Annotated in this window: 50 protein-coding genes and 1 other RNA gene (1 of these 51 running past the window's edge); 40 read left to right on the top strand and 11 right to left on the bottom strand. The window is 39.5% G+C overall.

Features of this window, described 5'->3' with window-relative positions; translation table 11 throughout:
• On the bottom strand, nucleotides 1–1,450 hold the 5' portion of the coding sequence (locus JXR81_02285) for a DUF11 domain-containing protein (GenBank protein MBN2753675.1). Its footprint begins 1,136 nt before the window's first position; the window shows 1,450 of its 2,586 coding nt (coding positions 1–1,450); it begins with the start codon at nucleotides 1,448–1,450; its stop codon lies off the left edge, out of view.
• Between the two features lie 96 nt (nucleotides 1,451–1,546).
• Between JXR81_02285 and JXR81_02280 the strand changes: the two genes are divergently transcribed.
• The 5 genes from JXR81_02280 (at nucleotide 1,547) to JXR81_02260 (ending at nucleotide 8,743) form a co-directional block, all read left to right on the top strand.
• Nucleotides 1,547–2,257: a prolipoprotein diacylglyceryl transferase gene (locus JXR81_02280; GenBank protein ID MBN2753674.1), complete on the top strand. Its 711-nt coding sequence runs from the start codon at nucleotides 1,547–1,549 to the stop codon at nucleotides 2,255–2,257.
• Between the two features lie 72 nt (nucleotides 2,258–2,329).
• Nucleotides 2,330–4,408: a carboxypeptidase regulatory-like domain-containing protein gene (locus JXR81_02275; GenBank protein MBN2753673.1), complete on the top strand. Its 2,079-nt coding sequence runs from the start codon at nucleotides 2,330–2,332 to the stop codon at nucleotides 4,406–4,408.
• A 22-nt stretch (nucleotides 4,409–4,430) separates the two neighbouring features.
• Complete coding sequence (locus JXR81_02270; GenBank protein ID MBN2753672.1) at nucleotides 4,431–5,087, top strand: prepilin-type N-terminal cleavage/methylation domain-containing protein; 657 nt, start codon at nucleotides 4,431–4,433, stop codon at nucleotides 5,085–5,087.
• A 15-nt stretch (nucleotides 5,088–5,102) separates the two neighbouring features.
• Nucleotides 5,103–6,977, top strand: coding sequence for a hypothetical protein (locus JXR81_02265; GenBank protein ID MBN2753671.1), 1,875 nt, complete (start codon nucleotides 5,103–5,105; stop codon nucleotides 6,975–6,977).
• A gap of 2 nt (nucleotides 6,978–6,979) precedes the next feature.
• Nucleotides 6,980–8,743 (top strand): O-antigen ligase family protein, encoded by a 1,764-nt coding sequence (locus JXR81_02260; protein ID MBN2753670.1) that lies wholly within the window; start codon nucleotides 6,980–6,982, stop codon nucleotides 8,741–8,743.
• Nucleotides 8,744–9,409: 666 nt separating this feature from the next.
• On the opposite strand, the gene JXR81_02255 is transcribed toward JXR81_02260, so the two are convergent.
• The 9 genes from JXR81_02255 to rsmG all read right to left on the bottom strand — a co-directional run bounded on the left by JXR81_02255 (nucleotide 9,410) and on the right by rsmG (nucleotide 19,589).
• Nucleotides 9,410–11,194 (bottom strand): hypothetical protein, encoded by a 1,785-nt coding sequence (locus JXR81_02255; protein MBN2753669.1) that lies wholly within the window; start codon nucleotides 11,192–11,194, stop codon nucleotides 9,410–9,412.
• A 111-nt stretch (nucleotides 11,195–11,305) separates the two neighbouring features.
• Nucleotides 11,306–11,734 carry a cyclic nucleotide-binding domain-containing protein gene (locus JXR81_02250; GenBank protein ID MBN2753668.1) on the bottom strand — a complete coding sequence of 143 codons (429 nt, stop codon included), beginning with the start codon at nucleotides 11,732–11,734 and terminating at the stop codon, nucleotides 11,306–11,308.
• 66 nt (nucleotides 11,735–11,800) lie between these two features.
• Complete coding sequence (locus JXR81_02245) at nucleotides 11,801–12,274, bottom strand: hypothetical protein (protein ID MBN2753667.1); 474 nt, start codon at nucleotides 12,272–12,274, stop codon at nucleotides 11,801–11,803.
• Nucleotides 12,271–12,621, bottom strand: a complete 351-nt coding sequence (locus tag JXR81_02240; protein ID MBN2753666.1) for a hypothetical protein — start codon at nucleotides 12,619–12,621, stop codon at nucleotides 12,271–12,273. Before JXR81_02240 ends, JXR81_02245 begins: the two co-directional genes overlap by 4 nt.
• Before the next feature lie 3 nt (nucleotides 12,622–12,624).
• The gene (locus tag JXR81_02235; protein ID MBN2753665.1) at nucleotides 12,625–13,875 is read right to left on the bottom strand and encodes a tetratricopeptide repeat protein; all 1,251 of its coding nucleotides are present in this window, start codon (nucleotides 13,873–13,875) and stop codon (nucleotides 12,625–12,627) included.
• On the bottom strand, nucleotides 13,865–15,427 hold the full coding sequence (locus tag JXR81_02230) for an adenylate/guanylate cyclase domain-containing protein (GenBank protein ID MBN2753664.1): 1,563 nt from the start codon (nucleotides 15,425–15,427) through the stop codon (nucleotides 13,865–13,867). Before JXR81_02230 ends, JXR81_02235 begins: the two co-directional genes overlap by 11 nt.
• Nucleotides 15,427–16,707 carry an HD domain-containing protein gene (locus JXR81_02225; GenBank protein MBN2753663.1) on the bottom strand — a complete coding sequence of 427 codons (1,281 nt, stop codon included), beginning with the start codon at nucleotides 16,705–16,707 and terminating at the stop codon, nucleotides 15,427–15,429. Before JXR81_02225 ends, JXR81_02230 begins: the two co-directional genes overlap by 1 nt.
• 187 nt (nucleotides 16,708–16,894) lie before the next feature.
• Complete coding sequence (recF, locus tag JXR81_02220; GenBank protein MBN2753662.1) at nucleotides 16,895–17,992, bottom strand: DNA replication/repair protein RecF; 1,098 nt, start codon at nucleotides 17,990–17,992, stop codon at nucleotides 16,895–16,897.
• A gap of 874 nt (nucleotides 17,993–18,866) precedes the next feature.
• On the bottom strand, nucleotides 18,867–19,589 hold the full coding sequence (rsmG, locus tag JXR81_02215; GenBank protein MBN2753661.1) for a 16S rRNA (guanine(527)-N(7))-methyltransferase RsmG: 723 nt from the start codon (nucleotides 19,587–19,589) through the stop codon (nucleotides 18,867–18,869).
• A 110-nt stretch (nucleotides 19,590–19,699) separates the two neighbouring features.
• On the opposite strand from rsmG, the gene JXR81_02210 reads away from it, so the two are divergent.
• The 16 genes from JXR81_02210 to JXR81_02135 all read left to right on the top strand — a co-directional run bounded on the left by JXR81_02210 (nucleotide 19,700) and on the right by JXR81_02135 (nucleotide 33,575).
• Nucleotides 19,700–20,812, top strand: a complete 1,113-nt coding sequence (locus JXR81_02210; GenBank protein MBN2753660.1) for a hypothetical protein — start codon at nucleotides 19,700–19,702, stop codon at nucleotides 20,810–20,812.
• A 189-nt stretch (nucleotides 20,813–21,001) separates the two neighbouring features.
• On the top strand, nucleotides 21,002–22,030 hold the full coding sequence (gene queA, locus JXR81_02205; GenBank protein MBN2753659.1) for a tRNA preQ1(34) S-adenosylmethionine ribosyltransferase-isomerase QueA: 1,029 nt from the start codon (nucleotides 21,002–21,004) through the stop codon (nucleotides 22,028–22,030).
• A 75-nt stretch (nucleotides 22,031–22,105) separates the two neighbouring features.
• The gene (locus tag JXR81_02200; protein MBN2753658.1) at nucleotides 22,106–23,188 is read left to right on the top strand and encodes a PD40 domain-containing protein; all 1,083 of its coding nucleotides are present in this window, start codon (nucleotides 22,106–22,108) and stop codon (nucleotides 23,186–23,188) included.
• Nucleotides 23,185–24,384 carry a PD40 domain-containing protein gene (locus tag JXR81_02195; GenBank protein MBN2753657.1) on the top strand — a complete coding sequence of 400 codons (1,200 nt, stop codon included), beginning with the start codon at nucleotides 23,185–23,187 and terminating at the stop codon, nucleotides 24,382–24,384. The genes JXR81_02200 and JXR81_02195 overlap by 4 nt, the downstream gene beginning before the upstream one ends.
• Nucleotides 24,385–24,895: 511 nt before the next feature.
• Nucleotides 24,896–25,924, top strand: coding sequence for a phosphoribosylaminoimidazolesuccinocarboxamide synthase (gene purC, locus JXR81_02190; GenBank protein MBN2753656.1), 1,029 nt, complete (start codon nucleotides 24,896–24,898; stop codon nucleotides 25,922–25,924).
• Complete coding sequence (locus JXR81_02185) at nucleotides 25,914–26,531, top strand: class I SAM-dependent methyltransferase (GenBank protein MBN2753655.1); 618 nt, start codon at nucleotides 25,914–25,916, stop codon at nucleotides 26,529–26,531. Before purC ends, JXR81_02185 begins: the two co-directional genes overlap by 11 nt.
• Nucleotides 26,528–27,589, top strand: coding sequence for an aminopeptidase P family protein (locus tag JXR81_02180; GenBank protein ID MBN2753654.1), 1,062 nt, complete (start codon nucleotides 26,528–26,530; stop codon nucleotides 27,587–27,589). Before JXR81_02185 ends, JXR81_02180 begins: the two co-directional genes overlap by 4 nt.
• Before the next feature lie 12 nt (nucleotides 27,590–27,601).
• On the top strand, nucleotides 27,602–28,162 hold the full coding sequence (gene efp, locus JXR81_02175; protein MBN2753653.1) for an elongation factor P: 561 nt from the start codon (nucleotides 27,602–27,604) through the stop codon (nucleotides 28,160–28,162).
• A 90-nt stretch (nucleotides 28,163–28,252) separates the two neighbouring features.
• Nucleotides 28,253–28,699, top strand: coding sequence for an acetyl-CoA carboxylase biotin carboxyl carrier protein (accB, locus tag JXR81_02170; GenBank protein ID MBN2753652.1), 447 nt, complete (start codon nucleotides 28,253–28,255; stop codon nucleotides 28,697–28,699).
• A 17-nt stretch (nucleotides 28,700–28,716) separates the two neighbouring features.
• Nucleotides 28,717–30,063: an acetyl-CoA carboxylase biotin carboxylase subunit gene (accC, locus tag JXR81_02165; protein MBN2753651.1), complete on the top strand. Its 1,347-nt coding sequence runs from the start codon at nucleotides 28,717–28,719 to the stop codon at nucleotides 30,061–30,063.
• 12 nt (nucleotides 30,064–30,075) lie between these two features.
• Complete coding sequence (locus JXR81_02160) at nucleotides 30,076–30,438, top strand: Asp23/Gls24 family envelope stress response protein (GenBank protein MBN2753650.1); 363 nt, start codon at nucleotides 30,076–30,078, stop codon at nucleotides 30,436–30,438.
• A 13-nt stretch (nucleotides 30,439–30,451) separates the two neighbouring features.
• Complete coding sequence (amaP, locus tag JXR81_02155) at nucleotides 30,452–31,024, top strand: alkaline shock response membrane anchor protein AmaP (protein MBN2753649.1); 573 nt, start codon at nucleotides 30,452–30,454, stop codon at nucleotides 31,022–31,024.
• Entirely contained in the window at nucleotides 31,021–31,254 is a 234-nt protein-coding gene (locus tag JXR81_02150; protein ID MBN2753648.1) for a DUF2273 domain-containing protein, read from the top strand. Before amaP ends, JXR81_02150 begins: the two co-directional genes overlap by 4 nt.
• A complete protein-coding gene (locus tag JXR81_02145; protein ID MBN2753647.1) occupies nucleotides 31,242–31,673 on the top strand; it encodes a thiamine-phosphate pyrophosphorylase in 432 nt (143 codons plus the stop codon). The genes JXR81_02150 and JXR81_02145 overlap by 13 nt, the downstream gene beginning before the upstream one ends.
• Nucleotides 31,670–32,980, top strand: coding sequence for a phosphomethylpyrimidine synthase ThiC (gene thiC, locus JXR81_02140; GenBank protein ID MBN2753646.1), 1,311 nt, complete (start codon nucleotides 31,670–31,672; stop codon nucleotides 32,978–32,980). The genes JXR81_02145 and thiC overlap by 4 nt, the downstream gene beginning before the upstream one ends.
• A gap of 64 nt (nucleotides 32,981–33,044) precedes the next feature.
• Nucleotides 33,045–33,575: a hypothetical protein gene (locus tag JXR81_02135; protein MBN2753645.1), complete on the top strand. Its 531-nt coding sequence runs from the start codon at nucleotides 33,045–33,047 to the stop codon at nucleotides 33,573–33,575.
• 263 nt (nucleotides 33,576–33,838) lie between these two features.
• Here JXR81_02135 and JXR81_02130 read toward each other — a convergent pair whose 3' ends face one another.
• Nucleotides 33,839–34,252, bottom strand: coding sequence for a hypothetical protein (locus JXR81_02130; GenBank protein ID MBN2753644.1), 414 nt, complete (start codon nucleotides 34,250–34,252; stop codon nucleotides 33,839–33,841).
• Nucleotides 34,253–34,654: 402 nt separating this feature from the next.
• Here JXR81_02130 and JXR81_02125 point away from each other — a divergent pair, with 402 nt between their 5' ends.
• From JXR81_02125 to ffs, 19 genes are all read left to right on the top strand, one after another.
• Entirely contained in the window at nucleotides 34,655–35,881 is a 1,227-nt protein-coding gene (locus JXR81_02125; GenBank protein ID MBN2753643.1) for a hypothetical protein, read from the top strand.
• Nucleotides 35,882–35,964: 83 nt separating this feature from the next.
• Nucleotides 35,965–37,389, top strand: a complete 1,425-nt coding sequence (locus JXR81_02120) for a hypothetical protein (protein MBN2753642.1) — start codon at nucleotides 35,965–35,967, stop codon at nucleotides 37,387–37,389.
• A 119-nt stretch (nucleotides 37,390–37,508) separates the two neighbouring features.
• A complete protein-coding gene (locus JXR81_02115) occupies nucleotides 37,509–38,189 on the top strand; it encodes a hypothetical protein (protein MBN2753641.1) in 681 nt (226 codons plus the stop codon).
• Between the two features lie 236 nt (nucleotides 38,190–38,425).
• On the top strand, nucleotides 38,426–39,769 hold the full coding sequence (dnaA, locus tag JXR81_02110) for a chromosomal replication initiator protein DnaA (protein ID MBN2753640.1): 1,344 nt from the start codon (nucleotides 38,426–38,428) through the stop codon (nucleotides 39,767–39,769).
• A gap of 420 nt (nucleotides 39,770–40,189) precedes the next feature.
• A complete protein-coding gene (dnaN, locus tag JXR81_02105) occupies nucleotides 40,190–41,299 on the top strand; it encodes a DNA polymerase III subunit beta (GenBank protein MBN2753639.1) in 1,110 nt (369 codons plus the stop codon).
• 38 nt (nucleotides 41,300–41,337) lie between these two features.
• Nucleotides 41,338–43,797, top strand: a complete 2,460-nt coding sequence (gene gyrA, locus JXR81_02100) for a DNA gyrase subunit A (GenBank protein ID MBN2753638.1) — start codon at nucleotides 41,338–41,340, stop codon at nucleotides 43,795–43,797.
• 75 nt (nucleotides 43,798–43,872) lie between these two features.
• A complete protein-coding gene (locus JXR81_02095) occupies nucleotides 43,873–46,506 on the top strand; it encodes a hypothetical protein (GenBank protein ID MBN2753637.1) in 2,634 nt (877 codons plus the stop codon).
• A 14-nt stretch (nucleotides 46,507–46,520) separates the two neighbouring features.
• The gene (locus JXR81_02090; GenBank protein MBN2753636.1) at nucleotides 46,521–47,900 is read left to right on the top strand and encodes an outer membrane beta-barrel protein; all 1,380 of its coding nucleotides are present in this window, start codon (nucleotides 46,521–46,523) and stop codon (nucleotides 47,898–47,900) included.
• A gap of 2 nt (nucleotides 47,901–47,902) precedes the next feature.
• Nucleotides 47,903–48,187, top strand: coding sequence for a DUF721 domain-containing protein (locus JXR81_02085; protein ID MBN2753635.1), 285 nt, complete (start codon nucleotides 47,903–47,905; stop codon nucleotides 48,185–48,187).
• A complete protein-coding gene (locus JXR81_02080) occupies nucleotides 48,184–48,420 on the top strand; it encodes a hypothetical protein (GenBank protein MBN2753634.1) in 237 nt (78 codons plus the stop codon). Before JXR81_02085 ends, JXR81_02080 begins: the two co-directional genes overlap by 4 nt.
• Before the next feature lie 13 nt (nucleotides 48,421–48,433).
• On the top strand, nucleotides 48,434–51,025 hold the full coding sequence (gene gyrB / locus JXR81_02075) for a DNA topoisomerase (ATP-hydrolyzing) subunit B (GenBank protein ID MBN2753633.1): 2,592 nt from the start codon (nucleotides 48,434–48,436) through the stop codon (nucleotides 51,023–51,025).
• A gap of 28 nt (nucleotides 51,026–51,053) precedes the next feature.
• Nucleotides 51,054–51,716: a Crp/Fnr family transcriptional regulator gene (locus tag JXR81_02070; protein ID MBN2753632.1), complete on the top strand. Its 663-nt coding sequence runs from the start codon at nucleotides 51,054–51,056 to the stop codon at nucleotides 51,714–51,716.
• A 28-nt stretch (nucleotides 51,717–51,744) separates the two neighbouring features.
• Complete coding sequence (locus tag JXR81_02065; protein ID MBN2753631.1) at nucleotides 51,745–52,389, top strand: beta-phosphoglucomutase family hydrolase; 645 nt, start codon at nucleotides 51,745–51,747, stop codon at nucleotides 52,387–52,389.
• A gap of 40 nt (nucleotides 52,390–52,429) precedes the next feature.
• Nucleotides 52,430–53,491 carry an adenylate/guanylate cyclase domain-containing protein gene (locus tag JXR81_02060; protein MBN2753630.1) on the top strand — a complete coding sequence of 354 codons (1,062 nt, stop codon included), beginning with the start codon at nucleotides 52,430–52,432 and terminating at the stop codon, nucleotides 53,489–53,491.
• Between the two features lie 8 nt (nucleotides 53,492–53,499).
• Nucleotides 53,500–54,192: a 3D domain-containing protein gene (locus JXR81_02055; GenBank protein MBN2753629.1), complete on the top strand. Its 693-nt coding sequence runs from the start codon at nucleotides 53,500–53,502 to the stop codon at nucleotides 54,190–54,192.
• Nucleotides 54,189–55,991 (top strand): hypothetical protein, encoded by a 1,803-nt coding sequence (locus tag JXR81_02050; protein MBN2753628.1) that lies wholly within the window; start codon nucleotides 54,189–54,191, stop codon nucleotides 55,989–55,991. Before JXR81_02055 ends, JXR81_02050 begins: the two co-directional genes overlap by 4 nt.
• Before the next feature lie 2 nt (nucleotides 55,992–55,993).
• Nucleotides 55,994–56,710: a glycosyltransferase family 2 protein gene (locus tag JXR81_02045; protein ID MBN2753627.1), complete on the top strand. Its 717-nt coding sequence runs from the start codon at nucleotides 55,994–55,996 to the stop codon at nucleotides 56,708–56,710.
• Nucleotides 56,711–56,714: 4 nt separating this feature from the next.
• Nucleotides 56,715–57,422, top strand: coding sequence for a class I SAM-dependent methyltransferase (locus tag JXR81_02040; protein ID MBN2753626.1), 708 nt, complete (start codon nucleotides 56,715–56,717; stop codon nucleotides 57,420–57,422).
• A gap of 2 nt (nucleotides 57,423–57,424) precedes the next feature.
• An RNA gene (gene ffs, locus JXR81_02035) (signal recognition particle sRNA small type) lies at nucleotides 57,425–57,522 on the top strand.
• Nucleotides 57,523–57,671 lie beyond the last annotated feature (149 nt).

Raw genomic sequence — 57,671 nt, 5'->3', positions numbered from 1 at the left:
GTGTGTAAGTAGCGTTTGCGGTATCAGTAACGGCAATCATCCATGCCGCAGGTTCGGGTTCTCCCTTAGCCCATGCTTTTGCCCAAATCCCTGTTGAATAGCCTGACAGGCTGTTTACCTGAACTTTAACCGTGTACCACCTGCTGTCGCTTACTGACAGCGCGTTGCTGCACCATGTGACAGGGCAATATGGCAACGCAACTCCCGGATTTGTTTTCTGAAGATAAAGGTCTCCCGGAAGATGGTCTCCGGAAACTCCGATACCGTACGCAAGAGCCGGATTTGTATTGCTGTGCCTGAATGATATTAATCCGTCTTCATTTCCTCCTGGTCCCACATAAATATCGCCCTGTACAATACCATCGCAAAAATCCACAGGAGTGTCCCTTAAATACTGCGGATAAGAAGACTGCAATGGAGAATACAAATATCCGCTTCCTGCGCCGTCACTCATCCAGCTCCATGACCCGCCGATATTATGATATCCGGTTATAGGATTTGTGTCAAAAGAATCATAAAAATTAAGACTGTAACCTGTTAAAGAAACGCTAAGGGTATAAGTTACAGTATCTCCCATCTGTGCTGTAACGGGTTGCTGGCTTTTTATAAAAGCAAAAGGCCTTATAACCGTCACAGTTGTGTCGTTGCTTATACCGTTTGTAACCGCACTAAAAGTGTCTGTCAGCGCCCATTCAGCGGAATTGTTGATTGTCGCGCCGGGAGCCAAAGCCGCGTCCACATTTACAAGAAACCATACAATATCTGATTTTCTTTTTCCCGTAGCAGGAAGAGTCCATGATAATGATGAACCTGCGGCAGTTCCGCTGTTTGTGCCTCCCGGGCTTATCTGCAAAAGAGTGCAGTTTGGAGGAACCATATCGGTAATTACAAGGCTGTTTGAATTTACATAACTGTAATTAAGCGTGTATAAAACATTTCCCCCCGGAATTACAGTTGTTGCTTCCGCAGTTTTTGTCAAAGAAGCGGATGCGGGCGGAAGCGGAACCGTAAAACTTACTGAATCCGAACTGTCCATGCTGTCATACCTTACATCGTATGCCCTTCCTGCGGCTATAACATAAATTGTATCCCCCGGTTCAAGGCTGCCTGGGACTGTAAGATTCCATGTTAAAGTCTGGCAATAAGCGGCTGACTGCTGCGCAACCTGATATCCGCCGCCTGTCGCATTTGAAGGATTATTAATACCTGCGCTGCTTACAAGATAAACCTGACCGGGTGAATCATCCGGGCGCAAAGTGCTTGTGTTAGTAAAGGCAAGAATAAAATTAGCCGCTTCATAAGCGTTGGCGCAATAATAAAGCGTAACCACAACCGGATCGCCCGGCGCCGGATTTGCGGGTGTCATTGTAATATCAATCCCGGTAATTGCGGCGGATAATGGAAGTGATAATAATAATGAAAGAACAGAAGTTAATAATGCTTTTTTCATCTTCGTCTCCCTGAATGCAGGTTTATTGATATATTTTAAATTATATGCCATGTAATCGCTATTTTCAATACATATTATTTCTGCTATACTTTATTCATGATACCTACAATAACTATAGGAAACTTACAGTTTGATTCATATCTTTTGTTTATTATCATTGCATCTATGTCAGGTTTTGTGTTTTATTTTTCAGGGCTGACCGAAACAAAAAAAGAAAAAAACATTACACACGCTTATGTGCTTTTTTTTGCCGCCGCTTTTATAACAGGCGCGGTTTTTATTCCAAAAATTTTCGGCATTCATGGCGCCTCTTTTTCCGCCGGTATTTTTCTGGCCGTTCTTGTTTCAATACCTGCAGTTAAAAAATACAGCACGGATTTATTTCACGCTTCTGACAGTTCTGTGGCAGCAGCCGCGCTTGGGCTTTCAATTGCCAAAATAGGTTGCCTTTTTAAAGGGTGCTGTTACGGCATTCCGGCTGACCCGCAGAAAACCTTTACAATTTTCTATCCCCAAACATCAGCGGCTTTTGAAAAATTTTCCGGCGCCCCCCTTTTACCCTCCCAAATATACCAGTCACTGGCATTTTTTATTATATTTATTGTCCTTATTAAATTTACTAAAACAATACCATATTACAAAACAGCGGTTTTTCTGATATTGTCCTGCGTTTTAAACTCGCTTATTTTATTCACCAGGCCTGTTTCCGGCGCGGAACTGTGGCTTTTTTTAACTTTAAATTTAATAACCTGCCTTTCAGCCGTTATAATGCTTATAATAGGAAAGCATTTAAAACCAAAAATCTGACTAAATACTTGACATAAGTTCTATTTATATATATAATTACTATGGATTTAACTCCGCAAAGGAAGTGGTTATATGAAGCTTTTTAGAGATTCTAAAGGCCTCACATTTATAGAAGTAATTATTGCTTCCTTTGTAATTGTCTTTTTAGTAATGGGTTCTTTAAACCTTATCACAAGGGTTTACAATGATATTTTTGCCTCCCGCGTAAAAACCTATGCTTTTAACATTGCGGCAGAAAATATTGAAAATATAAAAAGTTACAATTTCGGTTCGCTTAAACTTACACCGGATAATTTACTTCCTTACCCTCTTACAAAACTGGAAAGTGATTCCAACCCCTGGGGAAACCCGGCTGACCCGTCCAATATTCTTCCGGTAGGCGGAATACAAATGAAAGTTTATAAAATAGTTCAGAACGCGGAAGAAGACGACGAAGGCAATATTGTGGGCCGCACACAGGCAGACCTTCCGTTATCAAACCTGAAAAAAATTAGAGTTATAATCGCCTATCAGGTGAAAAGCGCTTCGGGCGGATTTATGGACAGGACTACAGAACTGGAAACATTTGTTTCAAATCCCGAAAGTCAGATGTCAGGCGCCACCATAAGAGGAAGAGTTTTAAGAAAAGAACGTAACTGTGGAAACTGTAATCCGGCGCCTCCCGGCCACGCCACAAAAAGTTATGTCCACGTTGAAGGCTTTCCACAGTATTCCGTTAAAGTGGGGACAGAAGCCACCACACCACAGGAACGCGGATACTACACAATTTATAACGTACTGCCGGGAACTTATAAACTATACACACAGGGCGAAGGTTATGAAAGGGCAGAATACGAAAATAATCCCGTTATAATAGAAGTAACCACAAATAACGTAAACGGCGTTAATTTTTTCGCGCCGGACATTCAGGACGCATCAATATCAGGTACAATACTGGACTCTTCCGGCAACCCAATAAACGTCAATGATTATAAAAAAGAATCGCGTGAAATACGCGCTGATGACGGAACATCTTTTACCACCACCGCGGACACGCACGGGGATTATTCTATTACAGGCATCAATCCGGATGTGGGTTCTGTCTCTATAACCGCCATATTTACGCACAAAGACACAGGCGTGACCTATTACGGCGCTTACCCCGCACGTGTGGCCGTAAATAACAATTCAAATATCACAAACGTCAATATCACCTTACAACCTGTGGCGGGCAATACAGCGGTCCTTATGGTGCAGGCGCTGGATGCCAGGGATAAATCCACTCCTATAGGCAACATTAATATTGTTTTAAAAAACGTTGTCACTGACGCGGTTATGTACACTGCAACCACCGCGCCCGTGTCCGGAATTGCAACAATTCTTGTTGATGTGGGTAATTATAAAATAACCGGCGCAGGCAATTACTACGTGCCCGAAGAACCCACAAGATTTATATCAGTGGCTGCGGCACCGCCTGTTGTAAAACTTTATTTTTATCCAAGCGGCAGTATAAGCGGGCAGCTAATAGACTTTGACACCAATCTGCCGCCCGCAGGCCCCATTAACCTTCAGGCTTACAGCGAATACAGCAGGCTTGTAGGAAGCGCGTCTTCTGACACCATAACAGGCCAGTATCAGTTTGACGGCGTATGGGCCGGCACCAACAATGTGGTACGCATATTTCCTGAAGCCTCTTCATACGCGGCGTATCCGGACGAAAGCGCAGAATCAATTTATTCAATTCTTGTAACACAGGGCAATGTTACCCCAAATCAGAATTTTACAGTACAGGTTAACGCAAAAGAAGTTTCCGGCAAACTTCAGATAAGCGCGCCCGGAGTGGGAAATGATATAATGGACGGCGCGATGATTATAGCGCAGCCTTCAAGCATTACAACTCCGCCCCATATTTATTCCCTGGACAGCGTAAATGCCGATGAAAAAATTCAGACTTCATTAAAAAGAAAAAAGATTCAGTTTTACGGTATGGTATCCGAAAGGACCGGAGCATATAAAATAATGCTGCCGGCAAATACAGACTATGATTTGTATGCTTATTATTCTTACGTATCATATCCGGCTTCAACCATTTTAAAGTATTATAAAAAAATTACCGGAGTGACCCCGCCTTCTTCTGACCAGGATTTTTCCGGCGCTTGGATCACTTATTAAATAAAAAGAAGGGCTGATAAAAATGAAAAGGCAAAAAAACCACACAGGCGGTTTTACCCTGATAGAAGCTTTGATAGTAATTGCCATAATGGGTATAGTAACATCGGGCTTGGGCCAGATGCTTAATACGGCAATTTACGCCTGGAATTTTGGTTCGTCAAATATTGCCATTAACATGGAAGGCCGCAACGCCATAACCGCGCTTTCTAAATTTATGCAGTACGCGCAGTCACCCACTATAAAAATTTCCAGAGTGGACACAAATCAGCCCGCCAACAGTTATATATCAGGAAAGCTTGCCGAAACTGTTTACGTCACCACATCAAGCCCGGGCAGCTGCGGATTTACCACATCAACATCAGATATGGTGGGCGGCGCCGGCGCGGAAGTTGAAATGTTTCAGTATGGCAGAAAACTTTACGCGCGCATACCCAAACTTGCCGCCGGTTCTTCCATTTCCAGCCCTTCCACCATTAACTATACTTATACATATATGACAGTGACTTCCCACCTGGATTCTTTTATGGTGACTTTTAACGATTCAAAAAAAGAAAAATCTGTCTCTGTCGCGGTCAGGCTGTCAAAAATGGTTTATAAAAACAGGCCGCCCATACGCGTACTTTTAAAACAGCAGATTGTTTTAAAACACAGCACTTCTGCCGGATTCTACGGGAATTAAAAAGGAGGACTTATCATGCAGATAAAAAATTCAGGCGGGCAGATACTTGCTACAGCCCTTATAGTGGGCGCCGTCATCGCCATCCTTGCTTACACCCTTCTTTTTCTTTTTCAGCAGGAATCAAAGATGCTTGTAAAAACCATGGATATAACCCGTAAACAGGAGCTTGCTTCCATAGGCATGGAACATGCGCGGTACAGAATGCAGCTTCAAAACAACTGGTACAACATTCCAATGACGGGATTTCAATATGACGAAGAATACAATATCCCGGGACTTGGTTCATACGCGGTAACAATTGAAAAAGGCAATTTATTTATGACAGACAGCGTGCGTCAGGGCCATGAAGAATACAGGACTATAGGCGTTAAGGTAAAAGTTTACCCTTCAGGCGAACTTCATCAGTTTTACGGAGTAATAAAAAAACTTGGTTATGGCGGCCCGCTTATTTCAAAAGGTAAAATTAACCTTCCCTGCAATAACAATTCAATTGACGCCAATGGTATACCCATGTACGGCTTTTTCTGGGGCGATGTCTATCATGCCAACAGGGACGATGATACTTTTCATTTTCCATACATACCCGTGGGTATGGGAAGCACAACTCCCAAAGCGTGGGGGCCTGCAGTTTATTCCGCTTCAAATATTTACACGGCTTACGGCAAAAGCGGCGGCAATTATCAGTTTGGATACGTGGGAGAGGACATGAGCCCCACGGCAAAATCACACCCTTATTCGCCAATGGCTATAGCGCCGCAGATTTCACTTCAGGCGTATAAACAGCTTGCATATGAAAAAGGCGGATATTACGGGCCGGCCACAGTGGGAGGGTCAGGCACAGCCAATCCTTTTTACATTAACGACGGCCTGCACGACCTGGCAGATTTAAACAGCGTGGCAATTCATAACGCGCTAAAATCCACATCAGATGTATTATTTGTAGATACCACGGACGCGCTGCCTTTAAGAGTTCCCGCATCGCCTTCCAACCCTACAAATACTTACTGCGGTACCACTTATGTATCAGCAAATACGGTTGCCGTATATTACAACGCTTATTCACAGCTTTATACAGTGGGTTCAATGATAATACAGGGGCCGCTTATTTTAAAAGGAGCAGACCCAGGCCCTGAACCTCCTAACAATGAGAAAGATCCTCTATTGCCTTTTTGGCCTACTCTATTAGGAATAGATATACCTTCAAATTACTATTACCCGCAGGAAGATACCACAAACCATCTGGAATTTGATACCAAAGGCTTTCTTGGCTCCGCCCTTAATAACATTAAACACGCGGGCTTTATGTACATTGACGGCGAATTAAAAATCGGCGGCGTGCGCTGTAAGACAAGCACTTGTGATAATAACACAGTAGAAAAAACAAACGCCTTTGCTTCAGCCAAACCTTCTATTTTTTCAAAAATTAAAGCAGCGGCAGCCAAACTGATGGAACCGCCTGCGGTTTATGCAAACTGGAAAGATGACGCCACTGCAACCGCTGTGGCAATTAAAACACTTACGGCAGTTGCCACCTTAACACCGCTGGTAACAAATACACCCGTTGCTACAAACACACCCGGCGGGCCTACTGAAACACCAACGGTGCCTGTTCCACCCACTGCAACCGTGGGAGTTGTACTTGGCACACCAACACCGCCTGCTGACTGCGACGGTAAAACAACAGTTTCAGACATTCTGATATTTGGCACTTTATATATCGGCGAACACGGCTCCCTTTCCATAGATACTGTTAACGACACTCCAAGGCTTGCTGTATATTTTAACATGAATGCCAACGCTTTCTCTTACCTGCAGAACAGCGTCTCCCTGCTTTCATTCAGGGAGCTTACATACCTGATTCCGACGCCGGTACCGGAATACCCGTTCTGACAATGCAAGAAAAACGCAATAATTCTCTCCAGAACTATTTTTTTTATGGTATCTTTCTGTGCGTCCTTGCTTTTTCATCCCTGTTTTATGACATGTATCAGCTGCCTAAAGCCCTGTTACTGACAGCGGGATGTGCCGTATATATAGCTGTCTTTTCTTTTTTCAGTAAAAAAATTTATTTTGGATCAGCCGCAATAGCCGCATCCGTGTTTCTTTTTTATATTATGGCGCGCGCTTTGTTATCGCTGTATAATTTTCCGCCTGTTTATTATCTGCTTACTTTATTGATACCTGCGGCTTTTTTTATGCCGTTAATAACAAAACTTAAAAGCGGTAATTTTCTTATTTTCATCAATATTATTTCATTTGTTTCTTCTATATACGCGCTTTCTCAGTATATAAATACCGGCGAACGGCCCTTATCTTTTTTTGGAAACCCTGTCTTTCTTGCAGAATTTACCGCCTGCCTTTTTCCTTTGATACTTGTATCACTTCTGGCTTACGAAAAATACAAGCCTTTTACCTCGGTTAATCTTTGTTTATCCCTTCTTGTACTTGCTCTTGCTTCTTCAAGGGGCGCTGTACTGTCGCTTTTTGTCTCCCTTTTAATTTTTTTATACCTGTTTTTTACCGATAAACCTTTTCCGGCAGCCGCTAAAAAAAAGACGGCAGTAATTATGCTTATTGTTTTGGTTCTTTTCACGGCAATAACATTTCTCCCGCGTTTTAAACCCGCAATCTCCTATAATATTAACAGGGCGCTTGAAATTGCCGGCGGCGGCGGCGCTTCCCTTTCTAACAGGGCGGTCATTTTAAAAACAGGGCTTAAAATGTCCGCAGAAAAACCTGTTTTTGGCTTCGGCGCAGGCGGATTCAGGTATTATTTTCAAAAGTATCAGGCTTCGGTTATAACACCGGAGAAACCTTATTTTATAAGCACTTCTTACGCCCATAACGATTATCTTCAGCTGTTTGTGGAAACGGGCGCGGCAGGACTTTTGCTTTTTTTATTGTTTGTATCCGCGCTGCTTATTTCTTTTGACAGGGGCAAAGCTTTAATCTTACGGCAGGACAAACCTCTGGCTTACGCGCTTTTAGCTTCTGTCATTTTTTTCCTTTGTGAATCGCTATATAACTTTCCGCTGTTCATAATGCCTTCCGCTTTTATTTTCTGGCTTTTCTGCGGATACCTTTATTCCCTGCCGGGTGCGGGAAAAAATGTAATTCAAATACCTTCGCGGCTTCTGCCGGTATTAACGGTTCCGATATTTATTTACATTTTTATATCTTTACTGCCCGCGGCGGCAAACCTTCATATTAAAAAAGGTTTTAACGCGCTTTTAAAAAAAACCAATATGGAAATGGTGTATTTTGACAAAGCACTTATGCTTGAACCGCATAATTTTTTCACCCGCTATTACAGGGGTTATTCGCTTCTGAATAATGACAGGAAAAAAGCCTACATAGAATATCAGGAAGCTTTAAAAATATACCCTTATTCGGCTGATATGCTCTATAATCTTGGAGCAATGCACCTGTCTGACAATGAAAATTATGAAGCGGAATCGTACCTGAAAAAAGCGCTTGAACTTAACCCCTATTTTGGAATGGCGCATACGGCAATGGCAACGCTTTATATGAAAACCGGCAGGGAAAATCTTGCTTCATTGGAACTTTACCTTGCCTCCAAATATGACCCCAATTCACTTGGCAAAGGCACCGATCAGATAATAATGATGATGGAAGAAACAAAAATTAAACCATAATTTTTTAGTAAATACTTCTTTTAATATTAATTCACTTTTATAAAATCAAATACAAAAAAAACTGTACGTGTTCTTTATAAAAACGCCGCGCAAAAATAATTTATATTCATCAGGACGAAATTAATATCGTAACCCCCCTGAATTATCCCATAAATAAAACCTTCAAAACAAACATAAGGTGGGTGTGTTTTTTCAGTGCGCGCCGCCCTAACATAGTGTGTATCCGGCAGGATCTGTTTAATGCATCGGTGACATATACGTATGTGACGCTAGCTCCCGGCCGCAAATGACGTTAACAAACCTGTGATTTCAAACTGATTTGGGCGCAAGAATACCGATTTGCGGCGCGTGCTGAAAAAACATGCCCAACCAATGTAATATGAAGGGACGGATGCACAAAAGGTCAGAGGGATGGAAGAAAAGATATACAACAAATACAACGTCCGCGGGCTGAAGACCCGCGTCTACCACTTCTTAAATCCAAAAATAAACAGGGTTTGGATTAAAAATAAAAAAGCCGCAGGTTTTCACCTGCGGCATTTTTTACTTATTTATCACGCTTCTCCATAAACACGGGGATTATAAACACAATCTTTTATTTATCCCGCTGTGCCATATACTTATTATAATGGCACGGGGATTTAAAACGCAATCTTTGATTGCGTTTTAAACAAATATCTTAGCTATTACCATTTCCGGGTTGTTGCCAAGTATCCTCTGAACCATTGCGTCTTCTTTTACGCATGCCCTTACCATTTCTTTGGACTGTTCGTAATTTCTGTTTGTGTATTTAAGAATAGTATCACGCACTTCCGTGGGTTCGGACTGAGCCACATAAGTTAAAAGCAGTTTAACATTATTTTCTATGCTCTTTACCGTGGCATATCTTAAAAGTACGTTAATTTTACGTTTTGACATTTTAGGCGGAGGCCCAAGCCCGTTTAAAGCGTTGAACATAAAATCTATATAATCCTGAACCGCGTCATCGCGGGATGCGGCGTCCACAAGTTCCGCGCTCATAACCATATTCATTTTCTTATCCGCGCCGGTCCATTTCACCTGAGCCGTCTTTTCTATTTTTCCTGTATAGTCTCCCATAAACGTACCTTCGTTTATTTCACCGCGATAGTCATATACAGGATCTTTCGCAAGATACATTCCAATAGCTTTCATAACCTGAAAATCAATGGGGGTAAATGAAACATACGCGCCTTTCTTGCCTGATTCGCCGCTTACAAAACCCATCACAAACCTGTCTTCCAAAAAATCCACATAATTTCTTAAAGGTTCAATAAGAATGGGGGGGATTTTATAATTGCCGTCTTCATCAATCGGAAAAGCGTTTATGTGAATTGAAAGTATTTTTTTAAGTGATTCTATGACGTTATGCGGCGTGCACAGATAGTTTGTCATTGCTGTCGGCATATCTATTATCTGGCTGTTTAAAAGTATCCTGGCGCCGGAATACGGCATCCTGTTGCCGGCTTTTTCCGCGGCCGTTACTATAAAACTGTTAAGTATGCTTATATCTTTTTTAATAATTTCAACGTGTTCGGGCCTGAAAGAATCAAATGCCCTTGCGGACTGGTCAGCAACCACATCTGATACTTTTGACAGGTCATTTTCAAGTTCTTTTATTACGTCAACTTTTTCTTTTATGGCATCAACATTTTCAGCCGACCTTGTAAAAGTTTCTGCGTACATCTTTGTAAAATCAGCAAGCACTTTTGCCATGCCGTCGCTTCTCATTGCAAGGGCGGACTTAAGCTTTTTTTCCTCGGGTGTTATCCTTTCTCCCTTTGCAAGTATTGCCATGTATTTATCCAGCGCGTCAAAATTAAGTTTTAAAGTCTTTAACTTTGTCGCGTCCAGCTGAAGCATCTTGTCTATATTTGTTCCAAGCGTCCTTACAAGGTTAGCGCCGGCTTTTAACGCGTCATTCTTTTTCCATTCAAGTTCCGCTTTTACTTTCTTGGGGTCGCGCGTATCTTCCTTTTTTCTTTTCTTTTTGCCCGAAGTGTCTATAAGTTCAATATTGCCCTCTGCAAGCGCCCTCATTTTATCCGGTACGCTGAACACTGAAAGCGAAAGCGCGCTTAAAGAATCTTTTGTTTCAAAAGCTTCAAGCAGCTGTTTGTATAGTTCCGGATCAAGCAGATTAATTCTGTTATCGCCTATTTCCACAAAATCGCCTATGGCGCCGGTGGCAAGAAAAAGCCTCTGCTGTTTATTAAGGTCATTTAACCTTGTTGTTACAAGGGCTGTTATTAATGTATTGTAAGCGGTCCTTAATTTGTTTACCTTAACAACATCCTCTATTTTATTGCCGTTGTCAGATTTTTCTTTTCCAAAAAATTCAAGGGCTGTCATAACCCCGTCTTTAACCGACTGGTCAATACCTTCAAGCACGTAATTAATTGCTTCACCTTCTTTGATTGCTGTTTCAGACATACCCGACTTCCTCCTTCAAAAATATAAATTAAAGCCGTTTCTGCCATATGAAACAGCTTTCTATTATGTAAACAGCGGAAAATATTCCCTGTTTAATCGCTTAATACGGTATTATAATGCGTTTTTTGACTTTCTTTTGGCCAGTTCTTCTTTGATTATAGCAGATATCTTAGGGTTGGCAAGAAGTATTTTCTTAAAAGAGGCCTTATGCAATACAAACAGCTCTGTAGGTGCCTCTGCTATAACAGTGGCGTTTCTTGGCGAATCTGTTACAAGTGCTGTTTCTCCAAAAAAATCACCTTCTGACAGCCCTGCCACTTTCTTTTCTGACATTCCTTTCTTTATATGTATGGATACAGAACCTACCGATATCATGTAGAAAGCATCTCCGGTTTCACCCTGCTGAATTATTACTTCACCTTTTCTGAATTTCTGTTTTTTCATTGCTTTAATAAGTTCGTCAAGCTGAGCAAAGTTTAAAGAATAGAAAAAATCAACCTTCTTAAGCGTTTCTCTTAACCTGGTAATGTCATCTGCCATCTCATTTTCCCCCGTCTTTTTTTTAATCCTTATGTATTATATATTTTGTCAGTTATTTTGTCAATATTACTTTTTACTTTTCTTCCTGTTGAAGACGGACGTTTTAACCGCCACAAATATCATGGCAATTCCTCCCGCTATCATAAATATGTGAAACCATATGCTTACTTCTTCTTTAACAAACATAAGCAGAATTGCCAGCCCTAAAAACACGCACGTAATTATTCCTATTATCATTGCCGCGGGAGATTTTAAAGTATTGGCCACATAACCCATTCTTTTGGCGGCCGGAGCCATATTTACGTCTTTTTCCATTTCACCGCTTATTTGATGGGCTTTTTCCGCAAGGCGCGATGACACGCGCCCGCCTTCCAGGCCGTGCTGCCTGTCGTTTACATCCTGCCACATGGCAAGCTCCCGCCTGCACAGTTCGCACTTTTTAATATGCGACTCCAGGCTGTCTTTTTCCGCGGTATCTGTAATATATCCTTTTGAATAATCATTAAGTTTTTTTCTTGCCTCTTTGCATTCCATTATCATTCCAGCCCTTCAAGCCTTATTATCAGCTTTTTAATTTCGTTTTTATCCGCGTTGTGCCGCCTTATGTAACTGCGCCCTTTTTCAATACGGTCCACAAACCTTTTAAGCTCTTTTTTATCGTGTTTTAACCTTGAAATGTACTTTATAAACTCCGGCATCTTTCCAAAAACATACATCAGTTCAAGCGACCGGTTAAAAAAACCTTCTTTGGAATCTGAACATACCGTATTTGGATGGACTATCTGAAAAGTATCCGCGGATTTTTTTTCTTTATCATAATGCCACCTGACAACGGCCTGATTATCTTTAATCTTTAAACCGCAGGTTTCACAGTCAAACGGCTTCATGCGCTAAAGCATTTTCAGCTTATTAAGCATATTTTTGGCGCTCATGCTGTCCTGCGTCCTGTGCGCGGCGTCATAAAGCGACGCCAGTTTTGTAAGGGAATCTATAAGCTTGTTTTTCATCTGTTTTTTTGTATATATATCTGTCAGAATTTCGTGTACTTCTATATTATCGCCGTCCACATTTAATACTTTATTGGCGGCAAGCATGGCATGATCCAGGTCTCCCTGGCTTTTAAGCATACGCACCACTTTCATATAATATTCCGAAGAGGTCTTTAACTCCCTTAGTTTAAGAAAAACATCGCCTATCTGATCAAGCAGTTCTTCGCTTTCATTTATTATTGCAGGGTCCATCGAAAGAAAAACAGATTTTGCTTTTTCAAAATCGTTCATCTTGTAGCATATTTTTCCAAGCAGAAGTTTTTCTTCAAGCGTAAGTGAATATTTTTTTTCCAGAATTTTTCTGGCTTCTTCATATTTTCCGTCTTTAAAAAGAAAATAGGAAAAAAACTGCTCGCCGTATGTTATCCCAAGCTCCATGGCCCTTTTTGAAACACCCTTACCTTCTGCCACAAGGTTTTTTTCCGCTAAATTTATAAGTACATCCTTAAACATCTCTTCAGCTTCTTCTTTTTTGCCGTTTTTTACCATATCTTCCGCAATCATTGCCAGAGCATCGGTGTTTTCTTTCTGCAGGTTCATTATTTTTTTCGCAAGCTCCAGCCCTTTACCGCTGTTATTTTTTTCCACATATATCCTTAACGCCTTAACATAAGATTCTATGGCGTTTCCAATGTCTGTCTGCTTTTCATAAACCTCGCCTAACATCATGAACAGTTCAGGGTTCATTTTATCGTTTGCAAGCGCCTCTTTAAGCGCCGGCAGGGCAGAAGCATCCCCGCCTTCCTGTTTTTCAAACATATCCTTTGCTTTAACCGATTTGGAAATGGTTTCGTGAAGCGCTTTGCCGTCAAGGTCAAACTTTTTTGGGTCAAGTTTTGATATTTTCTTGTTTAAAAACGCCATTTTTGTGGGGTTTGCCTTTGTCTGCGGGTCATTTAACACGCGCAGATAATGTTCAAACGCTTTTCTGTCTTCGCCCATTTTGGAAAAAGCATCACCTATTGAATTATGGACATTAATGTCATCCGGTTCAATTTGAAGCAGTTTTTCATACTCTGCTATAACCTTAGCCCATTCGCCTGCCTGGGCGTATCTGGTAACTGTTTTTAATATGTCTTTTTTAAGCTCCATTATTATCCTTTTCCAGCAGTTCTTTTGGATATTCCATTATAACAGTTTTTGGGCTGTAAACTTTTACCGGCTCCTTTTTTCCTTTAACCATTATAGGCGCCAGTTCTTCATATTCAATATAATCTTTTGTCTCAAGATATGTGCTTTCGCTTACCCATACCTGCCCGCCGGGAGCGTTTGCTTCAAGCCTTGCGGCAAGGTTTACATTGTCGCCTATTACGGTATAATCCATTTTCTGCGGCGAACCCATGTTTCCGGAAACCACATCGCCGGTATTAACCCCAATACCTATCTGAACCACTATCATGTTTCTTCTTTTTCTTATCACATTAAGTTTTTCCACGCCTTCCCTTATAGCCATTGCTGTCCTTACGGCGCGGTATGCGTCATCCGGCTTGGGAAAAGGCACGCCATATACAGCCATTACACAGTCTCCCACAAACTTATCAAGAAGCCCTTCAAATTTAAAAACTTTATCAGTCTGCAGTGTCAGATACTCATTTATTACGCTTACAACCTCTTCCGGCTGAAGATTTTCAGACATTGATGTAAATCCCCTGATATCGGTAAACATCATTGTGGCTTTTACCTTAATTCCGTGAAGCTGCAGTTTGTTAGGGTCTTTTAAAACCTGCTGCATGACTTTGTCCGACACATAAGTGGAAAACGCGCCTTTTAAAAGTTCTTTTTCCTTAAGGCTTTTGGCTGTGGAATTAAAAGCTTTCGTCAAATCGCCTATTTCATCATGCGACCTGGTGGGAATTACCACATCATAATTTCCTTCCCCTATTTTATTAACGCCTTTTACAAGCTGCTTTATTGGTTTTACCATAAAGTTTACCAGCAGTACCGTAAAAAGTATCCCTGCTATAAGCCCTATTATAGTAATAAGGGCGACTTTAACAGAAGCCACGGCCACGCTCTCGGTTATTATCTGCGTTGAAACCGTAAGATGAACCTCTCCTATCATGTGTTCATCCATACCAAGCTTCGCTTTTAAAGGTACCGCGATATCAAAATAACTTTTTCCATTTTTTTTATATTCCTGAATAAGCACATCATTTTCTTTTTGAACGGGTTTTAAACCCGCCGGAAGGATATATCTTTCATCTATCCTCCTTACTTCATCCGCGGACGCAATATTTCCGTCTTTTTTTACAACAACAGCTTCCATAATGCCTTCGTTTTTAATAATTTCTTTCTTCTTCTGTTCAATTATATCTTCCTTTAATATCTTAATTACACGGTCATATAATTCCATTTGTGTTTCATCAAACTTTGTTTCCTGTACAGCTTCCCTGGCAAGCTTGGAAAGCGTAAGTTCATCATCATTGGTAAGCGCTTCGGATGCGTTATTGGCAAGATTTACCGCAATTGCAGTACCTCGCTGCTTTATTTGGTTTGAAAGAACATCGCTTTCGTGATTATATATAAATACGGTGACAACCGTCATTATTCCGGCAAACAACAGCCCCACTAAAAAACTAAACTTAGCCCCCAGTGAAATTTTTAATCCTTTATTTTTTTTCTTCACCGTCTTTTTTTCTGCCATTAAGTTTTTCCTCCTTCCTTATTTATTACCTCAATAAACCTTTCTGTTATAACAGGGTCAAACTGTTTTCCTTTGTTAAGCCTAAGTTCATAAACCGCCTCTTCTTTATCAAGCGCTTTTCTGTGCTCCCTTTCGGTTGTCATGGCGTCATAAGCGTCCGCCACCGCAAGAATCCTTGCCTCAACAGGAATTTCCTCGCCTTTTTTGCCGTCAGGATAACCGTTGCCGTCAAACCTTTCATGATGAGCCACTATAATAGGGACAACATCTTTTAAAGCATCAATATTTTTAATAATCTTAGCTCCAATTTCCGGGTGTTTCTGTATTTCAAGAAAATCATCAGCCGTAAGCGGGTCGGTCTTATCAAGTATTTTTCTTTTTACTCCGATATTGCCAACATCCTTTAATATAGCAGCCACCCTTAAATTTTCCGCCCTTTTGGGCGAAAGCCCGGCTGCCTGCGCTGTTTTAACCGCCATCTTTGAAACTCTTTTTGCGTGCGCGGGAATATATTTATCCTGCGTATCCACCGCCACCGTAAACGCGTTTAATATTCCGTCATAATAATCCTTAAGTTTATCCGTCATGCCGTTAAAACTGTTTGCAAGCTCCTGAAATTCATTGCCCGCGGTTATTTTTATTTTATAACTTAAATCGCCGTCTGCAATTTTATTTGTCCCTTTTACAAGTTTGTTTAAGGGGCTCATCATCCTGTGCATTAATGCCACAATAAAAATAACAGATATAATAATTATACCCGCGGCAATTGCCGCGCTTTTAACATAAACCCTTACAAGTTTTTCCTTTACGTATTCACTGTCAAAACCGGCGTAGATTTTTCCCGCTTCAGTTTTAATTCGTCCGGCTTTTACGTCCACGGTGCCCGAAAAGGCAATCACTGAATAATCACTGCCTTTATATTTCAAAAAAATATTTTTTTCACCCGCTGCAATCTCAGGCAGCCTGTTTTTTAAAACCGCGCCAAGCAGTGAAGAATCGTCAGCGGCTTTCACATACCCGTCTCTGCCGGTAATAATAAGGTAAACAAGCCCTTCGGTTGAAATAATTTCATTAAGATATGTATTAAGCGTCACTTCATCATCTTTTAAAAGCGGTTCCGCGCTGACGCCCTTAAAATAATTTATCATAAGTAACGCTTTTTCGTTTATCTGCCCCTGCATTATTTCCGCGGCATCCCTTACAAGCACAACAGTGGTTGCAGTTACAGAAAGGATGACGATAGCAACTATACCTAATATTAACTGGCTTCTTATTTTCAAAAATACCTCCGCTAAAACACCGTAAATATATATTATCACAACGGTATATTAAGGTCAACAACAGCAGTTTTTTTGGGGGGAAAAGGGAAAGAGCCGTATAAATTAAAGATTTTTATGACTGTTATGGCTTATTTAAAATTTCCGCAAAGCGTTAATTTGGAATTTTGCGGTAATAAAAACTATTTTGTTAGCCTTGTCTAACTTTGCCTTGTTCCACGTGGAACATTTTTGCGGGAATTAGCTCTTTTAAATTTTCCGGATAGGTGGTGGTGATAATAATCTGTTTAAACTGTTCAAGTGTCCTGCCTATAAACCCGCGGTTTGGGTTATCAAGTTCAGAAGAAAAATCATCAAGCATAATTACAGGGTAAATATTTTTTCTTTCTTTTATAAAAAGCCCCTCTGCAAGTTTTAATAAAATAGCGGATACTCTCTGCTGCCCTTCGGACGCAAAAGCTTTTGCTTTTTTGCCGGTATAAAAAATTTCTAAATCATCCCGATGAGGGCCAATCAGCGTCACGCCTCTTAAAATTTCTTCATCAATTTTTGTTTTAAAATGATTTTCATATTCGGCTTTTATGTCTTCGGGTTTTACCGACATAAAATTTTTGGAAAGATATGTTATAGAGACATCATTTTTTTCTGATGAAAATTTTGAAACAAGAATTGAATTTAATTCTTCTATAGCTTCAAATCTTTTCATGACTAATAATGTTCCATTGTTTTTAATCTGCTCGTTCCATATATCAAGATTGGAAATTTTTATTTTCTTGTCTTTAATTCCCTTCAGCAGATAATTTCTGTGACTTACCTCTTTTGTATATTTTGCCAGCGTCTCAAAATATTCTTTGCTTACCTGGCACAGCATCTGATCAAGATATTTTCTTCTTAAGACCGGCTCGCCTTTTATTATCTGAATGTCTTCCGGAGAAAAAAGCACTACAGGAATTTCTCCTATGATGTCACCCATCCTTTTTATCTTTGTATTATTTATTCTGATGCTTTTCTTTCTGGAAGCAGATGAGTAATCAAGAGAAAACAATTTATCCAACCCGCTTATTTCTGCTTCCGCGTATACTCTGCACGAATCACAATTCTCTTTAACAATTTCTTTATCATCAGATGCTCTGAAAGATTTTCCCAAAGACATCCAGTGGATTGCTTCAATTATATTTGTTTTCCCGGAACCATTATCCCCGTGAAAAACATTTATACCCTGAACAAGTTCTAAATTAAGTGATGAATAGTTTCTAAGGTTTGAAAGTTCAATTTTTTTTATATACATCCTGCCTCCGGAAATATATTTCTATTGAGACAAAGATACACCAATAGAATATCTTTTTCAAGACATATATTTTTATAGAATTTTCAGTTGTTCCACGTGGAACAATTTGCGTATTTATAATGTTTGATTGCTTTGACTTTATATTTTCTCTGATAATATTGTTATGCATCAAAACATTTATTTATGCTTGTTATTGTAATTAACATTCACAACCATAAATTTGTAACGCTGTAATTATTTAATACATATCAGTTAATTTTACATTTTAATAGATACCAAAAAAGGCGCTTAAGCATGTGTTTTTATCCTCCGGTATTGATTCATTATCTTATATTTTTATAGTATAAATATGATTATTGCCATACTTAAAAGATTGTTCTACGTGGAACAATAGGTGTGTTTAAGCAGCTTATGTTTAATTAAGTTACGCGGCTATATATGCGGTACTATTACCATAAGCAGGCATTGCTTATATATATTTCTTAAGGATAGTATTCTCTTATTTAACTTCTCATTGTTCCACGTAGAACAATGATTGAATTGAAAACTTTGAAAATTAAATTTTATTAATACATATATCAGCGTGATAAAACAAAATATCTATATTTAAATATTATTAAGTCAGACTATAAGGTAATAAATTTATTCAGATTCAATTAATTATTAAGAAATCTGTATTGCTGACTATAAATATCTATTCTATTAAAAAATACAATCTGCTTAATAATTTTTATTTAGAATAGTATATTTTAACGAGACTTAAACGGATAAATTATATAAATATATCAGAAGAAAATATTCCGGAAAGTTTATGAAAAAATTAAAGTTTTAACAAAATGATTTGTAATAATCTAAATTGTTCCACGTGGAACAATTAGAAGCTGATAGGTTTAATTTTTATCTTTTGAAATGTTCTTGGATAACAATTAGGCGTGTCCCCTGTCCTGCTTAAAATTACAATGTGCCTTTTTCCAAGATCAAGCGGTAAAGTGTAATCATAGATTTTTTCAAATTTTAATTTCAGTTCGTTATAAATATTTCCTTCGCGTTTAATTTCTTTAACTTGATCCGCGCTTGCAAAGTAATAAATTTTTCCTTTAAGCGCGCACAGCGCAGATGTCAGTTCCATTGCTGTTTTAAATTCCGCAAACGCTCTCATCGTCACTGCTGAAAATTTTTGACGCATTTTTTTATCGCGGGAACATTCTTCACTGCGGCTTTGAATTACAACTGCGTTATTAAGTTTTAGTTTATTAATTACACCGTTTAAAAAATTTGCTTTTTTCCCGTTTGATTCAACAAGGGTAACTTTAATTTTTTCATTTAATATGGCGGCTATGATACCAGGAAAACCCGCGCCGGTTCCGGCATCCGCAAGCGAAACCGGAACATCGCCTGACATCGCCCCAAACAGGTGTACGGAATCAAGGACATGTTTTACTGCAACTTCTTCGGGGGCGGTAATTGCGGTAAGATTAAACTGCCTGTTTTTTTCAATTAACTCATTTGAGTAAATGAGTATATTATTAAACATCTCTCCGTTTATAACGGCAGGACTGCCCTCTAGATGCTTTTTTAAAGCGGCTTGTAAGTTCATAAAAACATTATTGCATAAGGAGGCGTCCGCGGAAAACTCTTTTTTTTCTTAATTGAAAATAACACGCTGTATGATATTATGAATTATGAAAAAAAATAACACGGTGAAAAATGATAACTTTTAAAAGCATCCGTCAGGGACAGCAGCAGAAATTTTTTAAGGATACCACCGTCCTTGCGGCTGTCTGGACTTTTAACCCGGACGGCAGTGTTTTAAAAGAAGGCGAAACAATATCGGGTGAAACCGCATGCGTAAAAATAGACCAGTCCGGCATAAAGACGGCGGCTAAAATAACCTATGAAAATAATTCCATAAAAGACGGAACTGTTACCTGGTATTATGACAACGGCAAACCGGCCGAACAGGAAACCTATCAGGACGGCGAAATTACCTGGCCTTATCAAAGCTGGTTCGCGGACGGCAGCCTAAAAAATGAACGCGCCATAAACGAACTTACAGGCGAAGCCGTTAACCGCACTTATTATGAAGGCGGTATCCTTAAACTTAACGAAACCTACAGGGACGGAATTAAACACGGAAGCTTTATAACTTTTTATGAGAACGGAAATAAAAAGTTAGACGGGTCTTACAAATACGGAAAAGAAGAAGGTGTGTTTAAACTGTTCTACCCTTCCGGCGCCGTCAAGCTTGAAGGCATTTATATTCAGGGCAAAGAAAACGGGGTTCACAAACTTTATTATGAAAATGGAAATATAATGGTAAAAGAGGCTTATGCTGCCGGGGTTAAAAACGGGCCTGTGCAGAAATATTACGAAAACGGCATGCCAAAAATGACAGGTGAATATGTAAACGGAAAAGAAAACGGAAACTTTACTTTATATTATGAAAACGGCGGTATTAAACTGCAGGGTATATATAAAGAAGGGCTTGAAGAAGGGCCCTATAAACTTTTTTATGAAACCGGAGAACTTAAAGTTGAAGGCGAATACCTAAACGGGCAGGAACACGGATTTTATAAACTGTACTATAAATCAGGAAAACTTAAAGTGGCCGGCGCGTATAATAACGGCAAGCAGCAGGGGCTTTATAAAATGTACTACCCTTCCGGTCAGGTTCAGGTGGAACAGTATTTTGAAGAAGGCATACCCGCGGGCAATTATACAAGTTATTTTGAAAACGGAAAAGTGAAACTTGAAGGGCGCTATGAAAACGGCGAACTTACGGACACAAAAAAATATAACGATGAAGGCCTGCCGGTTTAATAAAATTTTTATACCCTCTCATCTGAAAAAACCTTAAAAATAAACAGCCGCCCTGCCTGCTTTTCTTAAAAAAGATTTATCAGTTTTTACCGCAGCTTTATAGATTTAATGTTTCAACGACTATATTTCACCTTAAACATGTATTAAACGGGAGGTTAAAAAACAATCTTATATGCTATAATTTCACGCATGGACAAATTCAAACTTGAAAACTATGATTATGAACTTCCGCAGGAATTAATCGCGCAGGTTCCAAGCCCGGAAAGGGACAAATCGCGCCTTCTTGTAACAGATAAAAAAACCGGCGTGATTGAACACAGGCTGTTTGAAAACATTACGGAATATTTAAAGCCCGGCGACTGCCTTGTTTTAAACGATACCCGCGTTATACCCGCGCGCATTTACGGCAGGACAAAATCAGGCGCCGCCATAGAACTGCTTTTGCTTTCATTTAAAGAAAATTACTGGGAAGCCATAATGGGAAATTCACGCAGGGTAAAAGAAGGCGATACGGTTTTGCTTGACGGAAATATTTCAGCTTTAATCAAAAAAAAATTCGGCAAAACAGTTGCAGTTTATTTTTCCGCAGGCAGGGAAGAAATATTAAAAGCATTTGAAAAACACGGAAAAATTCCTCTTCCGCCTTATATTAAAGAAGATGACAGCGCTTTTCACAGGGAAAGGTATCAGACCGTATATGCCAGAAAAGACGGCGCTACAGCCGCGCCAACAGCAGGATTACATTTTACCCCCGCCCTGTTGAACAGGATAAAAACATCCGGAGTGTATGTTGAATATATAACCCTGCATACCGGGCTTGGAACTTTCGCGCCGGTAACAGAACCTGATATAAGGGAACATAAAATACATAATGAAGAATATGAAATTTCACCTGAAACGTCGGCAGCCATAAATACCGCGAAAGAATCAGGCGGCAGAATTATAGCCGTAGGCACCACTTCTTTAAGAGCTCTTGAAAGCGCGTACAGCCAAAATAAAATAAAAAGCGGCAAAAGCAATACTTCCATATATATATACCCCGGTTATCAGTTTAAGGCCGTAGACTGCCTTATAACCAATTTTCACCTTCCAAAAACAACGCTTCTTGCTCTTGTTTACGCGTTTGCCGGAGAAAAAAACGCTAAAAAGGCCTATAAATCGGCCATTGAAAATAAATACAGGTTTTTTTCATACGGCGATGCCATGTTTATTAAGTAATAAAACCCTTATTTACTGTTGACACTTCCATAAAAAGCATATATTATAAAGGAAAATATACCTTATGAGGTAAAAATGGGCGTAAAAAAAGGCAATTTATTTGCAGTACTTTCCTTATTAATAATATCCTTTATTTTTACTATGCCTGTTTCTGCCCTTATAGAAGAAGATGCCAAGCCCGTTTTTAAAAAAGCCCTCTATTTTGTTATGCAGGACAGCAAGGGTAAATACCAGATTGGTATTATGAATGAAGACGGTTCAAAAAAAGAAATACTTACATCCTCCGGAAATAACTGGTCTCCCTGCGTTGACCCCACAGGAAACAAAATAGCAATGTTTTCCGACCGCAGCGGCTCTGTAAATTTATATATAATGAATACTGACGGTACCAGGCAGGAAGCCCTTACAAAATATACTTCAAACAAAGTAATCCCCGACCTTTACAACAGAGGGCTTATACAGTGGGACAAAGAAGGCAAAAATATTTATTACTTAATGCATGGAAATATCTGGTCAGTTGATAAAATCGGCATTTCGCAGTCCGCATTGACACAGCACCACGATGTCACTTCTTTTAAACTGTCTCCAAATTACGCAAAATTTGTTTTCTTCAGGGAAAAAACAAAAAATAACAGCGGAATTTTTGTGATGAACGCAGACCTTACAAACGAAATACAACTGGCTAAAAGTGAAATAATATTTCCTTCATTTGACTGGTCCGGCGACGATTCAATTATTTATTCCGACAATGCCGGAATAAAAACAATAAACGCATCGGGGCTTGGTATAAAAACACTGTTTTCCACAAATTATCTTAAAAATGAAGTTTCATTCAACAGGGCAAAACTTGAAGCCAAACAACAGGTTTTTTCCTACATTAAAAATACAGAAAAAAACATACCGGTTATTTATATTAATAAAACAGAGGCAAAACAGCAGAAAGACCCCAAAGCAGACCTTAAAGTAACAGACAAGCCCGGCTGCTGCGCTGTTTTTTCAAAAGACGGTAAATTTATTTTTTATGTTGAAAACAACGATATATACAGCCTTGAATATGAAACCGGCAAAAAGAAAAAACTTACTTCTTTCTTTAATGCGTTTTTTCCGGCACCTTCAGAAATAGCCGATACCACACCGGCGAAAGGCAGTTTTAAATGAAAAATAAAATTTTCATAATCTTCATTCTCTTGCTGTGCGTAATTATTCCTTTCAGCGGCTGTAAGAAAAAAAAGACAGAGATTAAAGCCGTACCCACGCCTGTACCTACAGCGGTGCCGGCGCTTGATAAAATAATATATACATCAAACGGTTCGCTTTACTGGATTGACCGCGACGGAAATTCAAAACAGGAACTTTTTCCTGACGGAAAAAGCAAATGGTTTCCAAGTGTTTCTCCGGACGGCTGGACAATCGCGTATTGGGTGCATCAAAACGGGTACTTTAACCTTTGGACCGGTAATTTAAAAAATAACAGGGCAACGCAGATTACTTTTGACCGGGATTCCCTTGAAGGCGACACCACAAATTTAAAAATGAGCAATCCCGGCGGCTGGACAGCCGATTCGTCAGAAATAATTTATTCGCGCCGCAAAAATATCTGGAAGATAAACAGGGACGGGTATAACCCCGTGGCGCTGACAGATACGCACGATTGCGTTTCCCCCTCGCTGTCAAAAGACAACAAACTTATTTACATAAAAATAGAAAATGAAAATACTTCCAATATATATTCAAGGGAAAAAGATTTTATAAACGAAACACGCCTTACAAACTATACCAATAAAAAGGCCGCTTCACCTTCTTTTTCGCCGGACGGCAAAAAAATTGTCTTTACGCTTTTTGAAGGCGAAACATCAAACATTGCCGTACATGATATCGCTTCCGGAAAAACAGAAAATATCACCCTTGACGGAAAAAGCCATTCCCCGGTGTATTCTTATGACGGCAAAGATATTGTTTTTGTAAATTTCATAAATAATAAATATATTCCTGAAATATGGATAATGAGGCCCGATGGCACCAACAGGATGAAAATTTCTGATGAAAGCGGCGGCGTCTCGCCTTATTGGCTGCACAGAATTCTTGACGCGCCTCTGCCTACATACACGCCGACACCCGCGTCCGCGGATAAAACTTTACCTGCTGTAGTTCCCGGCAATAAAACAGTTTCACAGCCTGTTGCCGTTAAAACATTACAAACCACAGCGGCACCAATAAAAGCCACTGTAAAAAAAGGTGGCAAAGTTTCCGCCAATATAGTACAACCAACACCTACACCGGTTTCTTCGTCACCTGAAACCGTTGCAACCCCAATCCGCGCTGTCCCTAATAAATCTACAGGAGCCGGCTGGTAAATCAGCTCTTGCCGAGGTAGTTTCGAGGCTTAGAGATGATTTATACCCGAGCCATTATCATCAGTTTATGGCGAGTGGTATCACGCTCTTGCCGAGGTAGTTTCGAGGCTTAGAGATGATTTATACCCGAGCCATTATCATCAGTTTATGGCGAGTGGTATCTCTCCCTTGCCGAGATAGTTTCGAGGTTTATACCCAACCGCTGTTAAGCTGAAAGACAGATGCACAGAGGGTCTGAGGGTCGGAAGTAAAAACAAACATCAAATCAACTGCCGCGCATAATATCGAGCAATTTTATTATAGGCTCGATATTAAAAGGCGCGCCTGCCACTATATACAACAAACCCCGGTAAACCAAGAGACGGATGCATGGAAGATATAAGGGTCAGAAGTAAATAAAAAATTAAATACCCCGCCTGCCAGGCTAAAAACACCATAAAAAAACTAATCTGTTTTCACACTCTTGTTGTATAATACTTTCGGTATAAATTAACGTTATCAGGAGGCAATCATGGGCAGCGTAAAAGAGGTTGAAATAATAAAAGCCGCTACGGACAATTCAGAAGGTGAAGGCACTTTTACATTTTCTGACAGATACTCTGTTTTTGACTGGGGGGAAATGCCGGACCATATAGACCATAAAGGCGCCGCGCTTTGCACTCTTTCTTCATACTTTTTTAACCTATTGGCAAAAAAAGGAATTAAGTCCCACTTTCTTGGGCTTGCAGAGGGAAATAAAGTAATTACCTATGAAAATGCCTTTAAACCATTTAATAAAATGAAAGTTCAGGTCCTGCGCGTAATTCGCCCCGCTTATAATAAGGAAAAGAACACATATAATTACGCGCAGTATGAAAATGTTTCAGGCAATTACCTTATTCCGCTTGAAGTTATATACAGAAACAGCCTTCCGGAAGGTTCTTCCGTATTCAAAAGGATTAAAAATGGAGATGTTACTTTTCAGGCGCTTGGACTTGAAAAAATGCCTGTTCCCGGCGATGATTTACAGACACCCATACTTGACGTTTCCACAAAACTTGAACATACTGACCGCTACATTGACTGGACAGAAGCCGGTGTAATTTCCGGCCTTCGCTCAGACGGCATAAAAAAAGTTAAAAGCCTTATTCTTGAAATTAACTCTCTTATTACAGAAAGGTGTGCTGCCGCAGGCATTAAAAACGTTGACGGCAAATTTGAATTCGGCATGAACAGCAGCGGCGAATTAATTGTGGTTGATGTGCTTGGAACTCCGGATGAATGCAGGTTTACCATAGACGGTTTTCACATAAGCAAAGAAATAACACGCAGGCATTACCGCGGCACGCAGTGGGCGGAAGAAGTGGAAAAAGCCAAAAAAGAACGCGGCAATGACTGGAAAACTTTTGTAAAAACCGCGCCGCCTCCGCTTCCGTCACAGATGAAAAACCTTATTTCGCAGATGTATCAGGCTGTCACCAATGAAATATCAGGCACCAAGTTTTTTGACGTACCCGCGCTTTCAAAAATAATACCGGAGCTTAAAAAATATGACAAGTAACGCCCCAAAAAACGCGCAGTCATACAGATTAAGAATTCTTGAAAAAATAAAACCGTATTTTTCCGGCGATTCGCTGCTGGACGCCGGATGCGGCGACGGCGAAGACGCTGTTTTAATGGCGCCGTTTTTTAAAAAAACAGAAGCCATAGACCTGGAAGAATCAGTTAACTGGAAAAAGTTTGACGGGTCAGGTATTGAATTTAAAACCGGCAACTGCGAAAAGTTAAACTATCCGGTCGGTTCATTTGACACTGTTGTGGAAAAAGACATGCTGCATCACGCGGCCGATCCTGTAAACGCGGTAAAAGAAATGTGCAGGGTTTCAAGAAAAACCGTAATTATTCTGGAAGCCAACAGGTACAACCCCATTTTTTACCTTCACCTTACTTTAATGGGCGGGCACCAGCATTTTTCACAGAAACGTTTTGAAGAAACTATTAAACCCTGCAGCCTGCCTTATGAAATAAAACATTTTTCAGCCAGGGTAAGCCCGATAAATATGCCGTTTTTTATAAATCTGGTAAACAGCGCGTCTGACCTGCTTGAAAAGATTCCGTTTTACGGCCCCATCATAGAATACAACATGGCGGTTATCACAAAAAAATGAACTTTAAAGCGCGCGTAAAAAAAGTTTTATCATCCTTAAAAAATAATGAATGCTTTTACGCGGCCTGCGCTTCAGACATCTTTTATCTCTCCGGCTTTTCAGGCACTTTCGCAAAAATAATAATCACCCGTGATAAATCTTTTTTCATAACAGACAGCCGCTATAAGGGAATTACGGATAACCTGAAGCTGGCTTCTTTTTATGAAGTAATAATAACAAATAAATTTAAGGACACTCTTAAAAAAATACTTGCAGGCAAAACAAAAACTTATATTTCAGTACATACGCCCCTGTCAGATTATATTAACCTTAAAAAAACAACAAAGAACCCTCAGATTTCTTCCTTAATATCATCCATGCGGCTTATTAAAGATGGTGATGAAATACAGGCAATAAAACATTCTATTGAAATAAACGAAAACGCCATAATGGCTGTTATTAAAACACTTAAAACCGGTATAACAGAAAAAGACCTGTCCGCTGAATTTGAATACAGGGCAAAAAAACTTGGCGCTTCTTCGGTCAGTTTTAATACAATTGTTGCGTTTGATGAAAATGCCGCAATCCCGCACGCTATGCCTTCTGACAGAAAACTTCAAAAAGGGTCGCTTATCCTGCTTGACTGCGGGGTGAAGTGCAACGGCTACTGTTCAGACTTGACAAGGGTAATCAGCTTCGGTATAATAGGAACTCGCTTCAGGGAAATACAGCGCAGTTATGATATTGTAAGAAAAGCCAAAAAAACAGCTTTAAAAATGGTAAAAAACGGAAATAAAGCGGTTTTAGCGGACAGGGAAGCCAGGCGTGTGCTTTTTGAACACAAGCTTGATAAATTTTTCACCCACTCCCTTGGCCACGGCCTTGGGATAGACATACACGAAGAACCATATGTGAATTCCACCGCCGATACAGTATTAAAGCAGGGAATGGTAATAACCTGCGAACCGGGTATATACCTGGAAGGCAATTACGGAATAAGAATTGAAGATGATTATCTTGTAACAAAAGACGGGTCCGTTAAGCTTGGCTCAATGGATGATAAACTTATTTTACTTTAGGAGGATTTTTTAATGGTAAGCGCAAATGATTTCAGGCAGGGAGTTACATTTAAAATGGACGGAATTGTATATGAAGTCGTTTCATTTCAGCACGTTCAAAGGCCAAGGTTAGCCCCTCTTGTAAGGGCAAAAATAAAAAACTTGAAAGCCGGCGGAGTGGTTGAAAGAACTTTCTCTCCTGATGATAAATTTGAAGATGTACAGCTTGAACAGAGAAACCTTCAGTTTTCATACATTGACGGCGATGTTTATCACTTTATGGATACGGAATCATTTGAACAGTATGAATTTCCAAAGGAACAGATCGGCGAGCAGATAAAATTCCTTAAGGAAGAAATGATAATCAACATGCTTATGTTTGAAGGCGTTGTTCTTGGGGTAAAGATACCGTTTAAAGTGGATTTAAGGGTTGTGGAAGCACCCCCGGGAATCAAGGGAGATTCAGGCGGTTCAGTTACAAAACCTGTCACTTTGGAAACCGGCGCTATTGTCAATGTGCCTCTTTTTATTAAAGAAGGGGAAATGATAAAAGTTGATACAAGGACAGGCGAATACATAGAGAGATCAAAATAAGAAAAAAGAGGTGCTTAAAACATGGCAAAAAAGCCCGCGGTCAGCAAAGCAAAAATAGACGCCGAATCACTTACACTTGCCTTAACCATTATGGAAAAAGGGGACCTTGTTGAATTTATTTATGAACAGGGCGACTTAAAAATCCAGTTCAGAAGGCAGGGAGCTTTTGCTCCTGCTAATATTTCCTATTCTTCAGCGCCTGCCGGTGTTTCTATGCCGGCTATGCAGCATGCACCGGCTGCTGTTTCGGTTTCCGCGCCGGCTGCTGTTCCTGCCGCAGCCGCAGAAAATCCAAATGCGCACGCTGTAAAATCACCGATGGTAGGAACCTTCTACAGGTCGCCGTCGCCGGATTCTCCGCCTTTTATTAATGTGGGCGACACTGTTGAACCGGGAAAAACACTGTGTATAATTGAAGCCATGAAAATAATGAACGAAATAAAGTGTGAAGTTAAAGGAAAAGTAAAAGAAATTCTTGCTGAAAACGCTCAGCCTGTTGAATATAACCAGCCTTTAATAATTATTGAAAAATCCTGATTGAAAGGGGCCCTTACTTGTTTAAAAGAATACTAATCGCGAACAGGGGAGAAATTGCTTTAAGAATAATCAGGGCATGCAGGGAAATGGGAATTGAAACCGTGGCGGTTTATTCCGAAGCCGATGAAAATTCGCTTCACGTCCGATACGCGGATCACGCCATCTGCATAGGGCCAAACACGCCAAAATCAAGCTATCTTAACATTCAGGCAATTTTATCCGCCGCGGAAATTACTGACGCGGAAGCAATTCATCCCGGATACGGCTTTCTGGCGGAAAACGCGCATTTCGCGGAACTTTGCGCCAACTGCAACATTAAATTTATAGGCCCTTCGCCCGAAGCCATGCGCCTTATGGGCGCAAAAGCCAAAGCCATAGAAACAGCCACAAACGCGAAAGTTCCTACCACTCCCGGAAGCGGAAGAATTCTTCGCGATGAAGATGACGCGGCGGAAGTTGCAAAAAAAATAGGCTATCCCATAATGCTTAAAGCATCAGCCGGCGGCGGCGGGCGCGGAATGAGAGTGGCTCACACCGAACTGACGCTCCGCAGCGCGTATAAAACCGCAAGCCAGGAAGCACAGACCTCCTTTAATGACGCGTCCATCTATCTTGAAAAATTCGTGGAAGAACCGCGCCACATAGAAGTACAGGTGCTTGGCGACCCCAAACATAATAATTATTTCACACTGGGAGAACGCGACTGTTCTGTTCAGCGCAGGCACCAGAAACTTATTGAAGAATCACCTTCACCTTTCATATCAGATAAAATAAGGCGCGAAATGTGCGCCACAGCCCAGAAACTTATAAGGGCAATTAAATATGAAGGCGCCGGCACAATAGAATTTCTTATGGATAAAAATAAAAATTTTTATTTTATGGAAATGAACACAAGAATACAGGTTGAACACACGGTAACAGAAGAAGTCACCGGTTTTGACCTTATTAAAGAACAGATTAAAATTGCCGCGGGCGAACGCTGCTCCCTTCCTGCCAACAAAGATATTGCCTTAAGGGGGCATTCAATTGAATGCAGGATAAATGCCGAAGACCCTGATAATAATTTTATGCCGTCACCCGGAAAAATAACAGAATACAACGTACCCGGCGGCGCGGGCATAAGGGTTGACACGCATGTCTATCAGGGATATACAATTCCGCCTTATTACGATTCAATGGTGGCAAAAATTATCGCGCACGGTTCTGACAGAAAAGAAGCCATTTGCAGGATGAAAAGGGCGCTTGATGAGTTTGTAATTGAAGGAATAAAAACCACAATTCCGCTTCATAAAATTATACTTGAAAATGAAAATTTTATATCAAATAATTATTCAACTTCCTTCATTGAACAGATGGGAAAGTAACGGGGTGAAATAATGGAACAGAAAACTTTTTCCGGCAATATCAGAATTTCCGATGAAGCAATAGCGGCAATTGTTGCTATCGCGGCAAACAGCGTTGACGGCGTTATTGATATGGACAGCGGTACCGTCGGCGGAATCGCGGAAATTCTTGGGATAAAATACCTTAACAAAGGGGTAAAAGTTGACCTTAAAGGCGATACTGTTTCCGTTGACGTAAATATTATTATCGCTTTCGGCAGGGATATAATTGAAACAAGCGCCGAAGCGCAGGAAAAAATAAGGGAATCAATTGAACAGATGTCGGGGCTTATAGTTGACAAGATAAACCTTACAGTAACCGGAGTAAGGCCGGCTTCCGAAAAAAAGAAAATCTGAACGGAGGAAAAAAATGAGATACTTTAACCGCATTATTATTGCACTTAATACGCTGCTTTTTATAGCGGTGGGAATATTTTTTGTGTCTGTAAGCATTAATGCCGGCATGAATAAAATTGTAGTTGATAATATGAACACCGTTCTTACCAATTTAAACACGCAGTTTGCCGCAAGGCTTGTGGTTTTTATAACAGGCGCAATTTTACTGTTAATAGCCCTTATGACCATTATAGGAAACATACAGAATAAAATTAATGAAAGGACCGTTGTGCTGCAGTCTCCGCTTGGCGACATAATGGTATCGCTTTCCGCTATTGAAGATTTTTCAAAAATCATCAAGAATCAGGTTGCGGGCATAAAAGAAATACGCGGCAGGGTAACTTCCAAGAGAAAGGGTTTAAACGTCACGGCCTGGGCTACGCTTTATTCAGACCGTTCCGTGGCTGACGCCACTCAGGAAATTCAGGAAGCTATCATACAGTACATTAAATACACCCTTGGAATTGAAACCGAAATTAAACCGCGCATAATTGTTTCAAAAGTTGTTTATAAAACCCCTCAGGAAAGCGGAAAAGGAAAAAAATGACGGAATTTCTGAAATTAATATTACTTAACATAGGCCGTATAACAGGCGTACTTGCCGGTTTTATACTCGCGCTTTTTCTTGTTATCTTCGGAGTATGGAAAACCGTATTTATTCTTCTTCTGACAATTTTTGGTTTTATCCTTGGCAGGTTCTACGATGACGGTTTTGATATCAGAAAAACCTTCCGGGAAATACTTTCCGTCCTCCGGATGGATAAATGGCACAGCTGAAGAAAAGCCTTTACCGCATAATTGACGCCAATCTTAACAGGGCGCTTGAAGGAATAAGGGTATCTGAAGACATCGCCCGCTTTGCCCTGTCGGATAAAAAATCCACTTTATTGTTAAAACAGATCCGCCATGCCGCGGCTTCTGCCGCCAAAATTATAGAACCTGATTATTGTGCAATTGTTTCTTCGCGTGACAGCGAAAAAGACGCGGGCAGGTCTTTAAACCCAAAAAGTGAATTTAAAAAATCCGGCCTTAAAGAAATACTGATATCAAATTTAAAACGCGCTCAGGAATCCTTAAGGGTGCTTGAAGAAACAGCAAAACTTATTGATATTAAAGCGGCTGCCTCTTTTAAAGAAGCGCGTTATAATATGTATACAGCCGAAAAAAATATTCTTAAAAAAAGGAACCTAAAATGACACAGCTTGAATACGCAAAAAAAGGGATTATCACGGAAGAAATACGCCGTGTCGCGGCCGATGAAAAAGTAACTGTTGAATTTTTGATAGCAAAAATGGCAGCCGGCGAAATTGTTATTACCAAAAATAAAAACCACTCTAAGGTTAAAGCCACGGGTATAGGCAGCGGGCTGCGCACCAAAGTAAACGCCAACATAGGAAGCTCGCAGGATGTATGCGATATTAAAAACGAACTTGAAAAACTTGACCTTTGCGTAAAACACGGCGCGGACGCCGTAATGGATTTATCCACCGGCGGCGATATAAGGGAAATAAGAAAAGAAATAGTGGCAGCTTCGGTTGTCCCCATTGGAACAGTGCCTATTTATCAGACAATGGTTGATATAAAACGCGATGGCCGCGGTTTAACAGAAATGACCGCAGATGACCTTTTTAAAACAATAGAAGAACACGGCGAACAGGGCGTTGACTTTATAACAGTACACTGCGGTATCACAAAAAATACAGTGCAGTCGCTTTTATCACAGGGAAGAAAACTTAATATAGTAAGCAGGGGCGGTTCAATGCACGCCGCCTGGATACTGAACAATGAAAAAGAAAACCCGCTTTATGAACAGTATGACCGCCTTCTTGAAATTGCATATAAATACGACATGACGCTTTCGCTTGGCGACGGAATGAGGCCCGGCTGCCTGTCAGACGCCACAGACAGGGCACAGATACACGAACTGTCCGTGCTTGGCGAACTTGCAAAACGCGCTTATGATAAAAACGTACAGGTAATGATTGAAGGCCCCGGCCATATGCCTTTAAACCAGATAGTTACAAACATGCAGATACAAAAAAAACTTTGCAACAACGCGCCTTTTTATGTCCTGGGACCTTTGGTTACCGATATCGCCCCGGGTTATGATCATATCACCGCGGCAATAGGCGGCGCATTGGCGGCAGCTAACGGAGCCGATTTTCTTTGCTACGTAACCGCGGCTGAACATTTAAAACTTCCCGGCGCCGAAGAAGTTAAAGAAGGCGTAATAGTTTCCAGAATTGCCGCGCACGCGGCTGATATAGCTAAAGGTGTTCCCGGCGCGATTGAATGGGACAACAAAATGGCAGAAGCCAGAAAAAATCTTGACTGGGAAGCGCAGATTAACCTGTCTATTGACCCGGAGCGCGCGAAAAAAATGCGCGAATCTTCCAGGCCTTCCGCGGAAGATGTATGCACAATGTGCGGCGAACTTTGCGCCATTAAAGAAATGAACACAGCGCTTCTTAATAAGACAATTGAAGATAAAAAGAAAAAATAAAGTATAATTACCTTGTACTGTCTTAACAACCCGGTCAAAACATACACACTTGAAGGAGACAGCAATGCAGGTAAAAGGAAGGACTTTAAAACAGACCCTTGAATATTTAAAAGAAAAATTCGGGGAACAGAAACTTTTATCTTTCCTGGACAAATATCAGGAATTTGAAACCATTAATTCATGTTCCGACATTGACTGGTACCCCATAGAAACTTTAATTTCAGTTCTTGAAAAATCAGATTCTTATTTTGGTTATTGCGACCTTTCATTACTTGAAGAAATGGGCTTTTACGCGTCAAAAAAAGCTTTTGAAAGCTCACACAAACTTTTTACCGGAATGAAACCTGCCACGCTTTTTACAAATGCCCCTATGATATTTTCCACATATTATTCAAACGGCAGCGCCCGGGCGGAATTCATAAAAGATAACAGGGTAAAACTTACTTTAAACGATTTTCCATGCTCTCCGCACCTTTCAAGAAGGATACTGGGATGGTCAAAAGGGGTAATTGCCCTTACAGGCGGCAAAAACATAAAAGGCAGTGAACTTCCCTGCAAAAACGGCCTTTCTTTTATATTTGAATGGAATAATTAACAACTTTAAACATTATCCCATAACCATTTATCCCATATCCCATAAATGAGACCGAATGTTTAGATGCTTTGAAGAATAAAGCCTTGGTAGACGCGGGTCTTTAGCCCGCGGCAGTTGTTTTAGCAATTAAGTGTTTAAATCTAAAAATTCCCGCCTTAAAATCCACAATCTATCATCTCCGCCAGAGTGATGAGAGATACCCATAGCGCCAGCTTTAATTCACCATATATTCCGCTTCTGCTTAATGCTTAACTGTTTATTTTTTAAGACTTATAAATCACAGAAATACAAATTCCGGCCGCCACATAGCTTATAAGCCCCTGTGCCAGCCACGAGATTAAAAGCCCCTGTGTAAGCGTTCCTGCCGCTATAAGGGTAATTAACGGCTGGGTAATAAGTAAAAACCAAATCATAAATCCCATAAATATGCCTTTTATCATCCCTTTACCCGGAAGCCCGCCGTTTATTACAGAATAAAACCCGGCCATTACCATCCCCATTCCTATATTAAGGAATAGAAGCTTGTAAAACCACTTCATTGATATATTTTCCCTGAAAAGGTAACGTAAAGAAGGGTCTGTAAGCTGATTATTGTATTTATAAGCCAATGCCGCCACTAAAAAAAGAACAAAACCCGCAACTATCCCCGCCAGAACAAGCCTGAATATCTTTTCCATAAATACCTCCCGTGATTTTTGATGATATTAACACAGATAAAAGCATAAAACAAGTGTATTTGCACAATTAATGATATCTTAACGCAATATTTACTTCAAATATAAAATACCGTAATAAACTTACATTTTTTCTTGACAAAAAATCCATATCTGCTATAATTTATTCAATTATAACAGGGCAGGGTTATTAAACGTTCATTAAAGTAAACAGGCAAAACTTAATTTAACTTGATATTTATGCAATAAAGAAGCATAAAATACCCTTTAGGAAGGGGGGTGGATTAAGAGAGTTCAAAAAAACGCTCTTTACCCCATTTTTAAGCAAAGTTAAGCATTTGAACCAAAAAAACAAGGTAATTAAAAAAAACAGGCAGTTCAAAATCCTTTAGGAGGGCAATACGAATGAAGAAATTTATCACAGTAGTAGCTTTACTCGCACTCGTTGCCGGTTCCGCTTTCGCAGGCGTAACCACGGTAACAAAGCTCCAGTCACAGGCAAACTATCCGGGAGTTTTAGTACCGGGCAGCGTATCTGGAGCGCAGACATTCATCACAGACATCTCCCTGATGTCAAACGTAGCACTTTTTGAATACGTTGGTGATGCTTATGGTTTAACAGTTTTAAAAACAGACCTTGGAACATTCGCATTATCAGCAAGCCCGGCACTTGGCGGAAGCGACAACATGATCGGCCTTCAGTATGCAACAGGACTTGAAGGAATGGACGTTGCAGCAGGAATTCTTTATGGCGTAGAAAACAACGGATATGAAGCAGTAGACAATTCAGAAATTGACGGAAACAACGACGTTACATCTTATTATGACCAGTACCTTGGATTAACACTTGGCCTTGCATTAAAGGGCGACCTTGCACTTGACCTTTCATTAAATTTTGGCATGGGAAGCGGACAGGATCTTGAAAAAGACCTTAACGCGGACAAGAGCCTTAACGAAACAAGAACAAACGTATACTCCGATATGAATATCGGCGCAGCAGCAAGGGCCGGACTTGGCGACGGACTTTCAGCAGTTCTTGGAGTGAATTTCGAAATGAATTCATCTTCAGATAAGACAAAAGTAGAAGCAACAAACATTGAAGACGAAAATATCTATGAAGATTCTTACCTTACACTTGCAGCTTTAGTTGGAAAAGACATAAAGGCAACCGAATCACTTACAGTAAAGATGGCTTCAGGTGTTATTGTTGAACTTGATACAGTTGGAATGCACACATACAAAACAACCGGAGTAACAACAACATATGCTTTAGGCGATACAGACACAGATATGTATGTTTCAATTCCTTTAAACTTTGCTGTTGAAGGAAAACTTAATGAAACATGGACAATAAATTCCGGCGTTAGCGCAGAAATCGCTGCATCACGTGCTTCTTCAGTTAAATTCCTTGAAGATGCTGATTCTAAATCATTAACTGAAGACCGCAAAGACGGATACTTTAACATTGATCCGAACGTTGGCTATGCAATCGGCGTAACAGGAAAAATCGGCGACCTTCAGCTTGATCTGAACATTAACCCGTACTTCCTCTTAAGCGGACCTGAATTCATTTCAGGAAATACAGGAATGAACCTTAATTCCGACATAGCAGTTGTTTACAGCTGGAAGTAATTTAGGCAATAATATAATTTACAAAACGCCCGGGTTAACAGCCCGGGCGTTTTTTTTAAACAAAATTTTCGGGGGACATATTAATGAAAAAAATATTAATAACAGTTTCAATTCTTATAATAGCTTCTGCGTTTCCTTTATTTGCAGCAGCGGCTAAAACCGTAAAAGCAGAAGTACCTGCTGAAGTTGAAATTACAACCCTTGTGGAAGAAGCTTCACAGGCTGATTATCCGGGCGTACTTGTAAAAGGAAGCGTAACCGGCACAGACATATTTGTGCAGGATTTATCGCTTCTTGGAAACTCCGCCATATTTGAATACTTATATGATTACAGATATAATCCCGAAATGGATAATACTGAAAATTACATAAGCGGCCAGGCTGTATTTAATACAACTTATGGAACATTCGGAATATCAGTAAAACCTTCCGTATTATACGGAATGGAAGGCGCTAATTTCTATATAGTTGCTCCCATGATGTATTATGATTATATGCTTTATCATGTATTTGGCCTTTCATATGCCAACAAAATAGGCGATATTCCTTTTGGTATTTCCGCCCAGTATGCGACTGAAAAAAATAATTACAAAAATTTAAATTATTCAGACTCTGATGCCAATTTTAATGATATGCCCATGATAATAGATTATTCAAATGCCGATATACAGGACTATTCCGTACAGTATATGGCTTTAAAAGCGGGTGCGTCGCTTAAGATTGGGCTTCCTGTTGATGTATCAGTCAGCTTAACGCAGTACAATCATCTGGATTCCTGCGAAGACTGGTATAACGCTTATACTTATAACGGCTGGAGCAAAAGGGATTCTTCCAAAACAAACCTTAACCTGTCATTAAGGACAGATTTAGGCGAAGGCTTCTTTGTAATAGCGCTTCTGGACTGGACAAAATCCAACTTTACAGCACATGTTAAATATCCCAACAATAATGACGACTACAGAATAGTTTTTGACAACAGCAAACTGGCATTACAGGCTTTAACAGGAAAAACATTTGAATTAAGCAAATCATTTAAAGTATTAGTTTCATCCGGACTTGTAATGTCCGGTGAAAGCGCTCCTTTAATGTATATGGAATTCTTTACAAATAGCGGTCCAGGACTTGGCAAGTTCTATATAAGCAACGACTATGAAAATTCTTCAGTTTTTGAAATTCCTTTCCACCTTGCGGTTGAAGGAAAGCTTAACGAAACATGGTCGGTAAATTCAGGCGTAAACTTTACGCTTGTTGGTTTAAACGGCACAAAATACGATTTCCAGTCTGCAATGTTCAGCCCGGAACCTAAAATTACCCACTTAGCCACGGAATATGACAATGTAATTTCACCTGAATTGTCTTACAGCATCGGTTTAAGCGGAGTGATAGGCGATTTAAAGCTTGATATGTTCCTTAATCCCTATATCCTGATTTCCGGCCCTAATTTTATAAGCGGTCAGAATTCCGGTAATCTTAATTCAGGAGTGGCAGTAAGCTATCTCTGGAAATAAAACTTCTTTAACTTTTCAAAACCCGGGGTTAACAGCCCCGGGTTTTTTTATTTATTAATGGACATAGGTTATATTTTGTTTTATAGTATATGGACAAACTTAATAAAAGGGGAAACAGAATGAAAAAAATAGTAATGGCTTTTATATTAACAATTGCATTAATACCTTTTGCGGCAGCCGAAGGGACAGATTATTCATCGGTAGCAGCCACTGCCACGGCAATAACAGCTGCACTTCAGAATATGTCTGCAACGCCTGTTATTACTCCCGGTACCACAGCATCCCCCGCGGCAACACCGGCACCTTCACCCGCTGCGACAGCTGTTCCCACAAAAACAAGGACCATGTTTGATGATTTAGGAGATTTTCTTGGTATAAAAAAAGACCCTGCGCAGGCTCAGGCAGAAGCAGCGGCAGAAGCGGCAAGGGAGGCGGAAATAGCCGCCAAAAACAGGGAAAATGAAATTCCGCTGCCCGGCAAGCTTCTTATTGCCGCAGATATATTCGGCGCGGCAACAACGGCTTTTTCATGGCTGGGATATTCCAATTATATTTCTGATTATAATAGTATTTATGATGAAATTAACAACACTACTATGGATAATTATAACTTACTAAAAAATATGGAAAAACAAGCCAATGAAAAATTAACCACTGCAATTATTGTTACATCTATAACTTCCGCCTGTTTAATTTATACGGCTCTTGACGCTGCATGGCTTCACCTTGCCTTTCCTGTAAAGGTTCAGGCTGCCTATTACGATAACAATCCGGGCGTATTGCTGACATATAATTACTAGACCTCTCTTAAATAGCGCTTGACATTTTAACCGCATCTTCCTATAATACGCTGTCCTGTAGAACTTTGATTATTTATGTATATTTGTATTCCATAATGTGGTATTATTGCTTTGTTGATAAGTTTTGTGGAAAATCTTAATAACTTATTAAATGTCTTATTTATATGGCATTAATATTGTGGATAACTATACTTCAACTTGTGGATAAGTTGTGTAAAAACAAGGGGTATTTAAGCTTGAAAAACAAAGAATTTAACTGGGAAGTTATTATTAATTCCATTAAAGAAGAAAATAGCGGCCTTAACTTATGGCTTGAAAAGGCTACTGTGTCTTTTAACACAGAAAAAGACTGTGTTGTAATCACCATACCTGACTCTCTTCATCAAAAAACCCTTGCCAAGTATAAAAACGAGCTTATGGAATCAATTGAAAAGGGTTTTAGGCAGGTATCTGACCTTAAATTGGAAGTTATTAAAACTGAAGAACCCAAAAAAGACCAGTCATCCAAAATTGTCATTAAAGAACAGCAGATATTGCTTCCGCTTGACCCTCAGCACCCTTTTATACCTTCATTAAACTCGCGTTTCCGATTTGATAACTTCATAGTAGGCCAAAGCAACAGGTTCGCGCACGCTGCCTGTAAAGCAGTGGCAGAGGCACCGGGACAGGCATACAACCCTTTGTTCATCTATGGGGGCGTAGGGCTTGGAAAAACACACCTTTTACACGCTATCGGAACATACATTTATGAACAGGATCCTTCAAAAAAAATAATGATAATCACAGCGGAAAAATTCCTTTTTGAAGTGACTCAGGGAATCCGCGAAAATAAGATGGATGAATTTAAAAACCGCTACAGAAGCACTGACCTGCTTTTAGTGGATGACATTCAGTTTTTACGCGGCGACGCCACAATTGAAGAATTCTTTCATACTTTTAATGAATTATACAACCACAACAAACAGATTGTGGCCACATCAGATTCCCCGCCCGGCGACTTGAAGCTTGAAGACCGACTTAAATCAAGGTTCTCTTCCGGAATTATTGCGGATATTCTTGCTCCGGACTTTGAAACAAGGGTGGCTATATTAAAACAGAAAGCCATGGAATCCAACAAAGAAGTTCCTGATAATGTTATCGGGTATATAGCGGAACACATTGATAATAATATAAGGGAACTTGAAAGCACGCTTAAAAACCTGCTGATACTGGCGGAAAACCCCGAAGAACTTGATATTGAACTTGCCAAGAAAGCAATTAAAATAAGAAATCCAAAGTTTGACCAGGCAAAAAAAATAGGTATTGATATGATACAACAGATAGTTTCCGATTATTTCGGAATAAAAGTACAGGACCTTTTGTCCAAAAAAAGGTATGAAAACATAGCAAAATCACGCCAGGTGGCAATGTATATCACGCGCAGCCTTACAGATTATTCGCTTGTTCAAATAGGCCAGTATTTTGGAGGCAAAGACCACACAACAGTTATGCACGCAATAAATAAAGTTGATAAACTTGTAAAATCAGACGATAAATTTAAAAACTCAATAAATGAAATAGTAATGAGAGTAAAAAAGTAAATATTAATTTTTTTGTTACCCCGTCATTACACAGAAGCTGAATATTTTTCATCCTTTATTTGCTTGTCAAGCCTCAAAGCCTCAAAGCATCTAACCTTCTGTGTGTTTAAATTTGCTTTCTTTATTATATTATTTATTAATACGGTTTATGTTAACAACTATCATAATAACGTGTTCATTAAAATGTTAATAAAAATAGGGTCATTTTTTTGTGGATAAATACCGGGTTATGTATTAAAATATTATAACAATTAACATTAACAAAACTTATAAAGCTTTTTAAAATATAATATTTTTAAGGTTATTAGTCATATTAACACTACAACAACTACAACAAAGGTTATATATATTTAAATAATTGTTATTGATGAGTTTTTACAATGTTGAAAACTTTTAAAAATATTTTATTCAGGAGGAAATATGAAAATAAAGACAAATAAAGAAGAAATTTTAAATTCGCTGCAGGTTGCACAATACTTTATAGCTTCCGGTTCCACGTTACCCCTTCTTTCCAATATCCTTTTTGAAGCTGACGGTGACTATTTAAACCTTACGGCAACAGATATGGATATAAGCGCTAAAATAAAATGCAAAGTGGAAAATATAAAAGAAGAAGGAAAAACCACAATTCCAAGAAAGATAATTACCCTTATTAAAGAATTTGAAGACGGCGCGGATATTACAATAGAATCGGATAAAAACGACAATATAAGTTTAAAATGTAAAAAAGCGGCGTATAAAATGCCGGGCCTTCCCGCGGAAGATTTTCCGGCGCTTCAGCTTGATGAAAAAAAACTTGAAAGCGTAACTATTTCACAGGCGCTGTTAAAAGAAATACTTGATAATATTCAGTATGCCGCTTTAAAGGACACGTCAAAGAGAAATTTAAACGGGGTATTTATAAAATTTGAAGGCAATAAAATAGAAGCAGTGGCAACAGACGCGCACAGGCTTGCTTATTATAAAGCAGAAACAAAATCACCTGTTAAAGGAAAACTGGATTATATTATACCCCTTAAAACCATTAACGAAATTTCCAGGGTTTTAAATCCTTCTGATGAAACAGAAATTACTCTTAATTTTTATGAAAAAGTTATTGAATTTATCTTTCCTAACATGGAAATTGTATCCAGGGTAATAGATGAAAATTATCCCAATTACTCGCAGGTAATTCCCAAAGATTTTAATATGAAAGCGCTTATTAAAAAAGAAGAACTTGCATCATCCATCAGAAGGGCCGCCGTAATTTCAAGCGACAAATCCAAAATAGTACTTTTTAAATTTGAAAATAACAAACTGTATATCAATGTTTCTACCGCGGATGAAGGCGAAGCGTTTGAAGAAATTGATATTACTTACGACGGTGAACCCATTGAAGTTTCGTACAATGCTGTTTATATCATGGATTTTTTAAAAGCCAATGAATCAGAAAATATTGAAATTAAATTAATCAGTTCCATGAATCCCGGTGTTATGAAAGCAGAAGGAAAAGAAAATCTTACTTACGTTATAATGCCCATAAGAAAATAATAAGAATATAGCGCAGGCACAACAAGGAGAATAGAATAATGGAAGAAGAGATAAAACCCGGCGGAAGAATAATTCAGGCGGCCATAGAAGACGAAATAAAAACATCATATCTTGATTATTCAATGAGTGTAATTGTGGGAAGGGCGCTTCCTGATATCCGCGACGGTTTAAAACCCGTTCATAGAAGGGTCCTGTATGGAATGCACGATATGGGGCTTTACAGCAATAAATCATATAGAAAATCCGCTAAAATAGTCGGAGAAGTAATGGGTAATTATCATCCCCACGGCGACTCCTCTATTTACGATACCATGGTCAGAATGGCGCAGCCATTTGTATTCAGAATGCCGCTTGTGGACGGACAGGGTAACTTTGGTTCGGTGGACGGCGATCCGCCCGCCGCAATGCGTTATACAGAAGCGCGTTTAAGCAAATTTGCGGAAGAACTTTTAAAAGACCTTGATAAAAACACGGTTGATTTTGTACCTAATTATGATGAATCCACAAAAGAACCCACAGTGCTGCCGGTATCTTTCCCGCACCTTCTGGTAAACGGTTCTTCCGGTATTGCCGTAGGTATGGCCACCAATATTCCTCCCCACAATCTTGGCGAAGTTATTGACGCCACAATTATGGTAATAGATAATAAAAATACAAAAATAGAAGAAATTATGGGTGTGATAAAAGGCCCGGATTTTCCCACAGGAGCTTTCATAATAGGAAAAGAAGGAATAAAATCGGCATACAGTACGGGCAGGGGCTCTATTGTAATGCAGTCAAAGATAAAAATTGAAGAAAGTAAAAAAGGCAAAAAACAGATAATAATCACGGAACTTCCTTATATGGTAAACAAAGCCAATCTGCTTGAAAACATAGCCAACCTTGTAAAAGATAAAAAAATTGAAGGTATTACTGATTTAAGGGATGAATCGGATAAAGACGGCACCAGGGCTGTAATTGAAATTTCAAAAAATGACAATCCTGAAATAATTTTAAACCAGCTTTATAAACACACGCAGATGAGAACCACCTTTGGCGTAATAATGCTTGCTATTGTGGATGGAAGGCCGCGTGTCCTTAATATTAAAGAATTCCTTGAAAATTTTATACAGTTCAGAAAACAGGTAATAATAAGAAGGCTTAAATTTGAACTTGATAAAGCGGAAAAACGCGCGCACATTCTGGAAGGTTTAAAAATAGCGTTAAAGTATCTTGACAGGGTAATAAAAATAATAAGGGGCTCTTCCAGCACAGAAGAAGCCAAAGGCAAACTTATTGCCGCTTTTAACCTGTCTGTCATGCAGGCGCAGGCAATTCTGGACATGAGGCTTCAGCAGCTGACAAACCTTGAAGTTGAAAAACTGGAAAACGAATACAAAGAACTTTTAAAACTGATTGAAAAATTAAAGTCAATTCTTGCAAGTGAAAAGAAGATTCTTGATTTGATGAAAGAAGAACTTGTTGAAGTCCGCAGAAAATATTCGGATGACCGCAGGACGCAGATAATTGCCAAAGAAAAAGAAATGACAATGGAAGACCTTATCCAGGAAGAAGATATGGTGGTTACCATTACGCACCGCGGGTTTATTAAAAGGACTCCTGTGTCCGCTTACAAAGCGCAGAAGCGCGGCGGCCGCGGCATAATTGCCATGGAAACAAAAGAAGAGGATTTTATAGAAGACCTTTTTGTTTCCAACACGCATGAATTCTTAATGTTCTTTACGTCCAAAGGGCGCTGCCACTGGCTTAAGGTATATGAAATACCCGAAGGCGCAAGGCAGACCAGGGGCAAAGCGATTGTAAATCTTATTAAGCTTGAAGAAGGCGAAACCGTGGCGGCATATGTTTCAGTTAAATCATTTGAAGAAGATAAGTACCTGATAATGTCCACGGAATCCGGGCTTATTAAAAGGTCTAACTTATCGCTGTTTGGAAATCCAAGAAGCGGCGGCATTATAGCCATAGGGCTTAATGATGACGATAAGCTTATTGATACAAAAATAGCGTCGGAAAAAGATGAAATTTTCATAGCTACAATGGACGGTATGGCTATCCGCACAAAGGTAAAACAGTTCAGGGAAATAGGGCGTACAGGAATGGGCGTACGCGGGATAAACCTGAATAAAAAAGATAAAGTGGTAAGCATGACAATACTTGGCTCTGATAAAAAAGATTCCACGCTTTTAACTGTCACTGAAAAAGGTTTTGGAAAACGCACAAAAATTTCAGAATACAGGGAACAAAGCCGCGGCGGAAAAGGGCTTATAAGCATAAAGGTGACCGATAAGACAGGCGAAGTTGTTTCCATTAAGCTTGTGGAAGACGCCAATGAGCTTATGATAATTACAAATAAAGGCACCCTTATCAGGACAAAAATAAAAGACATTAAGACCATAGGCAGAAATACACAGGGTGTCAGGTTAATTAAACTTAAAGACGCGGAAAAAGTAAGCGCGGTGGCAAGGGTTGCCGAAGAAGAGGAAGAAGTACAGGAATAACAGCGGCGGTTAAATTTACAAGGGTATGACGCCATAAATATTTTTTCATGGAATACATTTTTAAGGAGGAAGTAAATGAGTAAAGGTTCTCTTATAAGAAATATGCTGCTTGCGGCTGTGTTTCTGTTTGGCGTGCCTGCCGCGGTATTTTATCTTTATGATACGTCCAGAGTGGCGCAGTTAAATGAACTTAATTCCAAAATAGCCTGGGCGGACAAGCAGAAAGAGATAAATATAATAAGCGAACAGATGAAAGAAAAACTTAACATCGTGCATAACGGCACTGTAATGCTGTCCGAACAGAAAATTCAGAGTAAATATTCAGGCGTTACATCGGATTATATTATCCGCAATTCCAGTTACAGCAACCTTAAGGTAAAATCAAAAATAAAATCCGCTTATCAGAAAAAAGTATCAGGGCTTTCAGGTGTTACGGCATTATTATATCCCAACGGCAATGTGCTTGCCGGAGCCGAATCATCAAGTTCGGGGAAATTCGCCCAGAATGCCAAATTTATCCAGGCAAAAGCTTCAAAAAAGATAATAAGCGATATTAAATTCAGTGAAGGGATCGCTGAATATTTTATCCCTGTTGTTGATATTAAGGACAACCTTGCTTCTGTTTTATATGTAAAAGAAAATATAGAAGGATTATCTGACAGAATACGCAAAGAAACCCAGTCTGTAAGGGGCCGTAATTTTATAGTTAACATGGCGGGGACAGTGCTATTAAGCACGGATAAATCCAAGGAAAACGCCGAAAACATACAGGATTCAAAAGATTTAAAGGTTATTTTAACCGATAATGTTGAAGATGAAAATATTAAAGAGGCTGTTTATGTGAATGAAAGGGGCCTATTAGCTTACAAGAAAAACAGGGAAACAGGATTAATTTCATGCGTCTTTACCCCTTATATGGATTATAAATCACTGCAGTCTGATAATGCAAAAAAATACACTCATTCAATTTATGACACCAAATATATACTGCCTGTTTATGGCATACTTGGGCTGGGGCTTTTAATAGGGTTTCTGATAATAATAGGTTCAAGCGGCGCCCCTTTTGCTCCGGTTTCTAAAATTACAAAAGCAATGACTCACATAGACGAAGAAAGTTTTGAATCAATGCTGCCCAAACTTAAAAGCGGGCCTTATAAAAAAATGTCGGATTCTCTTGTGATATTAAAGGGAAGGATAAACGCGTCGGAAGACAAGGCGGCCAAACTTTCACAGATGTCAAAAGAACTGGAAGAAGAACTTTCAAAAGAAGCGTCAAGGGCGGATATGGAAATATCAGAACTGCGCGATGCTTTAAAAATAGCGGAAAACAGCAAGATAAATGTTGAAGAAGAAACGTCAAAGTTAAAAGCGGAAACCGCAAGGGTTAAAAAAGAACTTGAAGATAAATTAAAAGCGGCGGCAGATGAAGCAAAGTTAAAAATTGACGCCCTTGAAAGGGAAAAAATACAGCTTAAGGAAGAAGCAAAAAAATTAAAAGACGCGCCTGTTGTTTCTGATAAGGAAGACATGCGTACTGACGCGGTTTTAATGATGAACACCGAATTAAAAGGCGTGCTTTCGGTTATTAAAACCTATATTTCTTCTGTCCTTGGCGGCGAAGGTAAAATTACCGACGCGCAGCAGCAGTTTTTGGGCGTGGTTATCAATAAGTCGGCAAGGCTGGAAAGGCTTATAAACGACCTGTCAGAACTTGCAAGGCTTGAAAAAGGCGAAATAAAATTAAACCAGAATCCTGTGGATGTTAATACAATAATTCAGGATATAATTTTTTCCGTGCAGCCGCAGGCTGACGTAAAAAAAGTGGAAATTAAAACTAAATTTATGCAGACTTTAAATTCCGCTTCAGGCGATTCCGCAAGGCTTTCCGCTGTGCTGTCACAGTTACTGACACAGTCCATTAAAGTATCGCCAAGAGGCGGTTCTGTATCGGTAGAAACAAAACAGGAAGGCACGATGGTTAAAATAGTGATAATGGATTACGGAATGAGTATGCCAAAGTCAAAGGCAGAATCATTATTTTCAAATTTTCACGGGCCTGAATCGCAGGCCGGCCCGGAATTCATTAATTCGGGTTTAAGGTTTCCTATCATAAAAGCCGTTATTAAAAAGATGGGCGGCGATATCTGGATAGAATCAGAAATAGGAAAAGGAAAGGCATTTATTATCTCCCTTCCGTTTGATAAAAAAGGCGGCTTTAAACCTGATGCTGTTCCGGCATTTAAACCGGAAACCGTGAAACCTGCAGCGGAAATAAAAAATACAATGCCGGAAATAAAACCTTTGGCTGATGAAAAACCGGCGCCGCTTCCTGAAATTGCGGAACTTCCGGAAATTAAACCGGAGCCTGAACTTCAGAAACCTAAAATAATGAATCCTTTTGCGTCCATGTTCGGCGGTCAGGAACCGCCAAAAGAAAAACCGGCGGAAAAACCGCAGGGGTCTTTTAAAATACAGACTAATTCTATGGCAGGCTGGGACGCATCAAAATCCCCGGAAACACAGCCGGAAGTCATAAAAGTAAATGATATTCTTGATATGGAAAAACCGGCCGGGCCTGTGCCTGACCTTCCTGGTAAAGACGTAAAGATATCAGATAAACTTCTTGAAAAAGAGCAGCCTGCGCCTTTTAACGGCGAATTGCCGCCGCTTCCGGACCTTGAAGATGACAAAGGTACAGATATCATATAAAAGGGGTGGTGTTTTTGAAAAAAATCGCCGCTGCTGCAGTTTTACTGCTGTCAGTGATGTTTACAGCCGCCTACGCAGAAACAAATGTAAACGGGACACTTGAAAAAAGTGAAACGTGGAATGTTAAAAATTCACCGTATATTATTAGTGATAATGTCACTATAGGAAAAAAAACAATAATAAATGTCCAGCCGGGCACGGTGATTAAATTTAAAAAAGAAGGCAAAATTACCGTCCAGGGCGTCTTTAACTGTAAAGGGCTGCCGGCAAATCCCGTAAGGCTTCTGCCCTTTGACGGTGAAACTTTTTATGAAGGCCTTGTTTATGAAGGTAAATATAAAAGTGTTATGGAATTTACGGTTTTTATAAGGGGCACAATTAAAGTTGAAGGCGGAAGTTTAATTTTTTCCAACAATTATATTTTAAATGCCACAGGCATTACGCTCTTTCATTTTGCCAAGGCGGTAATTAAAGACAGTTATTTTTTTAACAATACTTACGGCGTATATGCCGAAGGCCAGAAAATGAGTTTTACGATAACCGGCAATACTTTCAGTAAAAACAGGTTTGCCGTTTATCTGCAGCGCTTTGATGACACCAAAATGCTCATTGAAAAAAATAATTTTTTATCAAGCACCGTTAATGTGACAAATTATTCGGCGCTTGACGCGGATTGTAAAAATAACTTCTGGGATTATACGGAAGACAACAAAATACAGAAGTTTATGTATGATAAACGAAATAATCCAAAAGTGGGCTCTATTAATTTTAAACCTTTCGCGCAGCAGAAATTTGCGGCGTGGATGCCGCCGGTTCAGTTTCAGTCGCTTGTAAAATATTACTTGTCTTTAAAACGCCCGGATGAAGAAACGCCAAAAGTCACCATAAACGCTGGCGCAAGCGGTTTTATGCCGCTGTCGCCGGATTCGCTTAAAGAAGACACAAAATTCGGGCTTGGTTTAAACGCGGAATTTCAGTTAAGTATTAACGGCGCTTTCAGGCTTGGAGTCGCGGGCAGGACGGTTTCACTTGCCAATGATAAAGATTTTTATAAATATGAGCTTAATATGACGGATCTGCTTGTGAATGTTTACTGGTATATGGGCTACAGAAAAGACCTGTTCTTAATGCCTTACTTAAGGCTTGGCAACGGGGTTGCCCTTGTCAGCACCATGTATCTGTTTGACGGCGGTTATTCAGAAAAAAAGAACGAAATAGACTATACGGCAGAAGCCGCGGCAGGCGTGGAATTTATTATTCTTAAAATGTTTTCAATAAAGGCTGACGCGGGTTATAACTACACATTAACCCAAAACGGAAAAAACATTTCATATCCGTTTTTAAATATAAGCGGCGGGGTTGTATTTGATGTTCCGCTTTTTTTAAGCGAATAAAAATGGAAGAAATTAAAAATATAGTTGAAAAGCTTATTAAAAAAACCGGTTTTTCAGAAGATATGGTGATTGAAAAGATTCACGATAACTGGAGCAGGATAGCCGGCCAGAAACTTTGTTCAAAGACAGAGCCTTTTAAATATAATGAAGGAAAACTTTTTGTTTACGCGGACAACAGTACGGTAAAATCAGAACTTGGGTACATCCGCCGTGAAATAATTAAAAAAGCAAACCTTGCGTCCGGAATTGACGGCGTAAAAGAAGTGGTTATAAGGATAAAAGGATGATGAAAACGCTTCATATAGGCCAGGGTGTTTTTTTTGGAGAAGATGAAATAATAGGAATTTTTTCTTCGGTTGGATTAAACACTGTCTTGCTTGAAAAAATGAAGGAAGGCAGAAAAGTAAGGAATGAATCTGAAAAACAGAAAAGCCTGGCATTGGTTGAAAAAAAAGGAAAAGTAATGCTGTATTTTTCCCGTATAAATGCGGGAAGCCTTATAAAACGGATAACGGAATAAACGGAGGAAATAAATGGCAAAGAAAGATAAAAAAGCCTCTAAAAAAGAGGAAACAAAACAGGACAAAAGTATTAAAGCCGAAAAAGAAACACAGGCTGAAAAACCAAAAGACGCAAATAAACAGGACGCTTCAGCCAGCGATTACACGGCCGATAAAATTACCGTTTTAGAAGGGCTTGAAGCCGTAAGAAAAAGGCCTGCCATGTATATTGGAAGCACATCGGGAGCAGGCCTTCACCATCTGGTATATGAAGTGGTGGACAATTCCATAGACGAAGCCATGGCGGGATATTGCGACAATATCAATGTCATTATCCACGTGGACAACAGTATAACCGTTATAGACAACGGCCGCGGTATACCTGTGGAAATACATAAACAGATGAAAAAATCCGCTCTGGAAGTTGTTTTAACAGTACTTCATGCCGGCGGTAAATTTGACCATAATTCATATAAAGTATCCGGCGGGCTTCACGGTGTGGGTGTTTCCTGCGTAAACGCGCTGTCTGAATGGCTTGAAGTGGAAGTAAGAAGGGACGGAAAAGTGTACACGCAGAGTTACGCGCGCGGAGTTGCCCAGGCGCCGGTAAAACAGATAGGCACAGCCAAAAAAACCGGTACAAAAATAGTTTTTAAGCCTGACGCGAAAATATTTGACACGCTTGTGTACAATTATGAAATACTTGCCACAAGGTTAAGGGAACTTGCTTTCTTAAACAAAGGGATCACAATTACCATTATTGACGAACGCGCCGATGAGCCTAAAGAAGAAATGTTTAAATTTGAAGGCGGTATTTCTGAATTTGTAAAGCACATGAATAAAAACAAGGAAGTAATAAATAAAAAACCTGTTTACATTGAAGGTGAAAAAGACGGCACTATAATAGAAGTGGCGCTGCAGTATAATGACGGGTATTCCGAAAATATATTTTCGTTTGTCAATAATATAAGGACCATAGAAGGCGGAACCCATCTTTCCGGTTTTAAGACAGCGCTTACAAGGGCCGCGTCAACTCATGCAAGAAAAAATAACCTTATTAAAAAAGATAATTTTACAATACAGGGAGATGATGTCCGTGAAGGCCTTTACGCGGTGGTAAGCGTTAAGGTACAGGATCCGCAGTTTGAAGGGCAGACAAAGGCAAAACTTGGAAATTCGGACGTGGAAGGCATTGTAAATTCGCTTGTATATGAAAAACTTGTTTCATATTTTGAGGAAAATCCGGGTGAAGCAAAAAAAATAATAGGCAAAGCGGTTTCTGCCGCGGAAGCGCGCGAAGCCGCAAGAAAAGCGCGTGACCTTGCCAGAAGAAAAAGCACTCTTGATTCCGCGGGGCTTCCCGGAAAACTTGCTGACTGTTCTGAATCTGAACCTGAACTTTGCGAGCTGTATCTGGTAGAGGGAGATTCCGCCGGCGGTTCTGCAAAAATGGCAAGGGACAGAAGGACACAGGCAATACTTCCGCTTAAAGGAAAAATTCTTAATGTGGAAAAAGCCCGTATAGACAAAGTGCTTTCCAATGACGAAATAAGGACTATGATAACAGCCATAGGCGCCGGCATAGGCAAGGATAATTTTGACGTCACTAAGGCGCGTTATCATAAACTTGTTATTATGACAGATGCTGATGTTGACGGCGCGCATATTTCCACGCTTATTTTAACTTTTTTATTCAGGCAGGCTATGCCGCTATTAGAAGCCGGTTATGTGTATATCGCCCAGCCGCCGCTTTATAAGATAAAAAAAGGCAAGTCAGAACGCTATCTAAAAGATGATAAAGAAATGAATGAATTCCTTTCAGCGGAAGGTACAAAAGACCTTAAACTTGTCATGTTAAGTAAAAAAGGCAAAGATAAAGAAGTAAAAGAAGCTGACCTTAAGGAAATTCTTGGATATGTAATTGACCTGGAACATATGATTCCCAGATTAAAGAAAACCGGATGCAGCCTTCAGAGTTTCCTTGAAGCCCGCGAAAAATGGAAAAAAATACCCATGTTTGAAATAGGGCATAAGGGAAAAACCGAATACGCTGACAATGAAAAAGAAGCTGTGGAAATAATTAAAGACCTTCTTCCGAAAATAAGCGCCAAAATTACTTTTGATGATATTGTGGAAATAATAAAAAAGAATAAAGAGACTTCTTACATGATAGACCTGCGTGACAGGGCGGAATTAAGGACTATTGATGAGATTATGAAAAAACTTGAAAATTACGGGCTTGACGCGGAAGGCCTTTTTGAAGAAGAGATGGAATCTGTATCAAAAGAAAAAGGCGAGAAAAAAGAAAATGTGCTGCCTGTTTTTAAAGCTGTGGATGATTCCGAAGAAACCCTTCTGTTTACCATAGGTGAACTTGCCGATTACATTAAAGACAGGGCGAAAAAAGGGCTGCACATACAAAGGTATAAGGGCCTTGGTGAAATGAACCCCGAACAGCTCTGGGAAACAACCATGGACCCAAGGACAAGAACATTAAAACAGGTTACAATGGAAAATGTGGCCAAAGCAGACGAACTTTTTACGATTTTAATGGGTGATGAAGTCGCGCCAAGAAGGGAATTCATAGAGACCCACGCGCTTGAAGTAAAAAATCTTGATATATAAGCGGATATAATCACAGCCGGAGAAAAAAATGACAAAAAAAGAGTTGATTCTTTGTCTGAAAGAAAGTTTTATTTTTTCCGGAGTTAAAGACAGCGGGCTTTTAATAATTTTGCAGCATATGAAAGAAAATATGTATGCCGCCGGAGATACTATTTTCAGCGAAGGTGAAGCCGGCGATTCGCTTCACATCATAATTTCCGGAGTGGTAAGGGTGGTGAAGTATTCAAAAGACGGCAAGACAAAGACCCTTGCCATATTAAAAAGAAAAGACGCTTTTGGCGAGATGGCCCTGCTTACAAAAGAAGCGCGGTCCGCCACGGTGGAAGCTTTTGAAGACACCGGGACGCTCAGTATTTCCCGTGAAAATTTTGAAGAAATTATATCCAAAGAACCTTCAATTTCGCTTCAGATAATTAAAAGCCTTTCTGAAAGGCTTTCAAAAGCGGACCGTGATATAAAAATTCTTGCGCTCGGAAACGCTAAAAGCAGAATAGCCTGCGTGCTTATGGATTTTAAAGATGAGGACGGAAAAGTTAAATTTACGCATCAGGAGCTGGGCGATTTAGCAGGCCTTACAAGGGAAACCACGACAAGGACTCTGCTTTTAATGGAAAAAGAAAAAATTATCAATGTAATAAAAAGAAAAATATATATTAAAGACATTAAAAAAATGAAAGAATTGTGCGTATAAAAAATTTAAAAAAATACAGGGTGAAATAATGGAATTAAAAGCGGTAATTTTTGATGTGGATGGGGTTATAATTGACACAGCCCCCCTTCACCATAAATCCTGGGAAACGGTTTTAAAAAGGGATTACAATATGAAATTTACTTTTGCGGATTTTAAAAATAAGATAGACGGTATGCCGCGGGCAAAAGGGGTAAAAGCTCTTTTACCGCTGGCAGATGACAAAGAAGTGGAGCGTATATGCGCTGAAAAACAGAAATTTTTTGAAATATACCTTAAAAAAAACGGGGTAAAAATTTTTAAAAGCACGGTAAACCTTATAATAAAACTTAAAAACGAAGGCATAAAAGTGGCTATGGCAAGTTCAAGCAAAAATGCCGCGCCTATTCTTAAACAAGAGGGTATTTTTAAATATTTTGATATTGACGCGGAAGGGGCGCTTGCGAAAAAGGGAAAGCCGTTTCCGGATATTTTTTTAAGGGCGGCAAAAAAAATGAAAGTTAAACCGTCTGAATGCGCGGTTTTTGAAGACGCTCAGATAGGCATTGACGCAGCCAACGCGGCGGGCATGATAAGCATAGGCGTCACAAGGGAACACAAACTGAATAAAACAAAGCTTAACGTAAAAAATATGAGAGAAATTAACGTAAAAAAAATCAGGGAGTTATTTAAATAAAGGCGTATATTTTCAGGGGGATTAAAAGCAGGAGAAAAAAATGAGAAAAAATAAAGCGCCCGTAAAAAGCATTATGTTCTTAAGCGCGTTAATAGGCATGCTGATTGCGTTTGGTTATGACCCGCTGTTTAAACTGCTGTCAGCAACACTTTCAAAAAAATTTGCTGTCTCGCCATGGGAAGATATTCTGGCATCCGTAATTCTTGGAGCTTTTTACCTTGGAGTGCTGATATACCTGTTTGCAATGATGAACCTTTCTTCTTTTGCTTCAAAAATATTAAAGCATATGGTAAACCAGATGAGAACCAAGGAAATTCTGCCTGCGGGTTTTCAGATGAAAACAAGGGGCGGTTATGCGGCTGCATACGCAAATATCCTTAAAATATTTGACCTTTTTGTATGTTCATTTATCAGCGTCAAACAGGATAAGGATAAGTTTAAATCTTCACTTGGAAAATATCTTGACCCTTCTTTAAAAGATGAAATAGAGAACCGCGGGATTAACGAACATTATGTGGGGGGGAAGAAAAAAACCGCCACCATATTTTTTTCAGACATAAGGGGCTTTACGTCTTTTACGGAAAATTCAGAGCCGGAAAAGGTGGTTATGATGTTAAACGAGTATTTCACAATTGCTACAAAAGCAATTCAGAAAAACAGGGGCAGGGTTAATAAATTCATCGGAGACGCGGTAATGGCCGTGTTTGAAGAAGCTCCCAAGTACATAGATTATCTTGACGCGGATAAAGCTATTTTATCAGCGCTTGATATACAGGTGCAGTTTGCCATGAAATTAAAAGAGTGGAAGGAAAAAGACCCAACCCTTAATATAGGCCTTGGAATAGGGCTTGCAAGGGGAGAGATAATAACAGGCAATATGGGTTCTGAAGAACGGCTTGAATACACCGTAATAGGCGATACGGTAAATTTTGCAAGCAGGATATGCGGCACAGCCTTAAACGGTCAGGTGATAATTTCAGAAGAAGTATATAAGCAGGTGGAAACAATCGTGGAAGTGGATTCGCTTCCGCCCGTGGAAGTAAAAGGCAAAGCCGGTTTTCATAATGTTTATTCTGTAAAAACAAGAAAAATGCTGATATAATTTTGATTATGAATAATATTAATAATACGGGTTTTAAAACAGCCGCAGTTATTTTATTTGCCGCGTGGGTTATTTTTGCCGCCGCTGCCATAAATACGCGCATAAGCGCAGGCGTTGCAAAGGAATATATTCCTTTTGACATAAAAGTAAGAAAAAGTAATTTTATTAAAAGCGGATGGACAGTTTGGCTTGAAGAAGGGCAAAAAGGCTACAGCCATTCTGTAAGTAAAAATCTTGATTTGGGCGGCAGAACAGTTTTTTCAAAAGCTTTATATAATACCGGAATAATAAAAAAACCAAAAAATGGTTTTAAGATAGAGGGCATATCAAAATCAAATCATCCCATAACCGTTCCGGAGACCACCTATGTGCATTACGTCCATGATGTGGAAGCCACGGCATATGACCCGTCGCCTGAATCCAACGGATTAAAGTGGGCGGGGATAACATCGCTTGGATGGCGTACAAGACATGGAATAGCCGCTGTGGACCCCAAAGTAATTGCTTTAAGGTCGCTTATTTACGTTGACGGATATGGTTTTGCCTGGTGCGGGGATGTCGGCGGCGCCATTAAAGGCAAAAAAATAGACCTTTGTTACAATACCACCGAAGAAGCTTTTAAATGGGGAAGAAAAAAAGTAAAAGTATACGTGCTTGGCACAAAACCAAAAAGTTATTATGCCAATAAAAAGAAAAAATGAATAAAAATCAGCCGTGGTATGTTCTGCCCGCTGTTTCAGGTTTAATTCTTACGTTTATGTGTATTGCCCCATTTTTGAAGTTTATGGGGGCTGAAGGTGTTTATAAATCAATTATAGCCGGCGTTCTGACAGCTTTATTATTTGTTTTTTTTTACATGGCAGTATGCAAGGTAATGAACAGGTTTGTAAAAACCGGTCCTGAAAAAGAACTTAAAATAAATGCGTTAATTTTTGCCATTCCAACCGCCGGCCTTTTTGCCATTGTGCCGTATTTTATAAAAGGGGTAAATTTTAACGCCGGTGATTTTTCAATGCTGGGCAGCATTTATCTGCCCTGGGGCGGATATATTAAAATCAATACAGGCGGCTACGCCCTAATTTTATGCGCAGGTTCGCTGTTTGTACTGATGTGTTTTATTCTGATGTACCGTTACATAAAAGCGCTGTATTTTTACGAAAATAAAAATATTGAAAAAAAAATATTTGCATCATTTTTTATTTTTTTTGCGGCTGTAACTTCCTATGTCACTTTTGCTTACCCTCCCACCGGTGATGAACCGCACTATCTGCTTATAGCCCGCAGCATTGTATTTGATTTTGACGTGGATTTAAAAAACAACTATGAAAATGACGCTTCATACAGGGATTTTTATCCGGCATTTCTTGAATATGAAAATATACACAATACGCCCGGAAGCGGCGGCAAAGGTTTGTATTCACTGCACAGCATAGGGCTTCCGCTGCTGATTTCCCCTTTTTTATTTATAGGAGGAAGGTTTGTGGTTCAGTTTTTCATGAATTTTCTTGCCGCGTTGTGCGTGATGCTGCTGTATTCCCTTATATCATCATCGGAAATCAGCGGTAAAAAATCAATTTTATTTGCTTCTTTGTTTGGCGCTGTTCTGCCATTTTCCGTAAACGCGTCGCTTGTACTTACGGAAATTCCGGCTGCCCTTATTGTGCTTTACTGTTTAAGAAATCTAATGCACCGTAAAGGCTTCGGCATACTGTTTTTTGCGGGTATTGCTTTTCTTCCGTGGCTTCATTCAAAATACGTTATTTTAAGCGTTATCCTTTATATTATCCGGTATGTAATTATAATTAAAGGAAAATCCTTTGATTATAAAAAAGAAATCATCAATAATATCACGCTTATTGTTTCCGCTGTTTTATTTTTTTTATATTATTTCGCCATATACGCAAAGCCGGCAAACAGCGCGGTTTCTGATATATATGTAAGCAGCAGTTTTTATTTTATTTTTACCTTTAAACATTCTATGAGGGCGTTTTTTGGGATTCTGGCAGACCGTAATTTCGGGATACTTTTCTACGCGCCCGTATATATTTTTTCCGTGTGGGGATTAATTTATTCGGCAGTACAAAAAAATATAAAAATGCTTATTCCGGCTTTGGTTGCAATACCTTATTTGTCCTTATTTCTTTTCTGGAGCGACTGGGGCGGTTCCATGACGCCCGCAAGGCAGCTTATTCCGGTTATTTTTGTATTTGCGGTTTATGCCGCTTATTTTGATTATAAATTTTCATTAACGGATAAAAAGATATTCAGGGCAATAAGCGCGTATTCTTTAATACTTTCGCTTATCCTTTTTTGTATGCCATTTTTAAGGTATGGCGCCACAAAAGATAAAATAGCCTCTTTTATGTCGGCACACGGCCTGAATTTAGGATGGTTTTTTCCCGATTTTCATGATAACATTACTTTTATTCACGCTGTATTTATTGTATTAACAGTTGTTTTTACGGCGGCCGCCGTTAAATACGCCAAAAAAGGAAAATAAAAATGAGCCGGGAAACTTTAAAAGAAATATTACTTTCCGTAATTATACCAGTTTATAACGAAGAGCGCACTCTTGAAGAACTTGTGGACAGGGTTATGGACGTGCAGCTTGAAGGGGTAACCAAACAGGTTGTAATAGTTGACGATAAATCCACGGATTCCACCCATTCAATACTTGAAAAAATAAATTTAAAATATCCTGAGATTGAAATAATTTATAAAGAAAAAAATGAAGGCAAGGGAGCCGCTTTAAAAACAGGTTTTGCCCTTGCCAAGGGAAATTACACCATTATTCAGGACGCCGACCTTGAATATGATCCCGAAGATTATAAAGTGATACTTGATTCTTTTAGGCACAAAGAAGTGGATGTGGTGTATGGGTCCAGGTTCCTTGGAAGGCACAGGGCGTTTTTATTTATGAACCTTATTGCCAATAAAATACTTAATCTTGTCACCAATATACTTTATAATACCACCCTTACCGACATGGAAACCTGTTATAAAATGTTTAAGACAGAACTTATACAGTCAATAGAGATAAAATCAAAGGGTTTTGAAATAGAGCCGGAAATTACAGCGAAGATGCTTAAAAAGAAAGCAAGAATTTATGAAGTGCCTATAAGTTTCTTCGGCAGAAGTTATGATGAAGGAAAAAAGATAAAGGCCGTTGACGGATTCAAGGCAATATGGGCTCTTGTCAAATACAGGTTTGTGGACTGAATAAATGGATTCAAAGCACAGCCTTACGGATTCCCTTCATAAAATCAGCAATTTACAGAATTACAATTCCTGGATTTATGAAAATATAAAAAAAGGCATAAGCGGCAGGGTTCTGGAAATAGGATGCGGTATAGGCAATATAACGGATTTTATTTTAAAAGACAGCAGGCAGGTATGCGCCGCAGACATTGACGGAAATTATCTTAAATATGCCTGCAAAAAATATAAAGGCAATAAAAAAGTAAAAGTAAAAAAGCTTGATATAATAAAGCCGGGTAATAAGATTAAAAAAGGCGGATATGACACAGCTGTAATGCTTAATGTGCTGGAACATATTAAGGATGAAAAAAAAGCCGTGGTTAATGTAAAAAACGCGCTGGTAAAAAACGGTAAATTTGTTATTCTGGTTCCGGCAATGCAGTCAATTTACGGCGAAATGGACAAAGCCCTGGGCCACCATAAAAGATATAATAAAGCAGAACTGAAAAAACTGCTTGAAGATAACGGTTTTAAAATTATTGATATTTTTTACCTTAATTTTGCCGGAATTATCGGCTGGTATTTCAGCGGCAGAATATTGAAAAAAAGCCATATACCTGATAATCAGGCAAAGATTTTTGACAGGTACATACTGCCTGTTACAAAGCCGTGTGAAAGGTTAATTAAACCGCCGGCAGGGCAGTCAATAGTGGCAATAGCGCAGAAAATTTAATAAGGCGGGGCCGGCGCGCTCGCGGCCCGTGAAGTCCGCCAGGACCGGAAGGTAGCAACGGTAAGCGGATACCGGAGGTGTTGCCGTAACCCCGCTTTAATAATATTTATAGAAAATTTTAAAAGGATGAAAAATGTCTGAAAACTACAGGCAGTTCTTACTCCTTGTAGTGTAAGGCGTTAGAAATGGTTGTACCCAAGGGATTATAATAAGTATATCCCGGGTGGTATATAATATTTATAGAAAATT

The organism is Candidatus Goldiibacteriota bacterium (genome assembly GCA_016937715.1).
Lineage (GTDB): Bacteria > Oederibacteriota > PGYV01 > PGYV01 > PGYV01 > PGYV01.
Note: the sequence above shows the minus strand (reverse complement) of the source record. Positions and strands in the feature narration are given on the sequence as shown.

Excerpts from the sequence above, each read along its gene's own strand:
- JXR81_02280 (MBN2753674.1), top strand. The coding sequence starts at position 1,547 with ATGATACCTACAATAACTATAGGAAACTTACAGTTTGATTCATATCTT.
- JXR81_02275 (MBN2753673.1), top strand. The coding sequence starts at position 2,330 with ATGAAGCTTTTTAGAGATTCTAAAGGCCTCACATTTATAGAAGTAATT.
- JXR81_02270 (MBN2753672.1), top strand. The coding sequence starts at position 4,431 with ATGAAAAGGCAAAAAAACCACACAGGCGGTTTTACCCTGATAGAAGCT.
- JXR81_02265 (MBN2753671.1), top strand. The coding sequence starts at position 5,103 with ATGCAGATAAAAAATTCAGGCGGGCAGATACTTGCTACAGCCCTTATA.
- JXR81_02260 (MBN2753670.1), top strand. The coding sequence starts at position 6,980 with ATGCAAGAAAAACGCAATAATTCTCTCCAGAACTATTTTTTTTATGGT.
- JXR81_02255 (MBN2753669.1), bottom strand. The coding sequence starts at position 11,194 with ATGTCTGAAACAGCAATCAAAGAAGGTGAAGCAATTAATTACGTGCTT.
- JXR81_02250 (MBN2753668.1), bottom strand. The coding sequence starts at position 11,734 with ATGGCAGATGACATTACCAGGTTAAGAGAAACGCTTAAGAAGGTTGAT.
- JXR81_02245 (MBN2753667.1), bottom strand. The coding sequence starts at position 12,274 with ATGATAATGGAATGCAAAGAGGCAAGAAAAAAACTTAATGATTATTCA.
- JXR81_02240 (MBN2753666.1), bottom strand. The coding sequence starts at position 12,621 with ATGAAGCCGTTTGACTGTGAAACCTGCGGTTTAAAGATTAAAGATAAT.
- JXR81_02235 (MBN2753665.1), bottom strand. The coding sequence starts at position 13,875 with ATGGAGCTTAAAAAAGACATATTAAAAACAGTTACCAGATACGCCCAG.
- JXR81_02230 (MBN2753664.1), bottom strand. The coding sequence starts at position 15,427 with ATGGCAGAAAAAAAGACGGTGAAGAAAAAAAATAAAGGATTAAAAATT.
- recF (MBN2753662.1), bottom strand. The coding sequence starts at position 17,992 with ATGTATATAAAAAAAATTGAACTTTCAAACCTTAGAAACTATTCATCA.
- rsmG (MBN2753661.1), bottom strand. The coding sequence starts at position 19,589 with ATGAACTTACAAGCCGCTTTAAAAAAGCATCTAGAGGGCAGTCCTGCC.
- JXR81_02210 (MBN2753660.1), top strand. The coding sequence starts at position 19,700 with ATGATAACTTTTAAAAGCATCCGTCAGGGACAGCAGCAGAAATTTTTT.
- queA (MBN2753659.1), top strand. The coding sequence starts at position 21,002 with ATGGACAAATTCAAACTTGAAAACTATGATTATGAACTTCCGCAGGAA.
- JXR81_02200 (MBN2753658.1), top strand. The coding sequence starts at position 22,106 with ATGGGCGTAAAAAAAGGCAATTTATTTGCAGTACTTTCCTTATTAATA.
- JXR81_02195 (MBN2753657.1), top strand. The coding sequence starts at position 23,185 with ATGAAAAATAAAATTTTCATAATCTTCATTCTCTTGCTGTGCGTAATT.
- purC (MBN2753656.1), top strand. The coding sequence starts at position 24,896 with ATGGGCAGCGTAAAAGAGGTTGAAATAATAAAAGCCGCTACGGACAAT.
- JXR81_02185 (MBN2753655.1), top strand. The coding sequence starts at position 25,914 with ATGACAAGTAACGCCCCAAAAAACGCGCAGTCATACAGATTAAGAATT.
- JXR81_02180 (MBN2753654.1), top strand. The coding sequence starts at position 26,528 with ATGAACTTTAAAGCGCGCGTAAAAAAAGTTTTATCATCCTTAAAAAAT.
- efp (MBN2753653.1), top strand. The coding sequence starts at position 27,602 with ATGGTAAGCGCAAATGATTTCAGGCAGGGAGTTACATTTAAAATGGAC.
- accB (MBN2753652.1), top strand. The coding sequence starts at position 28,253 with ATGGAAAAAGGGGACCTTGTTGAATTTATTTATGAACAGGGCGACTTA.
- JXR81_02160 (MBN2753650.1), top strand. The coding sequence starts at position 30,076 with ATGGAACAGAAAACTTTTTCCGGCAATATCAGAATTTCCGATGAAGCA.
- amaP (MBN2753649.1), top strand. The coding sequence starts at position 30,452 with ATGAGATACTTTAACCGCATTATTATTGCACTTAATACGCTGCTTTTT.
- JXR81_02150 (MBN2753648.1), top strand. The coding sequence starts at position 31,021 with ATGACGGAATTTCTGAAATTAATATTACTTAACATAGGCCGTATAACA.
- JXR81_02145 (MBN2753647.1), top strand. The coding sequence starts at position 31,242 with ATGGCACAGCTGAAGAAAAGCCTTTACCGCATAATTGACGCCAATCTT.
- thiC (MBN2753646.1), top strand. The coding sequence starts at position 31,670 with ATGACACAGCTTGAATACGCAAAAAAAGGGATTATCACGGAAGAAATA.
- JXR81_02135 (MBN2753645.1), top strand. The coding sequence starts at position 33,045 with ATGCAGGTAAAAGGAAGGACTTTAAAACAGACCCTTGAATATTTAAAA.
- JXR81_02130 (MBN2753644.1), bottom strand. The coding sequence starts at position 34,252 with ATGGAAAAGATATTCAGGCTTGTTCTGGCGGGGATAGTTGCGGGTTTT.
- JXR81_02125 (MBN2753643.1), top strand. The coding sequence starts at position 34,655 with ATGAAGAAATTTATCACAGTAGTAGCTTTACTCGCACTCGTTGCCGGT.
- JXR81_02120 (MBN2753642.1), top strand. The coding sequence starts at position 35,965 with ATGAAAAAAATATTAATAACAGTTTCAATTCTTATAATAGCTTCTGCG.
- JXR81_02115 (MBN2753641.1), top strand. The coding sequence starts at position 37,509 with ATGAAAAAAATAGTAATGGCTTTTATATTAACAATTGCATTAATACCT.
- dnaN (MBN2753639.1), top strand. The coding sequence starts at position 40,190 with ATGAAAATAAAGACAAATAAAGAAGAAATTTTAAATTCGCTGCAGGTT.
- gyrA (MBN2753638.1), top strand. The coding sequence starts at position 41,338 with ATGGAAGAAGAGATAAAACCCGGCGGAAGAATAATTCAGGCGGCCATA.
- JXR81_02095 (MBN2753637.1), top strand. The coding sequence starts at position 43,873 with ATGAGTAAAGGTTCTCTTATAAGAAATATGCTGCTTGCGGCTGTGTTT.
- JXR81_02085 (MBN2753635.1), top strand. The coding sequence starts at position 47,903 with ATGGAAGAAATTAAAAATATAGTTGAAAAGCTTATTAAAAAAACCGGT.
- JXR81_02080 (MBN2753634.1), top strand. The coding sequence starts at position 48,184 with ATGATGAAAACGCTTCATATAGGCCAGGGTGTTTTTTTTGGAGAAGAT.
- gyrB (MBN2753633.1), top strand. The coding sequence starts at position 48,434 with ATGGCAAAGAAAGATAAAAAAGCCTCTAAAAAAGAGGAAACAAAACAG.
- JXR81_02070 (MBN2753632.1), top strand. The coding sequence starts at position 51,054 with ATGACAAAAAAAGAGTTGATTCTTTGTCTGAAAGAAAGTTTTATTTTT.
- JXR81_02065 (MBN2753631.1), top strand. The coding sequence starts at position 51,745 with ATGGAATTAAAAGCGGTAATTTTTGATGTGGATGGGGTTATAATTGAC.
- JXR81_02060 (MBN2753630.1), top strand. The coding sequence starts at position 52,430 with ATGAGAAAAAATAAAGCGCCCGTAAAAAGCATTATGTTCTTAAGCGCG.
- JXR81_02055 (MBN2753629.1), top strand. The coding sequence starts at position 53,500 with ATGAATAATATTAATAATACGGGTTTTAAAACAGCCGCAGTTATTTTA.
- JXR81_02050 (MBN2753628.1), top strand. The coding sequence starts at position 54,189 with ATGAATAAAAATCAGCCGTGGTATGTTCTGCCCGCTGTTTCAGGTTTA.
- JXR81_02045 (MBN2753627.1), top strand. The coding sequence starts at position 55,994 with ATGAGCCGGGAAACTTTAAAAGAAATATTACTTTCCGTAATTATACCA.
- JXR81_02040 (MBN2753626.1), top strand. The coding sequence starts at position 56,715 with ATGGATTCAAAGCACAGCCTTACGGATTCCCTTCATAAAATCAGCAAT.